Source organism: Paenibacillus sp. CAA11 (genome assembly GCF_003060825.1).
Taxonomy (GTDB): domain Bacteria; phylum Bacillota; class Bacilli; order Paenibacillales; family Paenibacillaceae; genus Fontibacillus.
Window position 1 is genome coordinate 418,212 of sequence record NZ_CP028922.1, and the last position, 57,671, is coordinate 475,882.

Below are 57,671 nucleotides of genomic sequence, written 5' to 3' on the forward strand. Positions count from 1 at the left end.
TCCTATTTTAAAATAATTGAATGAACGTAGTTAAGTAGATATAAAATTGAATGGAAATAAACTGATACTATTGTAATAATATACATATTTAGATTGTGTATATATGATTTTTATTACAATTTACATTTTTAAACTTTTGTATTTACTGCTCAATTTAATGCGAACAATTATTTACGGATGCATGATTCGATGGAATAATCCTTAAAATATAGCGGGTCTCCAATTGGCCAGAAGCTAAGATTCCTACTATGACAGCCATCAAGTGAAACCTATGACTATAATTAGAACAGGTGATCTTTATCGTGATGGAGAGTGGACACATCTTATTTTTGGTTGTTTGCTCTAAGGACAAAATTATAATACTTGTATTAATGCAATGACCAATTCCCTGATGAGTCCCCTGCAAACCTTATGGCAGAAGTATAACCGGCTTTAGCTTGTTTCCTTGCCTTCTAGATCTTGATCTGTGACATTCAGTATGTTTAGCCTGTTTCTCAAAAGCGATAAAGCTTTCGTATAAATACCGAAAAGAAATAAAGGGAGACTTCGGATGCAATACGTCTTTGAGGCCATTTTGGTTATGCAATGGATAAATTTCTATATAGGGCTAGTGGCTGCAAATCCATCCCATAGATGACGATTGCAGAGATAGCACTGTTGATCTCTATTAGGACACCCACATTCAATCGTCTGGTGGAAGAGGCGTACCCTTACAGTCACCATAGATGTAATTATTGTATTGGCTTTGATGAGGATGAAGTATTCTCAAGTAAAGTTCAATCTCTATTACATCTTCACAGAACATCTTGGATTAATGGGCCGATTTTTGATTCTCTCTCTCAATCTTCGGACTTCTCTGGTTGGTAAGCTGACCGTTGGTGAAAACGGCTAGGGATACGTAGCTTTTCAAAAAGGAACTAAGGTAAATCGGGTTATTTCTTCAACCGCTCTGCCTCTGCCTTTAGTACAGCAAGCACGGCGGAATCGTTCGTGAGGTCTTTCTCAGGGGAACCTGTCACGAGAATAGAGGGCGTCACTGTAACTTCATCTTCGATGGCTCCGTCGGCTCTGAGACCAAGAGCTAATGGCAATCGAATCACGATACCACTATTAGGTAAATAGAACATAGCAGGGTCCCAGCCAAGTCCATCCCCGCCCGTACTTTCCCCGACAAGTGTAGCCCATCCTGTCTGTTTAGCAAAATTAGCCCACATATCAGAGGAGGAGTAGACTACTCGATCTACTAATAAATAGATATGACCTGTAAAGTGAACAGACTGCTTCGGCTTAATTTGACGCTCTTCTTTTATATATCGGGTGAAGTCGGTAAGGATCTCAGGCGGTAGATTAGGTAACTTTTCTTGTTGGAGTTGAGAAATTGGATGCATCTGATTGAAGCTCCTTTGGTATTTTGCCTCAATAAAAGGGATAGAGTACTTGCCTCCGCGAAATGCTAAGTACCAGTGATACTTGATCGTGGTGTTTGAGAGCATAGGCACTACGTATTCACTCCAATAGGCACTATCCCCGCCGCTATTACCTCTAATATCGATGATTAGAGTCTGATAGTTACGAACTTTTTCCAAGAAAGGCTGAATGATCTCGATATCGGGTTTGATTTGATTGTGATCCAGCGTAGGTATTCTAATATAGGCGACTTTCCCGTCTTTAATAATTTCTGTTGTTGCCGTAGCTGTATTTATTGAGGGTTCTGAATCCACTGAAGATTTAAGTTCTGAAGTACTTGCATCAGTATATCTGGATAACACTTTTGGCTGTAAAAATACATCAAGCCAAGGCTGAAGGCTCTGACCTTGCTTTGCGGATTCACTGTATATATTTTTATACTTCTGAAAGGCAAGGGTATTCAATGCGCTAGTATGTCCGTTGTTCAATTCCTTCAAAATTTGCTTTATGGTGCGTTGGAAGCCCTGGTCACTTCTTGTCATTTTAATCCTATCCCAATAAACTGATTTGTTAGCTAGCCAATCTACGTTGTTCATTCTTTTATTAACAGCAAGAAACGGATAATTCTCTTCAATAATCTTGTACATGTACTCGAAGTCCTCAAGCTTCTGCTCGGTGGTGAGCTGGCCTTCGGCTTGCTTGGTAGACACTTGGGAAGTAGAATCTTGTTGGACGCCTCCACCCTTGGGGGCGGGAGCAGGTTCAGTGGAGTTGGAGCTGCAGGAGACTGTGGTGAGGAGCAATAGGAGAGAGGCAGCAACTGTTATCGTTCTAATGTTCATGAGCAGGACTCCTTATCATAGAATGATGAGTTGTATATAGATTGAACTAAAGTTTTGCGTTGAACTTCCTGTTATAACGGCGGAATAAGGCTTATGACATTCATTCCTTTAATTCATTCTGTGTAGAAGGTTATTTTACAGTAATTAATAAGATAATTGAATAATATTAGTCATATTTTAGAAAAAATAGGAAGTGAATACTGGATGCCACTATTAGAAATAACAGAACCGCAGCTGCTTCAAATTTTGGATGAAACTTCAGTTGATAATCGCCAGGCTGTGCTCTTCTATACCGCTTTCTGTGGAACGTGCAAGCTGGGAGAGCGTATGCTGGAAATCGTTGAAGCCACAGGCAAATCCATGCCGATCAGCAAGATTAACATCAACTACGCTCCGCAGCTTCGAGAGAAATGGAAGATTGCAAGCGTGCCTTGTCTTGTGGTCCTTGAAGGGGAGGAGCCCGCCATGCAGGAGTATGCGATGCGGTCTGTAGATCATTTATACGCTCTTCTCCAAGCGTAAACAGGAGTAAGGGCTGCTGAATAAGTTGTTAATCTTATCCCCATATTAAGGAAAGGGGGGTGGGCATGTGATTTATGTATTTGAAGCTATATTGATTTACGCCTTGGGAACCTTGATGCTTCGGATCAGCGGACGCAGGCGCATATCCCAGATGACGATTCCGGAGACGGTTCTTATGATCTCAATTGGGACGATCCTGATCCAACAGGTGAAGGGGCATGATTTGGGCGTGACGCTGGCAGTGGCAGCCATATTGGTGCTGATTCTTATGGGGATGGAGTATTTGCAGATCAGATTGAAGCTGATGGAGAAGGAAGACAGTCGGAATGATAGGTCCGAGATCATCAGAGAACAACAAGCCAAACGGCAAACCGAACAACAAACTGAACAACAAACCGAACAACGGACTGAACAGCAAACCGGACAAGAACCTGTAATTCCACAGCCCTCGCCGCAATTGGAGCTGCTTGCAGAGGCGGCGTCGGGTGAGGCTTCCTGCCCCACCCCTGACCGCATGAATTAATTCATAATTATTCGTACTATAGACGCCTTGGAGGCGGGGCCTGCCTGCTTGCTTTAAGCCATACCCCTGCCGCGCGAGGCGATGTACAGCTTGACCCATTCGAGGCGGGATAGCTGAATCTTAGCGGCCTCACCGCAAGCGCGGATCCGGTCCGGGTTCACGGTGCCGATCACCGGCTGGATATGGGCCGGATGCTTCATCAGCCAGGCGAGGACTATCGCTTCTCGAGTCGTCCCCTTCTCCTCGGCGAGTTCGGCAACCAGGCGGGCTGTCTGCTGAACGTTCTCGCTCTGGTCCTGACCGGGCTTGCCGGAGAACAGACCCTGAGCCAGTGGCCCCCAAGCTTGCAGCTGAATGTTCTCCAGGCGGCAGTGCTCCAGCGTGCCTTCCGGGAAAATATTGTGCGCGGCGATTCCCTGATTCACCGTGACCCCGGTATCAATAAAGCCTGTCTTCAGCAGGCTCATCTCAAGCTGATTCACGATAAAGGGCTCATCGCAGGCTGCCTGAAGCAGCCGGATTTGTCCTGCACTCATGTTGGATACGCCGAAATGGCGGACCTTTCCCGAAGACTTCAGCTGCCGCAGCGCTTCGGCTACCTCTTCAGGCTCTACCAAAGGGTCAGGGCGATGCAGCAGCAGAATATCCAGATACTCGGCCCCCAGCCGCTTCAGAGAACCATCGACACTGTGCAGGATATGCTCCTTGGAGAAATCATAGTAGCCCGGCTCTTCCTCGCTTTCGGTCAGGCGAATGCCGCATTTGGATTGAAGGATGATCTTCTCCCGCAGCTCTGGACGCTCTTTCAGCACCTGACCGAAGACCGTCTCGGCTTTGCCTCTCGTATAAATATCCGCATGATCAAACATATGGATCCCTACGGACAAAGCGGCTTCAACAGCTTCGTGAGCCTGCTTGATATGCTCTTGTGTAATAGGGTGACTCTTGTCCCAATCCCCGCCCAGACCCATGCATCCCAGTACGAGCTGGCTTGCAGGAATTCCTCTTGTCTGCAAAGGCAATGTCATCTTTGATCCTCTCCCTATCCCAGTAAAGTAAACGTTCATATTCGTATTATAGTCTACGTGAGTCCAATTCCCAAAGATCAGGCCTTCTTCCGCCCGTATTTCGTACAAAAGCTCTGCAATCTATTGTGAATATAGTAATATATTGAAGAGAGGTCTTTCATTTAAGGGGAGGAGAATCTCATGAGGAAAAGCTTCATATCATTAGCTTGCATGACCATGTTGCTAGCGAATATCGGCTGTTCTAATTCCAAGGAGTTAGTCACGGTAAAACAGAATGAAGCTGATCCCGCTGCCGTGGTGGCAGAGCAGGGGGACAAGCGGCCTCAGAAGGAGATGCAAATTCAGGAGCAGGCGCAAATCCCGTTCCAGCGGGTCATTTACACCAAGATCGCCCAAGATGATTCATCCTGGGAGTTCAGTGTGGCTGATGATCTGCCGCAAGCGTTGAAGGAAGCTTATAGAGAGTTTAGGACAAGTGTGCCTGGAGCCTTTCTGGCCGGGGAGACGGAGGCCAATTACTATGTCGCTGTGTGTACAGGACAGAAGCCTTCTTCTGATCAGGGAACTGAGGTTCAGGCTGTCACGTTAAGCTCGTCCGATGCCCAGAAAGGGATGGTATCCTTGCATATTGAAGTGAAGTCTCTAAAGCATGAAGAAATAGGAACTGAGCTGCCCGGCGAGGTGAACGTAACCCAGCTGCTGAAGGTGGAGAAGGCGCATCTTCCTTCCGGGGCGAAGCCGGATGAATTGATTTTGACTGGAATCTAGTACTCTGCAGGCTATTTGCTGAATTTATGATTGTAAACGCTAACTTTACCTATTTGGACAAGACAGATGCTACATAGATTGAACTAAAGTTTTGCCTTGATCTTTCTATATTTAACGGCCTAATACGGCCCTATAACACTCATTTCTTTAGTTCATTCTATATACATAGACAAGAATTGAAGAACTGACCAATCTAACAAGGCGGTGCACTTATGGATACTCAAAATATGAATGAACTTATCAACTCGGTACGGCAGCGGATTGCCCAGGTCGTTGTAGGACGCGAGGAAGCGGTTGAACTGCTGCTGACCACTTTGCTGGCGGGAGGCCATGCTTTGTTGGAGGATGTACCGGGAACAGGGAAGACGCTGCTGGCCAAGTCCTTGGCCGCAAGCCTCTCCGGAGCCTTCCGGCGGATTCAGTTCACCCCGGATCTGCTGCCCTCTGATTTGAGCGGCATTCATTATTTCAACCCGAAGACAAGCGAGTTCGAGTTCCGGCCCGGCCCGGTGTTCACACATATTCTGCTCGCGGACGAGATTAATCGGGCCACGCCGCGTACACAGTCCAGTCTGCTGGAATGTATGGAGGAGCGCCAGGTGACTATTGACGGAGAGACACATCTGCTTGAGGCGCCGTTCATGGTCATTGCCACACAGAACCCGGTGGACAATCAGGGAACCTTCCCGCTGCCTGAAGCGCAGCTTGACCGCTTCTTGATGCGGATTCGCATGGGATACCCTGAATTTGAAGAGGGGATGCGCATCCTGCGTCGCTTCCAGTCGGGCAACCCGCTTGCCCGGTTGGAGCCGGCCGCAGAGGTGGCCCAGATCGTACAGGCCCAGCAGGTCTGCGCCCAGCTTCCGGTGGAGGACGATCTGATCGCTTACATCCTGCGCATCACAGAAGCTACGCGGACTCACCCGGAGGTGCGGCTCGGGGCCAGCCCGCGTGCCAGTCAGGCGCTGCTGCGGGCTTCCCAGGCGCTCGCCCTGGTCCGCGGCAGAAGCTTCGTCTCGCCGGATGAGATCAAGGCGGTGGCCGTACCAGTGCTTGCACACCGCCTGCAGCTAAACCGGTCAGTGCTGGACGGAGCGGAGAAGGCGGAGGAGCTGGTCTCCTCCGTCCTGAAGCAGGTCACGGTGCCTACCGAGCCTGTTGAGACAGCCGGGACAGCCGGTTAGGAGGCGGAGCAATGCTGCTTGTATGGCTGATGGTGAGCATGGCCGCCGTGCTTGCGGTCGTGGGTTATATTTACGGCAAATACGCGCTTCGGAAAGTCAGCTATGAACGCTGGTTCTCCAAGACAGCTGTATTTGTAGGGGAAGAGGTGGAGATGGTCGAGCGGATTACGAACCGCAAGCTCCTGCCGCTGCCCTGGATCCGGCTGGAATCCATGATCGGGCAGGGACTGGTGTTCGGGAGCCAGACCAATCTGGAGATCAGCCGGGGCGAGCTGTTCCAGAACCATATCAGCATCTTCCTGCTGCGCCCGTACCGGCGTATTGTCCGCCGACATCAGGTGACCTGCAGCCGGCGCGGCTGGTACCGGCTGGAATCGGTGACGATGACCGCAGGAGATCCCCTGGGGCTGTCAGAGGACAGCCGGCGCCTGCCTCAGGCGGCTGAGCTGGTGGTCTATCCGCGCGCAGCCCCGCTTCAGGAGCTGCCGCTGCCCAGCCATAGCTGGCTGGGGGAGATTGCTGTGCGGCGCTGGATCGGGGAGGACCCCTTTCTAAACGTGGGGGTCCGCGAATACCGTCCGGGCGATAGCTTGAATGCGGTTCATTGGAAGGCTACCGCCCGGACTGGAACGATGCAGGTGCATAAGAAGGACTACACGGCAGACCCGAGGCTTGTCATCTGCCTAAATATGGAAGTGGATGAGAACATGTGGCGGAATATTACGGATCGTGAGCGGATTGAGCGAGGCATCACTTATGCGGCAGCGGTTGCCGAGCATGCGGCTGCTAGCGGCCTGGTCGTCCGACTGATCTGCAATGGCCGTCTGGCCTTTGGAGAGAAGCAGCCGATCCGGATGGTACAGCCTGCTGCTCTGCGAGAGGTGCTGGAGACCTTGGCCAAGCTTGAATTGGACATGGTGACCTCTATGCCAGCCATGCTGGAGGGGGAAGCTGATGAGGGTAGGAAGGACGGCGACTATCTGCTGATTACTTGCCACCACGGCAGCAGGCTAACCGAGGCAGCACAGCGGTTGGAACGCCTTGGCAATAAGGTCGAGTGGATGCTCATACCCGAAGAAGGGGGGAGAAGCCGATGAAGCTGCAGAAGGCTCAGAAGGCTCAGAACGAATGGGGCATCGGGGTGCTGCGGCGGGCGGGCTATGGCTTGATAAGCCTGCTGATGCTGCTGCCTGTCTGGCTGTGGATCGATGAATATACGGCCCAGCCGCCGCTTCAAAGGTATTGGCTGCTCGGGCTGGTTCCCCTGCTGCTGGCTGCGGCCTGGCTGCAGCCTCTGGTTAGGCCGCTATGGACACGGCTCACTGTCTCGCTGCTTGCCGGAATTCTCTTCCTGCTGCCGGGCATATTGGATCTATCACATTCCATCTTTGTGGCAGCAGCAGGCTTTGCAGCGGCGCTGTTTCTGCTCAGCGTCAGCGATTATCACAGTCGAATCCGCCTGTACGGCATAGGGATGGCGAGTTATTTCGTAGGCGGCATCTATTTCAGCCGCACGCCTGCGCTCACTCCTTGGGTGCCGCTCCTTGTCGGATGCGGAGCCGTCTGCCTGGCCTTCACGCTGCTGTATATGAATGAAGGCCGCCTGCGGAAGGCGTCCTTCTCCGGCAGCGGGCCAAGCAAGGCGGCGCCGGAGCTGATTCGGCGCAACCGCGTATATGTGGCCGTGCTCTTCTTAGCCGCACTGCTGCTGGCTGCCGGCCTGGGCAGTCTGCTCGGCAGAACCGTGCTCGGCGCGATCCGCTGGCTGCTGGCGAAGATCTTCACGGGTTCCTCCTCGGAGCCCGTGCCTCAGCCGCCTGCGGAACCGGTCCCGCCGCAGGGGATGCCGGAGGTGGCAGAACATGGTCCGGACCGGATTACGGAGATTCTGAACACCTTATTTTATATTTTTGGCTACACGGCCTTGGCTATCGTAGCCGGCGGACTGTTATACGCAGCTTACCGCTATGGCGGCGAGAACTTCCGTCGCGGCTGGGCTTCTCTCTTAAGCGGGCTGCGCCGCAGAAGCGCTGAGTCTGAGAAGGCGGGCTACACGGATGAGGAGAGCCGAGTATCCCGCAAGGAGGAGCCCGGCCCCGCGCCGCTGCGCGGCTGGCGGAGATTCTTCACACGCGGGGGAACAGCCGTCCGCTGGGAAGAGCTTGCGCCCCGGGAGCGGGTCCGTTATTTGTATCGCAGGTGGCTGGATCGCCAGCGGCAGGAAGGCTACCAGCCCTCTCCGGCATCCACACCGCTGGAGATCGTGCAGGATGAGCAGCGCGAAGCGGGCAAGGCAGCAGCTGCCGCCGACCCCCAGGCAGAGCGGAAGCTGGTGGATGCCTATTACCGGGCCCGATACGGGGCGGAGCAGCCTGCAGCTGAAGAGGTAGAGTCTCTTCGCAACCGTCTGAAGCGAAAATAGGACATAAAGTAGGTCCGGTTGCAAATATTTTAATTTTATATAGATTGAATTAAAGTTATACATTGATCTTTCTATATTTAACGGCCTAATACAGCCCTATAACATTTATTTTCTTTAGTTCGTTCTATATAGGTAATAAAGTAAAAGTGGAGGAGAGATACTAATGGATGTGACTCAAGCGATAAGAACCCGCCGAAGCATCGGCAAGGTCAAGATGGATGATATTCCTAAGGAGACGATTGAACGGATCTTGGAGGCTGGCACCTGGGCGCCGAACCATAGGCATACCGAGCCTTGGAAGTTCTTCGTATTAAGAGGTGAAGGACGCGGCAAGCTTGGCAGCGCCCTCGCAGATATTGCGAGAGAAGCGGCAGCTAAGGCAGCGGCCGGAGCCGAGGAAGCGGAGATGAAAGCCGAGAAAGCCCGTTCCAAGGCATTTCGCGCTCCGGTCATTATTGCTGTAGCAGTTACCCCCAGTGCCAAAGAAGGCGTGCTGGAGATTGAAGAATATGGGGCGGTATCTGCTGCCATTCAAAATATGCTGCTGGAGATTCATGCTCTTGGCTTAGGGGCCGTTTGGAGAACGGGAGACCCAGCCTATCACCCGCTTATGAATGAGCATTTTGGCCTCGGCCAGAGGGATAAAATGCTGGGATTCATCTATCTGGGTGTCCCGGAAGCACCTGCTTTAGAGGGGAGAAGACAGCATTACTCCGTGAAGACGGAATGGATCGATCAAGCATAAGCAGCAGCCGCAAGCAGCAGATGGAAGAAAAAGGTCAAATCAAAGCCTTCTAAATTGTTTAATAGCTATGTGTACATCATAGAAGAAGGGTGATATATTGGCCGCACTGCGTAAATCCAAAATTCGAACACTGGACATCTACAGAGCAATTTGCATCCTCGCCGTTGTTCTCATTCATGTGACTTCTCTGCCAGCAGTGCGGGCACAGCGATATCCTGACAGCCCGATCGCGATATTTTATTTGGTCCTCAACCAATTTAGCCAGTTTGCGGTTCCGTCGTTTCTGTTTCTCAGCGGCCTGGTCTTGTTCTATAACTACTGGAGCCGTTCGCAGGATAGTGAACGGTGGATCGGAACGTTCTATAAGAAGCGCTTGATGTATGTTGTTATCCCTTACCTGTTATGGTCGGGAATTTATTTTGTCTTCAAGCATGCTGTAAAGGGCAATTTGCATAAACTGCGGGAGGATACAGGGAAGCTGCTCGCAGGTATTCTGTACGGAGATAATTTTGAGCATTTGTACTACTTCGTCATTCTGATACAGTTCTATCTCATATTTCCGTTGCTAGTAAGAGCAGTGCGTTCCTCCTTGGGAGTTAAGATGTTGGTGCCTGCAGCAGTTCTGGTGCAAATCCTCTTTTACTTCTTTATGAAGGAAGTGCTTAACTGGGATAAAGCGGGAGACCTCTTCATTACGTATTTCCTGCAATTCTCAATCGGAGCCTATGTTGGAATTAGCTATGAAGCGGCCATGGGTTTCTTGCGGCGCTGGAGATGGCTGTGCTATGCGACTTTTGTTCTGTTCGGGTTCGTTTTTGTATTTGCGGGGCGCCTTTATTACCAATGGTTGCCGGAGCTCCTTCCGTACAAGGAGTATTTAAATTTTGTCATTTACTACGTCTTCACTTCGGCAGCGGCTCTGTCCCTGCTGCTCATTTCAGAGGCACTATACCAAGTCCTCCAAGGAAGATGGCTTGCTAGACTGCTGACGGGCATAGGGATAGCCTCGTTCGCGATTTTTCTGGTCCATCCGCTCCTGCTGAGTTTATGGAGACAAGTATCGGAGGATGTGACGGGTGGCCCTCTATATCACCTGATGATATGGGCAGGCGGGGCGGTCGTTCTGATGCTATCCTGGGGATTCTATATATTGATGTGCAGGCTGAAATGGAGCCGGATTTTAATTGGAAAATAACAATGTTCGTGTTTTTGGGGATTGTGAAGAGTGATTAGTTAGTACAATTTAGGATATGCGTGTAAAATACGAATATTATAGGTTAATGACCTTGACACATTCGTTTATAGCGGGTATGATTCTTGGTGTTGCTTATTATATATCGTGAAATCAATTCGTATATCCTCAAAGATATGGTTTGAGGGTTTCTACAAGGAGCCACAAATTCCTGACTACGAATAGGGTGCCGAAGCATACCTATTTGGGGTCAGGTTTTTTTGTGCCTTGGGCATCCAGTCATACTTGAAATCTAGGAGGAACTCTTCCATGAGTAAATATGATGTGATTATTGTTGGTGCCGGCCCGGCCGGGATCTTTGCCAGTTATGAATTAAGCCTGAAAGCTTCGCATTGGAAAATACTCTTGGTCGATAAAGGCCATGATATCTATCGTCGCCGCTGTCCGATTCTCGAAGATAAAATCCAGCTGTGTCCACCTCCGGCTGGCCGCAAGGAATTTGCGGGCTGTCTGCCGGCCTGCTCGATTACGGCAGGCTTCGGGGGAGCTGGCGCCTACAGTGACGGCAAGTTCAACGTGACCACCGAGTTTGGCGGCTGGCTGACAGACTATTTGGCGCCTTCTAAGGTGCTGGAGTTGATTCGCTATGTGGATGCGCTCAATCTGGAGCATGGTGCAACGACGAATATTACCGACCCGATGACCGATGCCATCCGGGACATTGAGCAGCGTGGTTATGCTGCAGGGCTCAAGCTCCTGCGCGCCGAGGTGCGGCATCTGGGTACCGAGCAGAACCTTGAAATTTTGAAGTCCATTTATGAGCATCTGAAGCCTCGTATAGATATGGTGTTCAAAGCAGAGGTGGAGGATATTGTTACCGTTAAGGAGAATGATCGCCATACAGTGAAGGGAATTACGCTGAAGAATGGCGATACGTATGAGGCAGACCTGGTGATGATTGCGCCAGGGCGGGACGGATCGGCTTGGCTCACTGATATTCTGAAGAAGCGCCGCCTGAAAATGTACAACAACCAGGTGGATGTGGGGGTCCGTGTAGAGACCAGCGATGTGGTCATGCGTGAGATCAATGAGCATCTGTATGAAGGGAAGTTCATCTTCAACACTTCGGTGGGTACACGGGTCCGCACATTCTGCAGCAATCCTTCCGGCCATGTCGTGGTGGAGAATCACAGCGGGGTCATGGCTGCCAACGGCCACTCTTACAAGGACCCGGCACTCGGTTCAAGCAATACGAACTTTGCGCTGCTTGTCTCCCACACCTTTACGGAGCCGTTTGACAAGCCGAACGAGTATGCCCGGGAAATCTGCCGACGGGCCAACGACCTGTCGAATGGGGGCGTGATTGTCCAGAAGTATGGGGATATCATACGCGGCCGCCGCTCTACCGCAGGACGGATTGCCGAAGGCTTCCTGGAGCCAACCTTGAAGGAGGCGGTGCCGGGCGATCTGGGCCTCGTGCTTCCATATAATACGATGAAGAGCCTCATTGAAATGGTGGAGGCGCTGGATAAAGTGACTCCGGGGATTGCTTCCGAGCATACGCTGTTCTACGGCGTGGAGGCCAAGTTCTATTCGGCCCGGCCGAAGCTGACAGAAGCGCTTGAGACGGAGATTGACGGCTTGTTCTGCGGCGGAGACGGCGCAGGGATCACGCGCGGCCTGGCACAGGCCGGAGCGGCAGGCGTCTGGATTGCCCGCAGTATGATGGATAAGGCGGGGGCCAGCAACGTATAGGAGATATATGAAGAGACAAAGCGCTCGGAGCTTAAGCCAGTTGGCTGCTCCGGGCGCTTTTTTTGGTTTTTTGCCGTTTTACCAAAGTAGCCTTAAACAATCGTGTTGCCGATATTGGTGTCCGTTTTATGGAGCTTCATTTGGCCTTTAATCAGCAAGTTGTTTAGAACCTTGGTTCCTTTCGCCGTATCAGTTATGATCGCGTTGGAAACAGATTTACCGGTATTGGAATAAATCGTATTTTGAGCTATGATCGCATCCTCGGCGTCATCAGTTAATGAAATACCGTATCCGACGTCATCGGCTCTTTTGAAAGTGATGCGGTTGCCGATAATCTCGGCGCGTTGCCCCCCCTTGATTTGAATCGCCGAAGTGCTCGCGGTGTCCGAAATTTCGTTATCGTTGATTTTAACGGTTTTTCCGGCGCTGCTCTCTCCGTAAATGGCGACTGTTCGGCAGCCAAGGATATAATTCCCTTTGAGCGTAACATTGCTGTTTTTGTCGAAGCTGATCGCATAATTGGCTTGTTTTCCTGTGTAGCTGGAGCAGTCGATATAGTTGCCTTCTACGAAAACCGATGTCGCTTCTGCACCCAAGTTTTTGATGGATATGCCGCCTTTGCACTGGCCAAACGAATTGCCCCGCAGCATGACATTGGTGGACTTGTCCAGTTCGAGGCCGAAGAGTTCCGAGTGAAGTGCCTTGTTGTTCAAAAATTGCACGTCATTGCTCTCGCTCACTTTGTAAGGCAGGCCCGCACCGCGATGCACAATATTGTCCGCGATCAGTACATTTTCCCCTCTGTATACGCCGATGCCCGTTCCTTCGCCAAGATGGGAGACCGCATTTCCCGTCACGACCACGTCTTTACCGCGGGCGTCGATGCCGCTGCTAAAGCCTTTGATGGTGTTCCCAGTAATTGTCACGTTGTTACCGTCAAATCCGTTCGATACCTTCTCACCCGCGATAGCTACTTTGGTTTTGTCTGTTCGTACGAACACGTTGTTGGAAATGATTGTATCCGTACCATTGCTGTAAGAAATCATATTATCCGAATGATTCCCGTCGATCACGACTTCGTAGCCGCTGAAATTGAGCACAGACGCTACCAGATTTCCGCGGAACACATTGCCTCGAATGACGATTTTTCGCGGCTGCTCGTAGTCGATATCGTCTTCGCCGTATCCTTCGATGTCGATTCCGACGCTCGGACCGGTACCCTTCTCAGTGCCTGCATTTGTGATTTCATTGTTTTCTACGAAGATGCCTTCGCCAGCGGTAATCGAAATGTTGTTCCGGCGCGATCCGTCCAGCGAGCAATTGCGGATGGTTACTAAATCCGGTTCGTCATAGTCGGGATCTACGCCCATGAGGCCCACCGCGCCAAGGAAGACGCAGTCGCCTGTACATTTACGGATCTTCATGTTTTCGATTGTGACTTTTTTGCCTCCATGAACGTAAATGCCGAAGCCCCATTCATGTTTCGGAACTTTGCTGTAATCATGCTGGTCCAGATCCCCGGTAATGATGCCGCCCGAAATCGTGACATTTTCCACTTTGCGCAGATAAATACAGGAGTAACCTCTCTCAGAGTTAGGCTGCACTTTCAGCTCCGCCTGGTGATCCAGAGTAAGCTTCATGTGGGATGGCACCTGGATGCCCGCCCCTTTCTCCGGATTGTTTGGATAGGTGGTTCCAACGCCTTGAATCAAATACGTCCCTTTCGGAATAAACGCTTCGTTGTACCCAGCGCTTTTCGCATGGGCGATCGCCTTGTTCAATCCATCCGTCGTTTTTACCGCATCGGTGCCGTTGGTATTGATCCCCCATTGCGCTGGATCGATGATATAGCATGTGGTTGTTAATGCCGTAGCCTGTGCGGTTTTGTTTTCGAATTTGTTGTTCATCAGTGTTCCTCCCTGTTCTTTGCCTTTTGATTTTTAACCTGTTTGCCTTATGGCTGTTTAAATAGTCCGGCAAGTTTCATCGCTTTAAGTAAAATCTTTTATCACCCGGGTGTGTTTCAATTGGGATCATCTACAGGAGCCGGTTTCCAGTAGTTCCCATGCGTTTAATATAGCAGAACCCGAGTGCAGCGAAAGGCCAAGAAGAGGCCAAAAAGCGGCCAAAAAGCGGACAAGGAGAAAACAAAGAGAGTCATTCTATAATAATGGTTCAAGCTTTGAACGTAAAAAGCGCCACTTGTATACTAGGAAACGTTCCGGCGAGAACAAAACCGACAAAGGTCAACAGTGTTTGAATTCATGCTACCATGCCCCTTTTTTACTGATTACCATAAGGGAGACTGATTCACAATGTATCACTTTGATGAGGTAGATATTCCTCGCGAATTACTTTTACACATATATAGATTGAACTAAAGTTTCACATTGAACTTTCTATATATAACGGCCTAATACGGCCCTAAAACTTTCATTTCTTTAGTCATTCTATAAGTCCATTTCCACCCTCATGAGCACAGTCTAGGACCTGTAAATTCCCAGACTGTGCTTTGGGTTTGTTGATCAGAGTTATCCTCTGTCACCGTAACCAGGCAATTCTACAAATTCACTTACATCATCAGCAGCATGCCAATAGAGCCCACCCATGTTCGAAATATTTGAGTAATCCTAGTTCCGCTGTTCGTCTTCACTTTGTAACTTTTTTATTCTTCAAAGGAAAGGTTCATCGGCTCGTCTGCCAGCTCGTAACCAATTTCAACATTAGTCGTAGGCACACTCTTATCCACCTCTTCGAACTTGAAGCCGTCCACCCATACCTGCCCCTTGCCCATGAGCAGGACACCGATGGAGATGGAGGCGCTGTTGTCCGGAATATCGAGCACGATGGAATAATGATTCCATGAGGTATCTCCCGTAATTCGCCGATTGTTCATATTATCGAATTGCAGGACATCCTCGGCATTATTGTCCACCCGCATCCACAGACCGCTGAATTCCTCAACCCCGCTTGTTTTGACAAAGCCCGAGAATTTCATCCGCTTTCCGAGGTAGCGGCCCGCTTTGAAGGACTGCATAAGGGTGGCGAATTCCTCATTACCCATCACTGTTGTCGATTTAAGATACGCTGATGCTTTACCCTGGTGAACGGTGATCTGATCCAGTCCCATTTCATAGTTGTGCGGATGGGTCCCGCTCAGAATCCAGCCTTTAATGTGAGAAGTTTCAATCATAGTACGTTCTCCTCCTTGAAATAAGTTCGAATCGAATATTTTCCGGTATCGCCCTGGGGGCATACCGAACATCCTTTTGAAGGCCCGGGTGAACGCCTCTTGGCTTTCAAAGCCGCAATCCATGGAAATCTCCAAGATCGGATGATCCGAGTGGCGAAGGGCCCCTGCGGCATAGCTTAGACGCCTTGTGCGGATATAATCGGTCACGGTCATTCCAACTTCCCTGCGGAATACCCGGTGAAAATGGTAAGGGGACAGTCCTGCATGTGAGGCTACCTCGGCAAGTCCAATTTCCTCATCGAGATGTGTCTCCATATAGTGAATGCTTTTCTGTACGAGCATGCTGTAGCTTAACACCGGCTGGCCTCCTTCCTTGTTAAACACTATAGCAGATGAAAAAGCGCTCATTTTGATCGTTTTTGCTACTTGTAAAAATATGCTGTGAATGATGAAAACCAAGAAGACTGCTTAAGCAGGCAGCCTTCTTAAACATTATATATATCGCTGGAATACTCCATAAATCAATCCCGGAGGCGTGTACTGACCCACACTCTTAAAAGCAATGACTGCGCTAATGAGCGCAACCACGGCTGCCAGCAGAAGAGGAAGCGCGGCAAGCGCGATCGGAACGAACAGGCTGGTCTCTCCGGCAGTGGCAATTTTCTCCTCCCGCATTTCGAAATCACGGGGGAATCTGTAGTACATAGAGGCGATTTTTCGCTTGACATGGCTTAGATAGAGCTGATTCCCGATGATGCCCATTATGATTTTCAACAGGAGATAGAAGCAAAGGATGGTAATAAGATTATCCCCTGTCAGAAGACGCTCTAAAATGATGGTCTTGAAGAAAAGAGCACCCAGCACGTTGACCACTACGGAGGCAAAGAGTACATACAGCAGGAAGTACAAGTACATTCCGCGGTAGAGCAGCCAGTAGCCATCGAAGCAGAAGGCGGCCCAGTTCCAGTGGCTGTCGCTTCTCCATTTCGCAAGATAGAGGTCTGCCTGGCTGCCGATGAATAAACGCGGGATCCGCATCAGGGCCGTCCGACAGCGGAGGAGCAGCCGGGGCTGATGGAGGCGTATAACCATGGGAAGGCTCCAAGAGCTCTGGCGGTTTGGGTGGTTCAGGCCGCGCTCTTACAGGGGAGCCACAAGAAGGGCAGTATTGATCGTTTTCAAGCAGTGTGGTGTTTAATATTCAGGCTCGTCCAACTAAAGGATGGGAATGAAGATCGGCGGATAGGCTGTTAGATTTAGATAAGAAAGAGAAGGCATAGGGGAGAAGATGGATTTAATGTAAATTTTACATAATAAGTATAAATAGGAAGCAAATTCACTATATGATAGAAGAGATTTGAAGTGAAAATCATAGGGAGGGATAATTTAAGGATGAAGGTGAAGTGGAGCAAAAAGGCATTTGGATGGCTGCTGGGCAGTGTGCTGGCAGTCACCGGAGCTGTCGGGCCAATCCCGCAGCAGGCGCATGCGGCCGAAGACAGCATCTCCGAGGCGGCCGTGTATCAGCTGCTGCAGACTGCAACGGCAGACCGGCAGACACTGACGGTTGAACAGGCGATTGCTGCCGGGAACAATGGAAGCAGTGTCCAAGTAGAAGGCTATGTGGTCGGCCATGCAACAGGCTCGAAGACGGCGAATTTCAAGGCCCCCTTCGCTAATGATTACAATCTCCTGCTTGCAGATCAGGCGGAAGAGACGGATGCTTCTAAACTAATCAACATCCAAATTCCCGCGGCGCTGCGGAATCAGTTCGGTCTGGCCAGCCACCCCGAGCTGGTGGGACAGAAGATCACTGCAGACGGTGCACGCCTCGTATATAACAATTTTGCCGGGTTGAAGAATGTAACCTCGATCTCCTTATCTGATCCTGGGGAGGAGCCGGGTCCCGGCACGGGAAATCCGAACCCAGGAACAGGCAACCCAGATCCGGGAACAGGCAACCCGGACCCGGGTACAGGAAATCCGGACCCAGGAACAGGTAATCCAGATCCAGGTACGGGCAATCCGGACCCCGGCACGGGAAATCCGGATCCGGGAACAGGCAACCCAGAACCGGGAACGGGCAATCCAGCCCCAGGGACGAGCCCGGATCTGCCGGACGGCAGCGGTAAGAAGGTGCTGTTCGATAACACCCATGCCCAGACGGCCGGTGCTGCAGACTGGGTTATTGACGGAGCGTTCTCAGATTTTGCAGACGGCCTTAGAGCGGATGGCTTTACCGTCGAGCCCCTCGACCGCCAGATTCCCTATACCTTTGGAGAGCAGGCGATCACCTACGAGAAGCTGAAGGATTATGATGTGTTCGTCATCGCTGAGGCAAATGTGCCGCTGAAGCAGTCCGAGCAGGACGCCCTGCTCCAGTATGTGGACCAGGGGGGCGGGGTCTTCTTCATCTCCGACCACTACAATGCGGACCGCAACAAGAACCGCTGGGATGCTTCCGAGGTGTTCAACGGCTACCGCCGGGGCGCCTTTGACAACCCGGCCAAGGGCATGAGCGCCGAGGAGGCCGCTTCGCCGGCCATGCAGGGCCTCTCCAGCGGAGACTGGCTTGCAGACAACTTCGGCGTGCGCTTCCGCTACAATGCCATCGGCGATATCGATGCCAATAGCGTAGTTGCGCCGAGCCAGGCATTCGGCATCACGGAAGGCGTGCAGTCTGTTGCCGTTCACGCCGGCTCCACGCTGGCCGTCCTGGACCCAGCCAAGGCCAAGGGCATTGTCTATGTGCCAGAGAATCCTCCGGCCTGGGGCAATGCGGTAGACAGCGGCGTGTACAACGGCGGCGGCCGGGCAGAGGGGCCGTTCGCGGCGGTGGCCAAGCGCGGGCTTGGCAAGGCGGCGTTCATCGGCGATTCCTCGCCGGTGGAGGATGCCTCGCCCAATTATTTGCGCGAGGAGAACGGCCAGACGAAGAAGACTTATGACGGCTTCAAGGAGGCCGATGACGCCAAATTCCTCGTTCAGACTGTGGAGTGGTTGGCTCATCGGGAGGACTACACCTCCCTTGCAGACGTGCCGGGGCTGAGTCTGGATACGCCTACTGCCTTGCTGTCAAGCGAGGAACCGGCGGCGTCCACCGAGCCGCAGAAAGAGCCGTGGGCCCAACCGGCGCCAGGCTATAAATGGTATGATCCTTCCACCTTCAAGCCGGGTTCTTATGGGTCCGGCAAGAAGCCGGACGTGCAAGCAACCTATGGCTTTGTGCATCAGGCCCAGCTGCCGTCAGCCGAGGAGTTCAGCATTAGGCTGACGGCGGATGGCATGCAGCCAGGCCAGACGGTTCAGGATCTTAAGGTTGGCATATATGTCACCGGGGGCGATCAAATTGCTCGCTTTAAGCAGGAGGATGGCAGCTGGTCCCCCTACGGCTACAGTCCAGCCTTCAGCTTGACGGCGAATACAGCCGGTCATGCAGCGAAGGAGCTGACCGTACAGCTGAAGCCGGGGACAACAGGGGATGCTACCCTGCGTCTGAAGCAGGGCAGCGCGAACCTGATCACAAAGAGCGTCACAGTAGCCAACGTTCCGGTCGAGCCGCTGCCAGACGACCGTCCGCAGGTTCCCGCTGCCGTTCCCGTTGCTGAAGCGCGCGGAGCAGCTGACGGCACTGTGGTTACGGTAGAAGGCGTGGTTACCTCCGAGCCGGGGCTATTCGGCGGACAGGGCTTCTACCTGCAGGATGATACGGCAGGCATCTATGTGTATCCGCAGGCAGCGGATTTTCATGCGGGCGACCGGGTAACAGTAAGCGCCTCGAAGACCGTCTATAACGGAGAAGTAGAGCTGGAGAACCCCGTATGGATCGAGAAGAAGGGCATCGCCACAGTTCCGGAGCCTAAAGTGCAGACAGAGCTGAACGAAACCAATCAGGGACAGCTCGTGCAGCTCCAAAATGTAACCATTCGCAGCTACAAGACCGCGAGCCCAGCCGGATCGTTCGAATTTGATGTGGTGTCCCAGGACGGCTCATCCGTACATGTTCGGATTGACGGACGGACCGGGATCAGTTATGACGCCTTTCGCTCTGATTTTCCGGAAGGCACCGCGGTTAATATCGCAGGCATTTCGTCCATTTTCAAAGGAATCTATCAGTTGAAGCCCCTAACCCTTGCGCATGTTGCTATGAGCACGAATGATGCCGTGGCCCCGGTAACGACAATTACGGTAAAGGGGAAGACGGGTTCCGAAGTCTTTAATACCGGGAATGTGGGGATTGCCTTCTGGGCAGATGACGAGGGCAGCGGGGTCGAAAGGACCGAGTACCGCCTGAATGAGGGGCCTTGGCAGCCTGCGGAGCAAGGCTTCACGCTCTCTCAGGACGGGAGATTTACGCTGGACTACCGCTCGGTAGACCAGGCCGGGAACGTAGAGGAATTCAAGCGGGTGCAGATCAACATTGATAAGCTGCCGCCAGTGATTCAGCTGACAGGATCGGTGAGGGTTAGTCAAATCGACAGTACACTTCCCTTGAAGGTCGAGGCATCGGACAGTGTGAGCGGGATTCAGAAGGTGACCTATCTGCTGGATGGGCTGCCAGTGGCTGGCTTGGAGCGTGTTGAGCCGATCCAATTACCTGCTGGGAAGCACATCCTGACCGTATGGGCAAGGGATGGTGCCGGCCGTGCCGCTAAGGCATCTTATGTGCTTGAATCCGTCATCGAGGTGGATCAGCTGGACGAATTGGTGGATCTCGCGAAGAGCAAGAAATGGATTAGCAAGCAGGGTACACTGAACAATCTTCAGGCGAAGATCGCCCAGCTTCAGAAGGCAGAGGGTTCCAAGCTGTTTAACCTTCGTCTCAAAGCGCTGCGTGCGGAAGTGCTGCTTCACACAGGAAGCTCTATATCTCCGGGCTTCTCGGCGTTAATGCTGGGGGATCTTTATCATATTGAGAAGGTGGCATAGGGGGAATCTTCCCTTTAATGGGTAACACCTATGCTATAATACAATTATTGGATTAGTGCAAGGGTTCGGGAGACAAGGTGGTGAATAGGCAGTGCTGAGAAGGATACTGGGGACCTTGATCATGGGCGGACAATTTCTATTGATCGGGATGCATCTGCTGATCGGGGGGGATATACCGGTTTATGTAAGCGAAGAAGAGATGCGGGTTTTTCTCATCGCAATAGGTGTGCTTTGCGCTCTCTTAGCACTGTACATCCGCAGTGTGAATCGCACGGAAGCACCCCACTTTTTATTACCTGCCTTGCTGCTGGCCAGTTCACTGCTTGCTCTGTTCTACTTTGGCATCTCCATGTATCAGGATATGATTTATCCGCGCCAGGTGAGGCTGACGCTAGCTTCTTTAAGCGGGTTGCTACTGGCCTGCGGCACACTGTTATTAACAGTCGTGAAGCTGGTCCGCACGATCCAATCCTGCAATTCATAACTACTCATTCAACGCTCAAAACCACCGGCATCGATATGAAGTGCCCCTTGGAATAGACATTGGAAACCCCTAGGGTTTAACGGGACTGACCCTCGTTTGCGAGACAGGGATCAAAACACCTTTCAAGTTCTAAGCAACCAGTTGTCGGTAATGAACCGGCGACTGGTTATTTAGTTTTGTTTGAATGCGAATTGAGTTATAGTAAAAGATGTACTCTCGAATGGTCTGCTCGACGATGGCTGTCGTCGTACAGGTTAAACCTTCGAGGTAGAACGTTTCAGACTTTAGTGTGGAATGAAACGATTCGATGGGGGCATTATCAGCGGGCGTACCCTTGCGGGACATGCTCATGGTAATGCCTTTTCCCTTTACAGCTTCTTGATAGGCCTGTGAGGTGTAGACGCTGCCCTGATCGCTATGGAGTATCGTGCCTGGAAGATCGGGTAACTGGCCCAGTGTGTCCAGCACGAACGCCGTGTCTTGCTTGTCAGCTATACTGTAGGCCACAATCTCTCCGTTATACAAGTCCAAAATACTCGACAGGTATAACGTCTTCCCACCAAACGGCAAATACGTAATGTCGGTAACAAGTTTTTGCAGAGGAGCATCGGCCTCAAATTGGCGCTTTAACAAATGTTCTGCAATATAGGCTGGCTGCCCTGTAGGTTTGCGTTTCTTCAATCTGACACGGCATTGCAGCCCCTCACGCTGCATAATCCGCTGCACGCGTTTATGGTTAATCTTGTACTCTCTCCGAAGAAGCGCCGTGATCTTCCGGTATCCATAACGAAACTTATGCTGTCTGCAAAGTTCATGAATTTTCTCTACGGTATGATCCTTGGTTTTAATCCCATAGGCGGCTTTCCAGCGATAGTAGGTGGCACGAGGAACCCCGATCCATGCACATGCTTGACTTACACTGACTTCCCCACGAATGGATTCCATCCATTCGACGATGACCCTGGGAGACACCTCCTTTCCAACTCATTGTACTTTTTTAAAACGTCGATTTGTTGCTTTAAAAAGCGATTCTCCGCCTTTATTTTCTCTAGTTCTGAAGCATATTCAGGCCCCTTGCCGTAGCTGTATTGTTTACCCACTGGTTGCTCCAGCCGATGCACGTCACCTTCTCGGTACCACTTCATCCACACCTTCAGCTGTGTCTTATTCCGTATCCCGAGTTGCTCCATGACCTCACGAACCGGAACTCCTTCTAATCTCATTTCAATGGCTTTCATTTTCACTTCTACGGGGTAGCTGATTCTTGTTGCCAACGCAAAAACACCTCCAAGGTTGTCTCCATATCTTACGACATGGCTGCATTCTCTTGAAGGTGTTTTAATTTGTCTCACGCTATGGGGTCAGTCCCAACCAATGAAATTTTTCGGGGGGCTTTTTTATGGCTTAAAAGTGAAAAGCTCAGGATGTATCTAGATTGCATCCAAAACAGAGACGATTCATTTTCACGTTGAAGAAAAGTTGACGTAACCTTAAGTCAATAAGATCGTCGCCAAAAATATGTAAGCAAGGACATTCTAGAAGAATTTCTTTAGTTCTGATAGACTACAGTATATCCAAAATTTAGGGGGGAGAAGGTTGAACATAAAATTTTACAACAAGGTTTGGTTATGGGTAGTAATTGTTTTGGGAGTAGTTATTGGATTAATTTCAAAGGAAAGGCCAACTGAGAAAATGACGATATCCCAGGAACAGGCAGTACAAAATGAGTCTGTAAAAAAGAAAGAAGTAGTAGAACCAGTGAAAGAAGAATCGCAGAAGATTTATAAAGAAGTTGCATTGGGAGAAGCTAAGACTTACATACAGTTAACAGTTAGAGGAACCATAATCCCTGAATACATACAACCCAGGTTTAATGCTCTTTCAAAACATGTTGATAAAATTACTGATGAAGAGAGAGGACTCTTCTCACAACTGGCCGAGGCTGTAAAATCAGATAATTTAGGTGAAGCAAAACGATTATATATTACGCTTGGAGGAGAAGATTTTGAGGAATTAAATAAGGAACCAGAACCTAAAAAAAACCCTTCTAAAAAGGCAACTAAACAGCAATTGAATCCTGGAAGTATAGGCATGGACGTTGAAGAGTTCCGTAAAGCATTTAATTCAGCAGCCAAAAAGATGAATATTGATATGAAACTTGAAGAGATAAAGGTTGAAAAAGGGAGTGGGCAGGATATTTTTACTTACCAATTAAGAGACTCCGTTTTCCTTCAAGGTGTTATTAATAAAACTGATGGAAGTATAAGGACAGTGTACATGGCTGGCGCTGGTAATGGAAGATTACAGGCGGGACAAGATTTATTATCCACGATGAAGCTGCTGATACTCCTTAACAACCCAGACTTTACAGACATGGATATCGAGATTGTATTGCAGGATGTAGGACTTAAATATGATGATGTAGACATCAACAAAATTAACCAATCAACTGAAAGAAGTGGGAGAAAATACACTTTAGTGAATACGAAATTAGTAGGCATTTGCTTCATTGTTTCAGATTCAAAAGATCAAATACTGTGGAGCATCCTTAATGAGGTGATGGGTATCGAGAATGGAAAATAAGGCAATCTTGTTGTCCGTGACGGCAAGAATTAGCCTTTCATACATACGCTGAAAAGCGAGAATAGACGAGTTCTGAAACCCTGACCATACACAACGGTCAGGGATTTCGGAATTCGTCACCAGAAAGTCTCCCAAAGAAAATGATTCATAATGCCTCGATGGAGAGTTCCTTCCTATATTTCAAAATAAAAGGCCCTACAACCTCATTGTTACCGGATTCGGTGGTTACCTATCGATCTTTGTCTAGGTAACCATGATGTGTCGAAGACTGTGGCTAATCTTTCTGTGCCCGATAACTGTACTAGACCACTGTGTTCTGTAATTATGCGGCCTAATGCATCCCTAATGCATCCGGTAGACCCTGGCTTCATAAGGGCGAAGCAAACCGGCTTCAAGCCCCTCCTCCGGATAGTTGCCGATGATAACCGGCTTGCCTTCCACCTGCAGCTGCTCCGGCAGCTCCAGGCGGACCTCCTTGCCGAAGAAGTTCAGCACGGTCAGCCACTGAACTTCGCCCAGCGTGCGGGTAAAGGCATAGATGCTGTCATGACCCTCCAGCAGCAGCTCGTAATCCCCGTAGACCATAACGGGGTTCTCTTTGCGCAGGGCAATCAGCTTCTTATAGTAATGAAAGATAGAGTTCGGATCTTTCAGCGCCTGCTCTACATTGATCTCACGGTAATTCGGGTTGACGCCGATCCAAGGGGTTCCTTCCGTGAACCCTGCATTCTCCGCTGCATTCCACTGCATCGGGGTTCGGGCATTGTCCCGTCCCTTGGCGTATATGCCTTCGATGATATCTTCATGCTTGGCGCCGCCCTCGGTAACCTTCTCCCGGTACATGTTCAGAATTTCGATGTCCCGGTAATCATCAAGCTTCTCAAAGCGCACATTGGTCATTCCGATTTCTTCGCCTTGATAAATATATGGCGTGCCCTTCAGCGTGTGAAGCAGGGTCGCCAGCATTTTGGCTGATTGGACCCGGTACTCTCCATCATTGCCAAAGCGTGACACCATACGGGGCTGATCATGATTGTTCAGGTACAGGCTGTTCCAGCCTTCCTGAGCTAGTCCAACTTGCCACTTGTGGAGAATGTCGCGAAGTCTTGGCAGGGTCCATGGAGTAACCTCCCATTTGCCGGACGGACCGGAGTCAATATCCACATGCTCGAACTGGAAGACCATCTGCAGCTCTTCCCGGGCTTCACTCGTATAGAGCTTGGCATCCTCGACCGTTGCCCCTGGCATTTCGCCTACGGTCATCACATCATATTGGGACAGAACCTCTTGGTTCATCTCGTGGAGGAACTCGTGCACACGCGGGCCATTCATGAAGTATGGGCTGCCGTCTCCCAGCGGCTCACTGCCATGAGAAGGAAGGCCTTCAGCCTTGGAGATCAGGTTGATCACGTCCATGCGGAAGCCGTCGACACCTTTGTCCAGCCAGAAACGCATCATGTCATAGATGGAGCGGCGGAGCTTCGGATTCTCCCAGTTCAAGTCAGGCTGCTTCTTCGAGAACAGGTGAAGATAGTATTCGCCGGTCACCTCATCATACTGCCAGGCGGAGCCGCTAAAGAAGGAACTCCAGTTGTTGGGCGGCGTGCCGTCTTCGTGACCGGGGCGCCATATATAGTAGTCCCGGTAAGGGTTGTCCTTCGACTTGCGGGATTCCACGAACCACGCATGCTCGTCAGAGGAGTGATTGACGACGAGGTCCATCATCAGCTTCATTCCGCGCTGGTGCATGCCCTCCAGCAGCTGCTCCCAATCATCCATCGTTCCGAACTCGTCCATAATGTCATAATAGTCGCTGATATCATATCCGTTATCATCGTTCGGAGATTTATAGATCGGCGAGAGCCAGACGACATCCACGCCGAGCTCCTTCAGATAATCAAGCTTTGAGATGATACCTTGCAAATCGCCAATGCCGTCATGGTTGCTATCCTTAAAGCTGCGGGGATAAATCTGGTACACTACGGCTTCCTTCCAAAATGCGCGTGTCATAAGATGCTCCTTTCCAGTTCAACTTAATCGTTTAAGTCAAGGTTAAAACTTCGGTGAAGTTCTGTCAATGAGATCTTAGAAAACGCTTTTTTACCTACGTGCATCCCTACCTTATAACAGGGCGCTCATACCAAAAAGCCTGTCACTTAACGACAGGCTGCTATCTGCATAATATGAGGATGATGAATGAGCTATAATTTGATAGGTGCAGTATTCTTGACTTGCAGCTCGTCTAACATGGTTAGCAGCTTCTTATAGCGGGACAAGGTTTCCGCATCCTCAACTTTGCTCCCCGATTTGTAAAATATAATATCCCCCGTGCCCTCATTGATCTTGCCCTTAGCTTCTAAAATCCGTCGCAAATTTTTAGCGGTGCCTGTACTGCCTGAAATAATGTCCACTTCCTGGGGAAATAGAACTCTCAGGCTTTTTTCAAAATAAGGGAAATGCGTGCATCCCAGCACCACCGTGCCATACTGGCTCAGGTTCAGCGAAGATAGTGCCTCTCTCAAGTAGGGAACGACCTTCTCCTCGTTAAATTCAAACTGCTCAGCAAATTGGACAAGTCCCGGAAGAGGCAGACTATCCACAATGTCCTGATGGTCTATACGCTTGACCAGGTTATGAAATTTCTCTTCCCTGAGGGTTAAGTTGGTCGCGAGAACCAGAACCTTCTTGCGCTTGCCTTCCCACTTCTGAACGGCGGGTTTGACGGCAGGCTCTATTCCTAAAATAGGAAAATCATATTTTCGGCGAAGGTCCTCTACAGCAATGCTCGTTGCCGTATTACAGGCAATGACCAGGGCCTTAACCCCTTGCTTCGCAATAAAGTCAACCGCTTCAAAAATATATTGCCTTACTTCTTCCTTCGGTTTATCGCCATAGGGTACATGTAAGGTGTCCGCATAAAAGATGTAATCATCCTCTGGCAAGATTCGTAAGGCTTGGTGCAGTACAGTAAGTCCTCCTATACCGGAATCAAAAAATCCTATTCTCATGAATGTCCACTCATTCCGTAAATTATTTACAAAGTTCATTGTATCATTCAGGTTCTACAGCCGTCAGGGTCCGGATCAGACGTGCCCAGCAGGCCAGGGCAAAGATCAAGTGAATGGCCCCCTACATTATATTACCGATCATGCTTGAAAGCACAACCTACAGAGGACCATTTTTTTGATTTATCTCTGCTTAGAACCGGCTTGCTGCGGAATTTGGGACACAACAGGATTCAGGGTTCATTTTACTTGGGCTAATCTCTTATATTCATTTGGGGTCACTCCTACCACGCGCTTGCAGCAGCTGGTTCGCCTTCTTGATGCGCACCTCAATAATATAATCGGTGAGGGTGCAGCTATTTAGCTTCTCACAGGCTGTGAGGAATTTCCCCCAGGTTTTGGGCAAGCAGTGGGCCTGAGGAATCTTCAGCTATATAGGAGAGCTTGTTCTAAAATATGGTATGCTAAAAAGGTGAGAGAGAACGGATGAATGATTCTAAATGGGAGCTGAGCTAAGGAATTTTATGAGAAAAGTGACGCTTAAAGATATAGCCAGGGAGGCCGGAGTGTCGCCCGCAACCGTCTCCTATGTGCTGAACAAGGATGAGCGGCAGAAGATCAGCAAGGAGACCCGGCAGCGTATTCTGGACATTGCAAGGCGCCTGCAATATGTACCGAACCTGACCGCGAGAAGTCTTGCCCAGAGCCGTTCCAAGCTTACCGGCATCGTGATCGTGCAAGAAGATAATGAACCGCCCTGGAAGGCCCAGATGCATTATGATCTTGTCTTCGAGCTTCAGAAGCTGTTGAACGAGCGGGGCTATGACGTCATTGTGACCCGGACGGGGACTTCCGAGGTGCAGCTCGATATCATCGTTAAGCGGAACCTGGATGCGCTGTTCATCCTGGATGTGGAGGAGGAAGGATTCTTCAATATTTCCCGCAAGTTTACTGCGCCCATCGTGATTATCGACAGCTATATTGACGATACGATGTTCCACAAGACCGCGGTCGACTATGCCGGAGCGGTACGGCAGGCGCAGGAGCTGCTCGGAGAGAAGGACAGCTTCCTCGTCACCCTGCCGATGAACAACCGCGAGATGATGCGGCGTATGACCGCCTCGTTCAGTGCGGAGCGGGTGCATGTGCTGCGCGACCAGGAGCAGCTTGCAGCATTTTTGAAGCAGCATCAGGGAACGCCCGGCGTCTTCCTAAATGAATGGGCAGCCTGCATGGCCGCGCCGTACATGAAGGTAGAGCAGATGGCGGCCGTGGTCACCTCCGGTGCAGCGGCACTCCTGCCGCCGGGCGTCAGGCAGGTCGCCTTCGACAACCGGAAGCGGGCTGCGGCTGCGGCGGCTGTGATGGAGCAGCTGCTTAGACAGGTTTACGAGGAGATGGAGGATTATATCATCGTGTCTCCGGAAGGACAGGCTCAGGGATAACCAGGGCTTGTCCTTTTTTGGCTATGAAATTGACAGCGTTTTCCGGGCGGTGCTATAATCGGTCAGAAGTTAACTTAAGCGTTTAAGCTAATTAACAGAAGTATAAAGTAGATGAGACAGTTTTTTTGTACATAACGTTGATTCCATGGGGAATCACCTGTCCATGGGAAAGGAGCTAGAATCTTAGATGAGTGAGTCCTATCATTTTGGAAAAAGTGCTTGGCGTACGCTGGAGGAGGGCAATGAGCGAGAGTGGCTGCTCGGCAATGGCATCGGCGGCTATGCCAACCACTCCGTACCGGGAGGCGGGTTCCGCATGTCTCACGGTTATCTGATCGCCTCGACGAAGCCTCCGGTCAACCGGGTATTAGTGTGGACCCGGACGCAGGAGCAGGTAGTGCTGGGAGAGCGGGAGTATGACCTGACCTCTCAGCAGTATGTAAACTGGGCTAAGAACGGGCAGCGGTATTTGCAGCGGTTCAGCTTGGATGGCGTGCCGGAGTACACGTATCAGGTAGAGGATGTGTGCATCCGCAAGACGGTATCGGTCGAATATGGGCGCAACACTGCTGTGGTCTGTTATGAGGTAGACGGAGGCAGTCAACCTGCGCGGCTGCGGATCGTTCCGCTGTTCAATCACCGCTCTCCGGGTGCAGTCTCCGAGAAGAGCGCTTTGGTATTTGAGGCAGAGCAGCAAGGCCGGGAATTGACCCTGACCCCGCAGGGCGGGGAAGGACTTCGCATTCACTTCATGACCTCTGAAGGGGAGTATGTGGATCGGGCAGGGCTGCCTACATCCATGGCCGTGCCTTCTCATTTGTATGAAGAGAACCATTACTATGCGTTCGAGAATCGCAATGGCTTCACCGGGCTGGATAATCACTATACCCCCTATGAGATTCAGGTGGAGCTGGCTCCATTCGAGCGGAAACGCTTCTATATGAAATGCTCAATCCAGCCGCTGGACGACCGGGACGGCTTCACTATCGCCTCTGAATACAAGCAGCGGATGGTGGGGCTGGCGGCATTGGCCGGCTATGGTGATTCGTTGGCGGATCGCCTGGTGCAGGCCGCCGATCACTTCATCGTTCACCGGGAATCGACAGGACTGAAGACCGTCCTGGCCGGGTATCCGTGGTTCACGGACTGGGGCCGGGATACGATGATCGCCTTCCCGGGTGTGGCCTTGGCGACGAGACGCTTCGGCGAGGCGAGGGAGATTCTGGAGTCGTTCGCCCATTATGTGCGGCGGGGACTTATTCCGAATATGTTCCCGGATGACGGGCAGGAGCCGTATTACAATACGGTAGATGCTTCGCTGTGGTATTTTCACGCGATATACGAGTATTTGCGCTACACCGGAGAGCCTTCGGATTATGAATTTGTCCGCACCAAGCTGTACCCGGCGCTAAAGGAGATTGAGGCAGCCTACCGGACAGGCACTGATTTCTCCATTCAGATGGATGAGGATGGGCTGATCCGTGCGGGCAGCGGCCTGGATCAGGTGACTTGGATGGATGTACGGGTCGGTGACTGGGTCGTCACTCCGCGGCATGGCAAGCCGGTGGAGATTAACGCGCTCTGGTACAACGCCCTGTGCGTAATGAAGCAGCTTGCGGATCGCTTCGGAGATGACTCTGCTCCATATCGAGAGCTGGCACAGCGTGTGAAGCAGTCTTTCCAAGAGCGGTTCTGGAACGAGGAGACCCAGTGCCTCTATGATGTGGTTGACGAGGATGATCCGAGGATTCGGCCGAACCAAATCTGGGCCGTCTCGCTTCCCTTTACGATGCTTCCGCCAGACCGGGAGCGGCGGGTTGTCGAGACCGTCTACCGGCATCTCTATGCGACTTACGGGCTGCGGTCACTTACCTTCGAAGACCCGGAATACAAGCCAGCCTATATTGGCAAGCTGATTGACCGGGACGGGGCTTACCATATGGGAACAGTATGGACCTTTCCGCTCGGAGCCTTCATTACTGCCTATTGCAAAGTGCATGGCTATTCCGAAGCAGCGGTGGCTGAGGCTGCGCGCATGTGCGCAGTGTTCGAGGATCATCTGCAGGACGGTTGTATCAATGGGATTGCTGAAATCTTCGATGGGGAGTTCTCCTGTGTGAGCCGAGGCTGCTTCACCCAGGCCTGGAGCGTTGGCGAGATCTTACGAGCCTATACGGAAGACGTGCTGCCTCATTTGCCGTCTCGCGCATAAAAAAATAGCAGCCCTGGACTTAACCTAAAGTCCAGGGCTGTTTGTTATGAGGAAGGCGGCTAAGGTGGCTATCCAACCATCAGCTCAGATATCGCGTACAGCACTGCGCTTCCGCTGATCTTCACCCGGTCTCCCTCCAGGCGGCAGTGCAGGGTACCACCCCGGCTGGAGAGCTGTCTTGCCAGCAATTCCTGTTTGCCGAGGCGGTCCGCCCAGTAAGGAATGAAGTTGCAGTGGGCTGAACCGCAGACAGGGTCTTCATTAACATTTAGCTTCGGGAAGAAGCTCCGGGACACAAAATCAAAATCGAATGCAGACCCTCTCGCGGTCACCGAGGCTCCGATGCCATCGGGCAGATTCTTTAGTTTGGCGAAATCCGGTTTCAAATTCCGCACCTGTTCCTCCGATTCCAGCACAAACATCAGATCCCTGCTGAGATAGGTCTCAAGCGGAGTTACTCCAAGCGCTTCGACCATTTCCGGCGTTAGTGAGAAGGGTTCAGGCATCCGGCTTGGAAAATCCATCTCATAGAGATCTCCCTTCCTCAGCACAACCAGCTCCCCGCTCAGCGTCTGGAACTTGAGCCTGTCCACTTGCTCATAGTGATTGGAGATGACATAAGCTGTAGCGAGTGTAGCATGACCGCACAGCTCGATCTCCCCGCCCGGTGTGAACCATCTCAGCCGGTAGCCCTCCCCTTCCTTTACGGCAAATGCAGTCTCCGAAAGGTTGTTCTCCATAGCAATTTTTTGCATGATTTCATCCGAAATCCAGTCCTCCATCACACAGACCCCGGCGGGGTTTCCTTCGAATAGTTGCTCAGCGAATGCATCAACGACATAATACTTCATGGGAATCATCCTTTCTGGAAGCTGGTTATTTATTCAAGCTCTCTTTAATTAGCTATTCTGACACGCTCTATCCTCAGCGGCAAGAGTCTCGGGTGCTTCATGAAGCTAACGGGCAGGGTAGTTTAATAATACCTCTTATGATTAATCTACTTTGTCTCCAAACTTCTTTCCGAATTCCTCCATTAGATCAATAATTGGGATTCATTCCTTCCCTTTTGATGTTAATGAATATTCTACACGCGGAGGGACCTCTGGGTAGATTTTACGATTAATTAAGCCATCTGATTCTAATTCTCGAAGTTGCTTTGTTAGAGACCCTTGTGATATTCCCCATAAAAGAGTCTTGATTTCATTGTATCGATGTGGTTTGAACTTTAGAAACTAAAGAATCAGATACTTCCAACACGAGCAATGTATAAATATTAGTGCAGTATTACAAATTACTCAAATCAGGGAAATATCTCATTAAGAGGTGTCACAAACGATCTAGGCTTTGACGCAGTAGATAGTGGTTTTTTAAGCGAATCGTGGAGACAACAGCCGGGGACCCCTGCGTACTGCACAGAACTTACAAAAGAGGAACTGATTATAGCTTTAAATAAAGCAAATAAAGAAAAAGCTCCATTCTTGCGTGATACGGTGATGAAAAAGCTGTCAGCTTCCCCAGGTAAATATTCAATTAAAGAAATTGTTAATTTAAATAGAGAAATATACAATTCTTAAGTTAGAACTTATTGCGGCAAGTTCAACTAACGGGAAACGTTAGCTTAATTTCGAAATCCCTCGGGCTGACCGAGGGGCGATAGCCTCAATTTTTGAATAGGGTGTTATCTGATGGATACGCCATCTAGGAAACACTAACATTTCTTTTACTTAATTTCTTAAAAACTGAGTATTCCTTATTGGACTTAATAAAACTTAATATCTTTTTGGCACATTCTATTGGATTCATCTCTTCAGTATTTACTTCGAGGTCGTATTCATTAAAGCAATATATTTTGCTAAACTGTGAAGCTGCTAGTCCAATCTGTCTATCTCCTCTTGTTTGCTCTCTTCTTATGAGTTCTTCTTCCGAGCATATTACACCTATAAATAACGTAGGCTGATCGATAAATTGATCAAGAAACTCATTAAACCTCTTGTCATTGTCGATTACGGTATCTGCTATTACATTAAAACCCAATTCTAATAACAATTTAATTGTCGAATGGTACACTGAGAATATGGAATCATCAAGTATTTGTGAGACAACTTGATGATCTATTTCTTTTGGAGGATCATCTGGAAATTTATTATTAATAAAATCATAGTAATTATTAAAAAAATCCTCAATTGATAAATGATAAAAATGGATCTCTTTCTGATTTATGAGTTCAGTCGATATGGATGTCTTTCCAGAACTTGAAGTTCCATTTAGAAAAGCTAATATCCCTTGCTTCAATTTCATCATCCCTTCAAAAAATACTCCTTCGCTTGGGCTATGTCCTCCTCATTATATTTCATTTCCAATCACCTATTAAAGAACGTACACGGGTAGCGTGTAGTGCTTAAAGAGGGGACTGATCTTAACCTAAGCACTAGGAAAATACTTTAATTTACTCCTGACAATACAATGTCAGGAGTGTTCTGGTATCATCTGATATTATTAGAGTAGGACACAAGATATTTGTAGGGGGCATCAGCCATTTGAATAAGACAGAACGCCTATTAACTATCGTATTGGAACTTCAGCGCAGCAAGCTGCTGAAGGCTGAAGAACTGGCAGAGCGCCTGGAGACCAGCGTAAGAACCATTTACCGGGATGTTCAGGCCTTAAGCGAGGCTGGGGTGCCGATTGTGGGATTGCCTGGGCTGGGCTATTCCTTGATGGAGGGGTATTTCCTGCCCCCGATCAGCTTTACTATGGAGGAGGCTGTGGCCCTTCTGATGGGGTCTGACTTTATTAAGCAGCATTTCGATCCCCAAATCAGCAGCAGCGCTCTGTCTTCCCGAAGAAAGATTGAAGCGATCTTGCCGCAAAGAATCCGAACCGAGACAGATCGAATGTACAGCAATATCCGTCTGCTATCTCCGGGGGAGGAACCGAAGCGGAGTGTTCAAGAGAAAACATACATACAAACTATTCGTGCTGCCATGCATGAGGGGAAGAAGATTAGATTTAGATACCGGAAGAGTCATCTTGGCGCAGATGGCAGCCGTGAAACGGTCCGGACTGTCGCGCCGTTTGGGCTGGTGTTTGTACAGGGGGCATGGGCGCTGCTGGCCAGGTGCGATTTGCGGGAGGATATTCGGCATTTCAGAGTATCCCGAATGAGCGATCTTACTGTGACAGAGGAGCCGTTCGAACTGCCGGACGACTTCGATCTGCATAAATATCGTCAGACCGATGATCGCCGGCTGCACATCCGTGTCTGCTTCAGATCTGAAGTCGCGGATAAGGTGCAGGAGGCGAACCACTTTTTTATGGAGGATGCCGAATTGCTGCCTGACGGGTATTATGTGAATTTTCGCGTCCGCCGTCCGGAAGAGCTGCTCCATTGGATTCTTGGCTGGGGAGCGGATGCCGTCGTGATCGAGCCAGATTCCTTAAGGAATCTGGTGCGAGAGGAGATCGATAAGATGAGGGAGCGCTACTGACCCTTTAGACCGGGAGCAGCAGCGCTTTTTTATATCGGAGCAGAAGGCAAGTAATAATCGAATAATCGCGGGCCACCTTAACGGAGGCTCTTCCTCATCCTGAAGTTTTGGAGCTCAACGCCCCGCCGCTGCACGGTCTGTGACTGGACGACCCGGTATCCTTTATGTTCAAAAAAAGGCTTTGCCGTCATGCTGGCATCGGTGTCGATCTCGGTCATATTTAACTTCCTCGCTTCAGACTCAAGCACGTCTACCAAAGCGGACGCAATGCCTTGACCCTGGTAGTCTTTATGGACAAACAGCCGATCCAGGTAGCCCTGTCTGTTGATATCTGCAAAGCCGACAATCTGGCGATCCTCTTGTGCCACATAGGAGATGTTGGTGCTTAAGGATTGCAGCCAATTCTCGTGCCGTTGCTGTTCCTCCGATCTGGAGGCCCATGCCTCCAACTGTTCCGGGGAGTAGTCCTGTCTATTTACCGTGTGCACCGTCTCGTAGAATAAAGTGATGATCTGGTCGATGTCCGTCCCTTGAAATTTTCGAATCTGCATGGTGCATTCCTTCTTGAGTTTTGTCTACTTCATAGGCCTTCTCTCTGCCAAATTTATATATTTCTATTTCAATAGTGTGAGAATCATATCCTGCTGGTAGATGGGGGCTATCTCTTTCTTTGATAAGTTTCTGTTCGCCCCGAGGTTAGAAACAGCCTGGTTCTGTTTAATATTCCCTGTGTAAACAAGCTTCTGCAAGTATTCTGAAAAAAGAGCTTGCTTCCGAAAAATAATTCCTATATATTTAGTATGCTTTGTGATATACTTTCCTGAGCATGTCACCTTTTGGTGAGTTACTATTATTTTTAGGAGGAGTTATAAGCCATGAATACCTTATGGGTGATTATTAACGTGGTCGTGATGCTTGCACTTCTGGGTCTCTTGTTCTGGATGCAGAAGAAGCATATTTCTTTCACGAAGCGTGTATTTACCGGACTTGGGCTGGGACTCGTCTTTGGTGTTATTTTACAGCTGATCTTCAAAGCGGATTCAGATGTTTTGCATGATACGTCAGACTGGTTCAGCCTGGTTGGTAACGGATATGTGGGCCTGCTGCAGATGATTGTCATTCCTCTGATCATGGTCTCGATCATTTCGGCGATCATGAATCTGAAGGGAAGACAGAACCTTGGCAAGATGAGCCTTGCGATCATTGCCACGCTACTTATTACTACCGCTATTGCGGCTTCGGTTAGTATTGTGACCAGCCTCAGCTTTGATCTCAAGGCGATTGAGATTCAGAAAGGGGACCGGGAGACACAGCAGGGAGCGAAGCTGGAGGAGAAGCTTGGTGATGTTCAAGACAAGAGCATTCCTCAGCAAATTCTTGAGTTTGTGCCAAGCAATCCGTTCCTGGATATGACAGGAGCTCGCCGCTCTTCCACACTCGCTGTCGTCATCTTCTCCGCATTTATCGGAGTAGCGGTGCTGGGACTTGATAAGAAGAAGCCGGCGCAAGCGGAAACCTTCCGCAATATGGTGAATGCGGTCTACGCTGTTGTCATGCGGATCGTGACCTTGGTGCTGCGCCTGACGCCATACGGTATTTTGGCGTTGATCACGAAGGTGGTCGCAACGACGAGTGCGGACGAGATTCTGAAGCTGATCAAGTTCGTGGGCGCATCTTATGTCGCCTTGATCGTGATGTTTATCATCCATCTGATCCTGCTTGCCCTGTTCGGCTTCAACCCTGCCGTTTATGTGCGCAAGGTGCTGCCTACCTTGGTCTTCGCCTTCACCTCCCGTTCAAGTGCGGCTACGATCCCGCTGAACGTGGAGACACAGACGAAGAAGCTTGGCGTATCTGAAGGGATTGCCAACCTGTCGGCGACCTTTGGCGCCACGATTGGCCAGAACGGCTGTGCCGGGATCTATCCGGCCATGCTGGCCGTGATGATTGCTCCTACGGTGGGCATCGATCCAATGAGCTGGGATTTCATCCTTAAGCTGATCCTTGTTGTGACCATTAGCTCGTTCGGTGTAGCCGGCGTCGGCGGCGGAGCTACCTTCGCTTCCCTGATCGTGCTGTCTACGATGAACCTGCCGGTTGCTCTGGCCGGTCTCCTGATCTCCGTAGAGCCGCTGATTGATATGGGTCGGACGGCGCTGAATGTGAACGACTCCATTACGGCTGGACTCATCTCCAGCAAAGTGCTTAAGGAGAATGATAAGGATAAGTTTAACAACCGCGGCGTGGAGCTGGACACAGCGAATGCTTAATGCCGGGTAATTGAATAGGGATTATTATGAGAAAAGCCTTACTCTTCGCCCAAACTAGGGGCTCAGGAGTAAGGCTTCTTTATTTAAGTGCTTTTTTAGAAAATAGCGTGCGGCGCAGTTCCCACTCTCCAGTAGTCGCCCACCTGCTCGAATTTGATGGTGATCTTCTCACGTCCCTGCTTCGCATCCTCATAAGGGACATAGAGCGTGTAGACGCGCATAGTAGCGGTCATGTTCGTCATCTTCGCCGTAGCCTTGCTGAAATTCAGGGCGTTTCCACCGTCGGCATTCAGCTGGGCCATCCGGCCGTCATGCTCAATAAAATGTTTGCCGATAAAATACTCGGCTGCCTGCTTCGTGTAAATTTGGGTCAAGTAATTGAGAAGCTTCGCCCGGGTTCCGATATCGCTAGAGAGGTAGCGGTATTCCTTGCCGCTCTGCTGGAACGTCTCAAGCTCCCCTGATCCTCCACTCATGGCATACAAATAACGCTTCTCTGCTTCCACGACCAGCGGCGGAACACTTGTATGGTTCAGCTTGCTGATCTTGGTAGGATCGGTAACCTTCACGGTCTCTACCTTGCTGTCTGCCGCATCCGCTGATTTGCTGACTGCGGGCTTGGTTGTCTTAGCCGCGGCAGCGCCTGCTTGGCTCAAGCCGATCTGGCTTATGCCCATCATGGCTGCAAATACGGCAGCTGCGATGGTTACTTTGGTCTTCATCTTGATCGCCTCCATTCATGATAACGTTCCGAGCATGGTAAAAGTTTCATAAATTTATGGTGGTTTCGTGAATCTATTTCATGAAGTTAATGATCAATGGGATGAATGATTCATGTCCTGAACAGAGCGCCTAATGCTTTGGCTGCATGCGGGATTGTTTCTATTGGCATAACAAGTATAAATAGAGGAAAAAGGATATAATTGACATTTGTTGACTACTGGAGTAGTATTGGGTTGACTATAACAATAGTCAGTTAGGGGAGGCAGGTGAATAGATACTAAATGGAATGAATCCGAGTTGACAGTTATGTGAAGTTCGTGATCCTGTTCTATCTCAAGCTGGGCGAATCGACCCAGGAAAGGAGCGTGTCTATTATGAAACTGAAAGAAGGGACGGTCGTGGCCGCCTCCATTTCGCTCATTTTGATTTTGGGCGCAGTGTCTGCATTTGCAGAACAATCAAACGGCGAAGTCAGCCATATTGGCCATATTTCCACAGAAGCCTCGGCTGAAATGGAGGCTGTGGAAAGCGGCGATGATACGGGACTTCACGCTGCGGCTTCCTCATCCTCTTTCGAAGAAGGTGAAGCAGCGGCCAACTATAATGGTGATGCGTTAAAGGAATACACCGCCTATGGCCTAACGTACGATAAAGCCAAGGACAGATACCTGTACCAAGGCAAGCATGTTCGGCTGTTCATGGACCAGGACCCTGAGGAACCAGGACAATTCACCAAATTTTATTATGACGGGGACGGAACCGTCGACTTTCAAGTCGTCAGGGATGAGTCCAAGAAAGTCAGCAAGATTGCTGAAGTGAGTGATCGGGAGCTGCAGGTTTTGGGCAAGACATATGGATTTGAGCTTAAGAATGGCGGCCTGCAATTTAAAAACGTAAATTAAGACAGTTGTTTAGCTTGGCCGTATAGATCTGCCAGATAACCGGAGGACGGTGATGGACACCGCTCCGGTTCTTTGATCCTTCCGGGCTCTCGATTTGAATAAAAGCGAGGGGTAGTTAAAGTGTGCTTCTATGATTTCATAGAGTAATCTATTGGGAAGATGGAAATATAACTAGGGAGAGAAGAGATAACTCTATAAAAATATAATTGACCCACTGTTAATATTCCTATACAATATAGTAAAAATTTGGAATATAAGGGAGAGGTCTCTATGCAAGATGAACTTGATCAATTATTGCTTGATCCTGTCCACATAGACACATTAGTAAACATGCTGAAAATGGCCTATTCGTTTGAGAATTGGGACCAGGTCATCTCTTTATCTGATAGTCTTATTGAGACAGCCAGCCGTATAAATCATGATTATACCAGCCGGCCTGTCGGGATATACTCAGGCAGCGAACCAATGAATAGATCTATTGTATATTATTTCGGCTATAGTTATTTGATGAAGGGATTGGCCTATCAGAAACTGAAAAGGTATGACAAAGCTAAGGAGTGCGTGGTCTATTATGCGGATCTTAGCTGGGTAGATGATTCGAACCCATTAAATGAACAAATTATCTCCGATTTTAAATTTTTCGCTAAAGCTAATAGGCACGCTCTTGAAATCCTATCAGGAAATTTAGAATATCTCCCAGATTATGTTGAATTCCTTCTAAGTCACCCCCAAGAAGTTCTCCCCGGATTGATAAGTATCCTTGAAGCAGCCCTGACATTTAATGTGACCATAGACCATGAATTAGATAAGCTGATACAACTTGTGCATGAATTCGACACCTATGAGGATCGCGTAGACGATGCGTATTATCTCTCTTTCTATTATTTACTTACTTTATATAGTTATAAAAATAAAAAATACCATAATGCGATAAATTTTACTTTACATATTTTGACATTGTCTGATAAAATAAATGATGATAAATGTTTTAAAAAAGCTACAGCTCTTTTTGAGACATTTAGAAATCATGCATCGCCAACTCAACTAGAAGCCTACCTAAAGATTCAAAAATCTATTTTAAAGGGAGCGATTGAGAATGAAGAAGGCATTGATTTCAGCAGTATTTGTGATTGGGATTTTAAGTAGTTGGCATCTTGCACCTTCCACAGCCGGCGACACCGTTATTACACCGCTTAATCACGGAGCTAACTATTAATACTTGATGACTTATGTAGTTTGATAGCGAATTACGGAGAAGCCGTAGTTCGCTATTTTTTTATGTGCTTCTCCCGATTGCTGCAAAAAACTCCCGTCCCCATATGAACAAATGTAGGGACAGGAGCTCATAACATTCACTAGTTGCTAGACACATAGCGTGTTACTTCAAAAATAATTTCACCATCTGAATCAGTTTCTCTTTGCTAACATCATTACCGGTTGAAATGGAATAAGTGATAGTAAAGTTACTGTTCGGGACATTGTGCACCCATGTAATCGTTCGGCCGACTTCAACTTCCGTATACATCATATCCACGCCGTCTATGACCAGTTTTTCTCGTTTGGAGATCTGCTCTTCATGGGTATACAATGTTGTTTTATCATCTGATTTCATCATGTTGAGAAAGAACTGGCTCTTTCCCTTCTTATAGGTGCTCACCATATTCCAATGATCCTTGGAGATCTCAATAGGCATCATGGCATAATCCTTGTGGGACTGCTCCGCCTGTTTACGCAGCTGTTCTGCGATGGCGTGCTCTTTCTCGGCTGTTAACGGATGAACCCAGATGATAGGTTTATAGTGGAGGGTAGCACTCTCAAATTTATAGTCTAAGACTTGATCGAAGATTTTGGCAGACTGTCCCTTCAGCTCATTTTGCAGGGCGGCTGCTTCGTGAATGCCTAGGGACTTGTACCCTGTCTCCAGCTCATGATTCGGATTATTGGACACGATATAGAAAAGTCCGGCGGTCCCTTCCTTAAGGCTCTCCTCCGAGTACTGGTGGCTCTTAAGGCTGCGCCGCTGATCGTCCTTGGTATTATTCTTGTTCAGGGAATCGTCCCACTGCTTCTCCTCATACACGACTTCCCCCTTGCTGTTATGCAGGGCCTGGTAGTTCATGGCTGCAAACCCTGTAGATGCGGTGAGCAGCATGCCTGCAATCACCATTAGGCTGATCTTGTACTTCACGACAAATCTCTCCTTTTTTCGCTGTTCAGCGTGCAATTGATTCATAACCTTAGAGGTCATGTTTACTTCGGGAATAGGCGCATTATGAAAAAGTCCTCTCAACTCCTGATCCTGATCGGGTCCCATAAGCTGCTTCTCCTTTCACTTTGGCATATGCCTTGCGGAATTTGGCGGCCGCCCGCTCGTACCTTTTGCGGAGTGTAGGACTGCTTCTGTTCAGAATCAGTCCGATCTCCTGATAGCTCTTGTCTTCGACACAGCGTAGAATCAGCAGGTTCCTCTCTTCCATAGACAGCACGGACAGAGCCCGGTGAACCGTCTCATCGAAATAGTGGGCCTCAATCTCCAGATCGACTGAGGTATTCTGCTTATCGTCCTGGTAGAAGAAAGGAAGATACCTCGCCAGCTTCCGCCTGCGGATGACATCAATACACTGATGATAGGCAATCTTATACAACCAGGCCACGAAGGGCAGGTTGGGATCATACTTTTTCAGATAGCGAAAAGCCTTCAAGAAGACCTCTTGGCCGCAGTCCTCCGCTTCCGAGTGATTTCCCAGCATATGATAGCAATAGACAAAAATCGACCTTTGATAGGCCTGCATAATCCGCTCGAATTGGCCGATGTCCCCTTCAAGCACATCCTTTATAGCCTGATGCAGTTCAGCTTCATCCAATCGTTTCACCCCTCTCATCTTGTACTACGAGTGACGGCTAAGGAGATGTGACATTCCGTAAAAAATGATAAGGAATACTCATTGACGTCTATAAACATGCAGTGGTTAAATTTGGGTGTTGCTATCGCTTTATTATATCTGACAGCACCGAACATTTTCTTGACCAAAGGAGTGTATATCTGTTGAAACACAAACACAATCTTGTGATGCTCATGATCAGCATCCTGCTGCTGGCGGCACCGCTGCAGGCACTGGCAAGCGACCTTCCCTTGAACACGGAGGTGAACGATGAGAAGGAGAAAGAGCCGGAACGGATGATCGTCACCGAGGATGCCTATGGCTTCAAGATTTCTTACGATAAGAATAGTATGTACGGAACCACGGACGCCAAGATGCGGCCTTCAAGGGGGCCTTATGATGAACTCGGCAATGAATATGCCTTGCTGACGTTAAGCATTAGTTATCAACTCATAGGGGCAGACGTTCCAACCCAATTCAAAGAGGTTGAATCGATACTGCGGCAACGGATCAAGCCTAAAGTTGTAGACGCAATGATGAAATATGCCAAAGCCAAAACCACAAGAGAACAGGAGCTTAAAGATAAGACCTTCGATGATGGAGTTTATCAAATCTTTGTCGGTTCCCAGCCTTATGGTGATTTAAGTTTTATGATTTGTAAGAAGACCGTTCCGACCAAAATCACCAAGGAAGACGTGTATGGCTTCAAGATTTCTTATGATAAGAGCAGCCGGTACAGCAAGAACCATTTGACGATTATGAAAGGGCCTTTTGGAGAGAACTCTACGACGAACCTAAACAACAGACTCTTCATTATTGGAATTGCTTATGAGCACTATGACAAGAATATCTCTGCCCAATATGCCGAAACGGCTGCAATCCTGAAGCAGCGAATGGACGCAAATACCGTTAACGCCATCATTAAACAGGCTAAAGTGGTGACGAAGAACTCCGAGGAGGGTGGAGCGACAGCCCCAAAGTTGTTCAAGACGAAGTATTATCAAATCCAGGTGGCGAATGGACCGGCCGGCGGTGTGGAAGTGACGGTATGTAAGAATAGTTAATTTGAACTGAATCCATGAATTCTCTCTTCATCTTCAAGGTCTTTCAGACCTGTTTCGAAGCTGGGGAGAACGTGCTTTTTGTCATAGGACCTGTTTTTACCCTGTTTGGGTAAAGCAGGTCTTATTGCATATTTGGGAAAAATATCCTTTAGGCGTTTCGGAATACGTAGGTCTTGTTTAATAGTTATATAGTTCTAAATTACCTAATAAATGCCTATCAAGGTATTGTAAACCATGAAGTTGGTTGATAGAATACCCAGTGAAAACCAAGTCAATTTATGGAAGATGGTTCTACATAACGCTATAGCAGGTGAACTAATGAGTATTTTGTTGATAGCCGGTGAAGCACACCCGATCGTTACACAATATGTTACAAAAGCCGCGGATATCATCAACAGAGCTTCACTAGATTTGTCATCGGTCCAGAATATGTTAAATGAGGAAAGTCCTAGTCCGAAGGGGGTGCTGATTACCGATGACGCTCTATCCGGACATGAAGCGCAGGATGAGCGTGCTTTAAGTGAGCTGCTCGCTTGGATGCGGCAGAACTGCCTGACCATGCCCAAGGTGATTCTAATCACCCGTAATCCTCTGCTGGAGGACAAGCTTCGGCGCCTCAGCTTGGAGAATGCCGATTTCAAGATCGTACATTCGGGCTGGGTGCGTGTTCCCGCAGCTGCATACAGGTCGGCATTACAAGAGCTGCTTAGCAAGAGTCCTCCCGTCCGCAAGAGTTCTCCTATCGCGGAGGCACCTGCTGCACAGCGGGAAGTCCCGACTCCGGCCAAAGAGCCGGAGAAGAAGAAATCCTTCTTCGACCGCTTTAAGTCCAAGCCTCAGCAAGAGCCGGTCATCCAGGCGACCGACCCGTTAACTCGGGAAATCGCGAACATCAGCCGGGGGATCAGCCGGATCGTTGCTGTAACCGGACACCGCGGCAGCGGGGTGACCAGTACGGTAGTCAACTTGGCCAGTGAAGCGAGTCGGCGGGGCCTGAGTTCGATCATCATTGATATGGATGTGGACTATCGAAGCATGAATATGTACTTCAGCAGCTTCCATGAGCGGACGAAGCGCAGTGAGGAGATTAACGCTTCCCTGATCCGCACCTTAGCTAGGCCGCAGGATTATATGACAACGGCCTTCAACGTGAAGGAGAATATGTGGCTGACCGGGCTCGGTTACGATTTCCATGACGGTAAGCTGATGAGTCAATTTTATAACACCGCCAAGCTGGTCGGCATGCTCTCGCTGCTGCGGACCAAGTTCAACCTCGTGCTTCTGGATCTGCCGCTGGACCTGTTCAGAATGTTCTCAGACGCTCTAATACATATAGATTTATTCGGACTGTGCGTGCCTAACAATTTGCACGCGGTTCTTAGCACGATTCGTAATGTAGAGACCATTTTGGACAAGGAGAACGCCCATTATCTGAATGCCAAGTCAAAAATCATTGTGACGCAGTACAACAGCCTTTCCCGGTTCCAGGGCGATTTGTTCACACCGGATAAGGTTGGAGAAGTCATCACCTCCGGGTTAAGTGAGAAATTTATCTACGAGATGAGTATTGCGGGACAGGTGCCTTACAGCCCTCATTTTGACTCGCAGATTGAGAATGATATTCCGCTGGTACATTCGGGTTCGGAATACGAGAAGGCCTTTGGCCAGCTGCTTCTAAGAATAATGGAGGGTGCATGACAAGATGGATTTAAGCAGTGTAAAAAGCGTTTCCCCCAACCGGAAGTTCATGAAGAAGGCGATCGCGCTGCTGTTCAGTATTCTGGTCATCGTGATCTCCTTCATCATTCTGAACAATTCCAACAAGGCCGCGAAGAACACCGTAAAGGTGCTGAGGGTTAACCAGTCGGGCGGTCTGCCGGCATATGGGGTTATTACCGAGAAGCAAATTGAGAAGTACGACCTGATCAAGAAGGAGTACACCGATGACATGATTCTGGCTAAGGATTTGCCAGAGGTCATTGAGAAATATACCAAGTATTATATTCGGGACAAGAGCATCCTTTACAAGGATCAAATCAGCACGGAAAAGCCGCAGAGGAACGATTGGCTCTATAAGGTAGAGGATGACCGTGAGGTGCTGACCCTGCCGTACAACTTCCTGGAAGCGGGCGGGGATATCCTGATGCCAGGTGACCGCGTCAGAATTCGCGTCTCCTATGAAGCTGAAGGTGGTGGAGATCCTTACGCCAATCCGAATGCAGCCGCCTCATCGAGTGGAAAGATGAAGACGGAGATCCTGTTCGACAGCATTGTGGTCAAGGATATGCTGAACGCGAACAGCCACTCGATCTACGAGGTATATCAAGAAGTTCTGAAGCTCGGTGAAGATGAGCGGGACAAGGTGATGAAGAGCACAGAGTTCCTGAAGAACATCCAGCCTAGAGCCTTGATGCTCGAAGGAAGCAAGGAAGAGATTACAAAGTTCGCCAGCTATAACAATAAGGAAGGCAAGAAGTTCCTCATTACGATCCTGAGCAGAAATGAGAGCAATCCGGTGGTAGACCAGCTGCCGACACTGCAAAGGGAGGTGGAATCATGGGCGGAAAAGGACAGCTCCAAATAGAGAGCAAGCTCAGCTCCGTGCTGGACAAGATTTCATCGAAGGACCTGGTCGGTGCCGAGCTTCAGGAGAGCAAGCTGATTTATAACGTGGTGGGCTTCCTCCCTGCTAGTGATTATGTGGATCATCCGCTGCTGCTCAGTAGTCTGGGTTATCTGCTGGGTCAAAAGGGGCTTAACACCTGTGTGGTTGACCTGAAGGTGTTCGCCCCGAACCTGTACCATGCGCTCGATGCCAAGCCGTGCAAGCGGGGGGACGGCCTGATCAAAGTGCTCAAGAGCGACAAGGTGGACTTCCGGGAAGAGATTCAATCGACCAAGTATGACCGGCTGTATCTTTTGTCCCCGAGTCCGCATGATCTGCTCGAAGAATACTTCGACTTTGAGTTTGAGCATCTGGAGCGTGTCATTGAGACGCTGAAGAGCATGTTCGACATCGTGCTGCTGGATATCCCCAACATTCCGGCGCTGGAGTTCTGCCTGGGGGCGATGAAGTACTGCCATGTCGGCTTCTTCACCGTAGCAGAGCGTATTGAGGCTTCTAGCAATATCGTGCGCATGCTTGATTTTGCAGCTTCTGTGGGCATCAGCACGGCAAAGTTTACAAGCATTATTGCGATGAACACGATGGATATCAAATTCGATTACAAGATATATAAGGAATTCGGGCTGAACCTCGTAGCTGCGCTGCCTTTTGTGAAGGCCGCCTGCGCCGATGTGCTCGAAGGAAGGATGTATATCCGCGACAACCCGCTGGTGAATCGATACTTCAATAAGGAGATCCGCAGGCTGGCGGACCTTCTGGCGAGTCAGTAGAAGGAGGGAGAACTTATGCTTACTAGAGCCAAGATCAGCGATATGCAGCAGAAGGTTTCCCATCAGGTGACACCAGGCAGCTCCGAACAGGATATGGAGGAGCTGAAGAATAAGTACACGACGATCAGCTTTGAAGAGGCTCTGGAATTATGTCAGAAATATATTTCCAAGATTGCGACCCATGCGTTCCGGCGGGAGAATGACCCGGCGCGTAAGCGCGAGCTGACGAAATCTTATATCTTCGAATTCGTAGATTCCCAGCGTCCGACGGTAGAGGGCTATTATGATCTGCAATCGCTCAAGAGTGCACTGATTGATGAGATCACCCACTATGGCCCGATTACCCGGGCGATGGAGGACCCGAGCATTGACGAAATCCGGATTAACGGACCGGAGCAGATCTTCGTGGAGACGGGCGGGAGATCGCTGCCCTGGGATCATCACTTCAGTGACCGGGAGCATCTGGAGCGGATTATTTCCAAGCTCGTCGGGGTATCGAAGGTCCGGCTGACGCCGAAGATTCCGATGGTCAATGCCCGCACGATTGAAGGCTACCGGGTCAACGCGACCCATGCGGACATTTCGCCTTATGATATGCCGGCTGTAGTGATCCGGAAGTTCAGCAAGAAGAGCATTACACCGGAGATGATGATTCGCAATGAATCCTTCTCGGTGAACATGTTCCGGCTGCTCTCCCTCATCCCGAAGTCGGACCTGTCCTGGATTACAGTAGGACCGACGGGGAGCGGCAAAACGACGCTGAACGAGGTGCTGGTCAAGGAGATTAATCCGCTGTCCCGGATTATAACGATCGAGAACCCGTCCGAGATGAGGCTGCTGCGCCGGGAAGGCAACGAAGTCCACGGCCGAGTGATTAACGACGTGCTCCAGTACGAGTCCGTGCCGGACGATGATGACTCCAGCCCGGCTACGATGGAGAATCTGCTGATCAATGCGATGCGGCAGTCGCCGCACTGGATCGGTCCGGGCGAGCTGCGAACACCGGGCGAATTCGCCACCGCTCTCCGCGCCGCACAGACGGGACACTACTTCTTCACCACACTGCATGCCGAGGGCGATAAGGAAGCCATTTACCGCTTCCTGACCGCTTACCTCATGGCTTCCAACGAGCCGGCAGAGCTTGCGCTGCGCAACATTTGCAGTGCGGTCAAGTTCGTCATCTTCCAGGAGAAGCTGGCGGATGGCACCCGGAAAGTCACCTCCATCTCGGAGGTCATCGGCTCTAATGGGCTCGAGCCGATTGTGAACCCGATTTACAAATTCATTTCGGAGGATGTGCTGGAGGAAGAAGGAACCCACAAGGTGCTGAAGATCGTCGGCCGCCACAAGCGGGTCGGAATGCTCTCCGAGAAGGTGCAGCAGACGATGCTGAAGGCCGGGATCAAGCGCAGCCGGTTCGACTTCCTGACCGTACCTCCGAGCGATGATGAAGTGGAAGGATATGCGCTCCATGAGTACAACTTTAGCCATTAGTCTGGCGCTCGGAATAGCCGCCTTTGTCGTTGTGAATGCCATGTTCGAGGTTAGGTTCTTTCAAGGAACAGGACGCTTCTTCCTGAACCTGCTGGACACGCTGGCCGAGCACCTGGGCAAATACAATACAAAGCGGTATGTCGAGCGCATTAAGCGGGAGCGGATTGTGAAGCGCAAGGAGAACATCTATGCCAAGTACAACCGGATGGTGGAAGAGCTGATTATCGACTTCAACCTGCCGTTCACCTTGGAGAGCTTCACCTCCCTGCTGTGTGTAGTTTTTGCCATTACAGTCTTAGTGGTTGTTACCTTTATGCATAATGTTCCTCTGTCCCTGATCGTGGCAGTCTCGATCTTCGTCGGTCTTCTCACCTACTTCGTCATGCAGTCCAAGGCGATCAAGGCTGAGCGGATGGAGAACATCATGGACGCCGAGGACATCATTTGCCCGCTGGCGCGGGAAGGCGTGCTGGTGGCGATCAAGAAGGTGATGGAGAGTGAGGAATACATCCGTCCGGGCATCCGTCCCTACTTCCAGCAGTTTATCGATAACTGTGAGAACAACGGCTATTCCTTCAAGCAGGCAATTACCCTGCTGAACCGGCAGCTTGGTCCTAAGTTCGACAACTTTACCAAGAAGGCGATTGTGTTCGAATACAACGAGCGCAAAGGGATGGCGGATATTTTCCTGGATATTGTGGAGGAGAATGCAGTGCTTCGGGAGATTAATGCCAAGAAGGATCGCATTTTCCGCAAAATGAACCGGGATTTCCTGATCAAGACCGCGATCATCGTATTGTTCTTCATCTACGCACTGTCAATCGAGCAGTTCCGGGTGTTCATGCTCGCGAATGACTGGGGGAAGCTGATTAACACCTTGATGATCAGTGTGATCTGCATCAGCTTTGCAAGGTGCCAGGCGCTGCAAGCCAATTTGGGTGTGGGAAGTGATCAGTCGAAATGACATTTCTCGCCAAGCTAAGCGCCATGGTCGCGATTATCTATCTCATTAAGGTATTTATTTATCCCATTTACAAGCCTGTCATGGGCAAGCAGAAGAAGCGCAATCGCAGATACTTGCAAGAGCGCAAGCGATCCCAGTTCAAAGAGAAGGTGACCCGTTGGAAGAAGGACCTGGCGGTTCAATTCGGCGGGAGGCTGCTTGGGAATGTTCAGCGGATGCGGCTGCAGAAGATTATCAACCGGCTGGATCTGACCATTCAGCCCGAGGAAATTCGGATTAACCAGGTGCTTTATATGCTGGCCGCCCTGCTGGTTACGATGGTCCTAATGAGTGCGAACCGGCTCCTGGGATGCGTTGCTGGAATTTTTATCATTATCGCTTGGATATATCCGGTTAAGGAACTGGAAGAGAAGATTGAGAAGAAGAACAAGAACATTGCACTCGGCTTTCCGGGATTCTACAGCATGGTCTATTACCAGTACAGCAAGTCGGTCAATATCTACCTGTCGGATGTCATCAAGGATTATATTCCGAATGCCAATCCCGATCTTGCCGAGGAGCTCGGCGTCATGCTGGACAATATCGAGTATGGCGAGGATTATGCTTTGAAGCAGCTTAAGAAGCGGGTTCCCGTGCACTACATTATTAAATTCTGCGACTTGATGGAGACCCGGCTGAAGGGCTATGACAACATTTCGCAGATGGTATATCTGAAGAATGAAGTGGATTCCTTCCGGCTGCGTGCCCTGGAGGATGAGCTGGCGAAGAGAGAACGCAGCAATTCAAAGCTCCAGCTCGTGCTAATTTTCGTACTTGGCGTATATATTGTCATATATTATTTGTTCACCATGCTGGATGCCATGGAGATGTTCCAATAAAGAAGGAGGAGTAAGAAGATGCTGAAGCGACTGAAGATTAAATTAACCAGCCGTGAGTTCTGGAAGGATGAGCGGGGAGAGATGGGGATCAGAGGAATCGCCATAACTGTAGGCGTGATTGTTTTCATTGGTATTGTACTTGCGTTCTTAAGAACGAATGCAGGTAACTTTATTCAAGATGCATGGGATATGATGCTGGAGAAAATCAACAGTATTACAGGATAAACAACAGGCGGTGATCTCATCATGAGAGGGTTCGCCAAATCAGTTCTGATCTCGATTATTGCGACGATCTGCATTCTGTTATTTACGAACTTTATCTTCTTTTTTCCCTGGTACACAACGCTTATCGTTCAGACGTTCAATCTGTCGCAAATCGTGGCGAGTGACAACTATTTGAAGGAAAGCAATTATGAGGATGCGCTGGAGGATCTCCGGAATCGACCGATCTACCGGGATAATGCGAACAAGATCAAGATCGAAGTGAAGAACGAGGACGACACGGATGCCATTGGCTTTGACGACCCAGGTAAATACTTGGACGGCGGCTATACGGATAGGGATAAGCCTTATAGGCAGCGAGGCAACAAGGTGACGGTCACCGTCTCGGCTTCTTATCCGCTCAAGATCAAGCTGTGGGGACAGGAATACCAGAAGGATATCGATGTCTCGTTCAAGCTGGATACCACCGGTCTGAAGCATTATAAAGATCTCGATTACTATGCGGATTTGCCGGATGAGGATGGGGAGTCGCTGCCATGAGGAATATTGCCATCGGATTGTTAATCGTTGTCTTTGCCTCGTTACTGATCGAACCGCTGGTAGAAGTAATCAATGCCATGCGCGAGAGGATCGTATTGAACACGTCCGTGAACAATGCCTTCCGTTCAGCCCGGGATCGAAGCCTGGAATACTCGCTCATGCGAAACTTAGATGCCAGTGTAGACCGGGAGAAATTCGTAGACTACTTCTCCGATGCGTTCGAATCAGCGATGGATCTGACGAGAACAGGCGGAGATGATCACCAGCTGACATTTACGCCGAACAATCCGGATAAATATAACGAATTCGTGGTGACGCTCACCTTCGAGGTGACAGAGGGAAGTGTGACAGACCCAGAGATCCGGCAGAAGGAAGAGGTCACGGTCGATGTGGAGTCTGCCTATAAGTTCAAGACCAAGTATCTGAAGCTGGCGGAAGCGGCCGGGAAGGACGTCAACTACAAGCTGGTGGCCCATAAGAAATATGAACTGTCGGTTAAGAACTAAGGAAGGATGCTTAGCAGTATGGATTACGTCATGGTGACTTTCACAGCCGGACAAGCTCCCGGCAAAGACTTGAAGGTTCCGGCATTCGTCCCCATCGGGGAACTGATCGAGATGCTGGCGGAGGCCCTTCACCTTGCAGTCGAACCTGAGAATCGGATTCAGGCAGAGCCGGTGGGGCGCATCCTGGATAATCGGCTGACCCTGGAGCAGGAAGGCGTAGCCGACGGGGCCCTGCTGACCTTGATATAGAGGAGGACGCTAGAGATGGCAGATGAGATCAATTTGGCCAGTGGCGGCATGGTGCTCAGAACCGAGGACCAGCTCATATGCTCGGATCTGGCCAGCTATGCCGGCTCCTGGCTGCTGGACCCGCTGAGTCCGGAGCCGCCTCGCAGACTGGAAGGCCTGCTATGGTTCATGAACCGGGACGGGCAGACGGTCTACTGCAGCGACCAGCTCCAGGGGCACAGGCTGTGCAAGCTGGATCTGGGCTCGGGCCGCCTTGAGCTGCTGCTGGATCGTCCGGTCTATGGATTGATCCGTCAGGATGAATGGCTCTACTACATTCACGAAGAGGACCGCCGGCTGTACCGCTGTCAGGTGAACGGCCGCGGCGAGATGCGGCTGACAGATGAGGCGGTGGAGTCTTTTGTCATCCGGGAGGAAGAGATTTACTACGCGGCGGATCACATGCTCCGCACCTGCAGCCTGACCGGGAAGCAGAATGAACGCTACCTGGACTTGGCGGCGGCGGGTCTTGTGCTGAGCGGACAGCAGTTGCTCTTCTCAGACCGCCAGAAGCAGTATGCGCTTAGCATTGTGGATTTGGCGACTGGCGAAGTTACCGTCCATGAGGATGTGATTCCGGCCAGTATGAATGTCCGGGGAAGATATCTGTACTGCGCGAACCGCAGTAATGGCAATTCCATTTACCGCATAGATCTGGAACAGGGCAGCAAAATCCGGATTTACGGAGAGCCTGCGGATTATCTTCACCTGATCGGTGAGGAGCTTTATTTCATCAACAACAAGGAATGGTACCGGATGTCACTGCTTGGAGGCCAAGCGGTGAAAGCAATTCCGTCACCTGTGAGGTACATATGATCCAGAACAATCGTGAATTCAGCCGGCAGCCGCGGTTCCTTCCGGAGATGCCCGGCGGTGAAGTGGAGGTTCCGAACCCGCCTCATTCGTATGAGAAGCCGGAAATCTCCTGGTTCGCCCTGCTGGCGCCGCCCGTCGTCATGATGATGGTGTCGCTGCTGCTGGCGCTGACATCGCAGTCCCTGTTCATGGCGATCTCGATTGCCACCACCGTGGTGACCTTGATCGTCTCGCTGACAGGAGCTGCGGCGCAGATTAAGAAATACAAGCGCAAGAAGAAGGAACGGGAAACCAAATATCTGCAGTTCATTGCCGATACGCGCAGTGAGCTGACCTTGGCCAAAGCGCAGCAGGTGCAGGCGATGAATGAGTTGAACCCTGAGCCGGCCCTATGTCTGAGCCGGATCGAGCAGCTGGACAACAAGCTGTGGGAGCGGACCCCGTCCTACCCCGACTTTCTGTCCCTGCGGCTCGGTGTGGGCAGTGTTCCATCTGCAGTAAGGATCAAATATCAGAGACAGGCTGTCGTGCTGGAGAGTGACCCTCTGATGATGGAACCGCAGCGCCTGGCCCTGGAATTCGAACGGGTGCAGGACGTGCCGGTCACGCTGAACCTGCGTACCTCTGAAATCTGCGGAATTGCAGGCGAGGAGGATAAGACTTCTCAGCTGACCCACCAGCTGCTGCTGCAGCTCGTGACCCATCACGGCTATGATGATGTCCGGGTCGTGGTGCTGGCAGCAGAGGAGCGGGTCCAGCAGTGGGATTGGCTGAAATACGTGCCCCACGTCTGGAGCGATGCGTTCGACTCCCGCTATATCCTCTGCGGACGGGCGATGGCCCACGCCGTGCTCGGCGAGCTGAATGCAATCATCAAGGAGCGTGAGCTGAAGGCCGCAGGCGGAACTCCGCTTCCGCATTATGTGTTCATCATTGAGGACGCCTCGCTGCTGGAGGATGAGCCGATTAACAAGTATCTGTATAACAAATCCGCCGCGCTCGGCGTGTCCTCGGTCTTCCTGGCGAAGCACCAGGCCTATCTGCCGATGAACTGCCGGCAGGTGATCGTCCTTGCGAACAAGACCGGGGAGCTGGCAGATCGGGAGACCGGGGAGAAGAACGCCTTCGTGCCCGATAAGCTGGCCCTGTCCAGCCTGGAACAGGCGTCTCGCAAGCTGGCGCCGCTGCGGATCAAGAACTCCGCCGCGAGCTTCGCCCTGCCGGACTCCATCTCCCTCCTGGAGATGTTCGGCATGAAGCGGGCGGAGGACAGCGGCCTTCTGACGCGCTGGGCGCAGAGCAAGCCCTACCAGGGCATGAGCGTGCCCATCGGCGTGAAGGCGGGCGGCAGCCTGTTCAGCCTGGATATGCATGAGACCGGGCACGGACCGCACGGACTGGTAGCCGGGACGACCGGCTCCGGGAAGAGTGAGCTGCTGCAGACGATCATCGTCTCGCTGGCGATGAATTATCATCCGCATGATGTTGTCTTCGTGCTGATCGACTACAAGGGCGGCGGCATGGCGGATGTGTTCCAGGGCATGCCCCACCTGGTCGGGACCATTACCAACCTGGGCGGCAACCAGACAACGCGGGCCCTGCTCTCGATCAAGAGCGAGCTGATGCGCCGGCAGCGGATTTTCTCCAAGTACGGTGTGAATAACATCGACCGTTATCAGAAGCTGTATTACAACCGGGAGGATGCCGGCGAGATGCCGCCGATCCCGCATCTGATTATGATCGCGGATGAGTTCGCCGAGCTGAAGCAGGATCAGCCAGACTTCATGAAAGAGCTCGTGAGTACGGCCCGGGTCGGCCGAAGCCTCGGTGTGCATTTGATTCTGGCTACCCAGAAGCCTGCGGGCGTGGTCGATGATCAGATTTGGAGTAACTCCAAATTCAAATTATGTCTCAAAGTGCAGGATGAGGCGGACAGTAAGGATGTCATCAAAAGGCCGGATGCGGCGATGATCAAAGAGCCGGGCCGCGCCTATATCCAAGTGGGCAACGATGAAATCTTCGAGTTGTTCCAATCCGCTTACTCTGGTGCGGACTATGATCCCGCGGGCGAGATGCGCAAGAGCGAGAACCGTCCGAAGCGGATTTACGAGCTGTCGCTGCATGGCAAGAGCGAGCAGATTTATCCGCTTCAGGAAGATAAGATCGCCAAGACGGAGCTGCCATCCCAGCTGAAGGCGATGGTCGATCACATCATCGCCGTCTCGGCGGAACACGGCATCCAGCCGCTGGAAGGGCCTTGGCTGCCGCCGCTGCCGGAGACCGTCTACCTGGATGATCTGTATCCGCAGGGGGCTCCGTTTGACAGCGGTCTGGCAGAATGGCGGCGGCATGAGGGCGGCTTCAAGGTGCCGATCGGCCTGCTGGACGACCCGCGGAACCAGCGGCAGGAGCCGCTGGTGGTGGATTTTGCTCAGGAAGGGAATCTATTCGTCTATGGAGCGCCGGGCACCGGAAAGACCGTGCTGCTCAAAACGCTGTGCATGTCGGTGGCCGAGAGCTATTCTCCGTCGGAAGCGTATCTGTATATTCTTGATTTCGGAGGCAGCTCCTACAAGGCGCTGGAACGGCTGCCGCACTGCGGCGGCGTCATGACCCTGGAGCAGGAGAGCCGAATCAACCAGTTCGTGCTGTATCTGTTCCGGGTGATGGAAGAGCGGAAGGGGCTGTTCGAGGAGAGCGGGGCCGACGGCTTCCTTCATTACCGAAGCCGTGGCGGGAACATTCCGGCGATTGTGGTGGTGATTGATAACTATTTTGCCCTGTCCGAGACCTATGAGCAGATTGATGACAAGATGATTGTGCTGGCCCGTGAAGGCTCCAAGTTCGGGATCTACATGGTGGTTTCGGCCACGAATGCCTCGCTCGTCCGGTACAAGCTGGCGGTCAACTTCAAGCTGGCAGTCTCGCTGCAGCTTACGGATAAGAGCGAATATGCCGGCATCGTTGGCAGAACCGATGGGCTGGAGCCGGCGAATGTGCCTGGACGCGCCCTGGTGCGGGGCCAGCCGCCGCTGGAATTCCAGACGTCTCTGCCGGAGACCAGTCTGAGAAGCACAGAAGAGATCATCCAGTATTATGAATCTCTTCGTCTGCAAGGGCGGATTGAGCAAGCGGCTCCGGTTCCGGTCATGCCGTCTTCGATTGATATGTCCGAGATCAACCGTCACGCAGAGGGCCTTGCTATCGGACTTGGCGATTATGACCTGCTGCCAGTGCAGATTGATCTGGCCGTGACGCCTATTCTGATGGTTGCCGGCGATCCGATGTCAGGCAAGAGCACGGTGCTGATGTCATGGGTTCGTGCCCTTCACGAGAAGCTCGGTGCGGAAGGCCTGCAGGTCTATGCGCTGGATTCAGGCGCTATGGGCATCTACGGTATCATGGGACTGCCTTCGGTAACGGACCTGTCCCAGGTCGAGGATATGTTCACCCTGGTCGATGAGATCAAGGAGGAGCTGGACCGGCGCAGATCCGAGTTCAACGAGGTTAGACGCAGTAACGGTGATGTCGAAGGTCTGATCCGATCGTGGAAGCAGCTCGTGTTCGTCATCGATAAGCTGCAGGAGCTGACCGACGGCGATCAGTATGTCTTCAAAGAACTGCTGGAACGCATCGTGAAGCAGGAACGGGGCATGAAGGTAGCGGTGATCGCCGCCGACATGACCTCCGAACTGGCCAGCAACTGGGATGGACTGGCGAAGTCCATTCGGGAAGAGCAGACCGGGATTCTGCTCGGCAGCCTGAAGGATCAGAACCTGTACAATGCCCGCTTCCCTTACGGCACACAGGAGAAGGACTTCGAGATTGGGGATGGCTACTTCATTGTGAAGAACCGCTATGTGGGACTGCGGACGGCCGTGCATTCGGGCAAAGTCCTGGAACCTAGTCTAATGAGTTGAAGGAGAGATGAACATGCCTAGCCCGTCAGAGATTAGACGCAAGGCCGACGGCGTCATGAGCGTAGCGAATGACATGGATCGGGAGGCAGGCAAATACCGGAGTACGGTGAATGGCATCGGCTCCTGGTGGCAAGGGGAAGGCGCTAAGGCTTTTAAGGATGGCTATGCCGAGATTGATTCCGAGATCAGGCGTCTGCTCACCAAGATGCGGAGTCTGCGGGACCGGGTGAACAACCTGGCCAGCGCTGTGCAGCGCGCGGAGCAGGAAGATGAGAAACGCCGCCTGGCAGAGGCAGCCTCAAAGAGCTCGTCGGGTAGTCGAAGATGGTGATTAATTGCGTGAATGCACTGAAAGGAGGTGAAATGAATGGGAAACCAATCCTTTAGTCCTGAACAGGCACGTTCCGTGTCCAAATCCATTTCCAGCAAAGGTAAAAACGTGGAAACACTGATCAACCAATTGGACAATGAGATTAAAGCGGTCAGCGGATGGTGGCAAGGGGAATCTTCCGTAGCATTTGTTGAAGAATTCCATCAGCTGAAAGAGAACTATCTGAAGAAGATGGTTGAATGTGTTGAAGGTATCAGTAAACAGCTTAACAGCGTTGCCGACGTAAAAGAGCAAAGCGAACGCGATATCGCAGCTCAATTGCGCAGATAATTCATGGGGCGTGGTGGATGGATGCTCAGTTCATCCGCCCACGCCTTTTCCTAACTTTCATTTCATACATACTCCATTCCATGATTAGAATACGAGACTTATCTTTTTTTGATAATGAATACAATTTCGTTCCTGCCGGAGCGAGTGAATAGATCAGCAGCGAACCGTTCCCGGGTAACTAGACAATCGCGGGATATTCTATTTTCTTATCCATAAGGAGGAATATTTATGCTTGTGAAAAAAATGAGTGCCGCCGCCCTTGCGGGCGCGCTGCTCACCGCTTCCCTGTCTGCTATGAGTATGGCGGCGGAGAAGCCGATGCAGGTGGAGGTGAACGGCAAGAGCACCTCCCTTACAGATGCGCAGCCGTTCATGGACAAGAACCAGCGTATGCAGGTGCCGATCCGGTTCATCAGCGAGGCGCTGGGGGCCAAGGTAGGCTATGACGCCGGGAAGAAATTAATCACCCTCACTCAGGGCTCGAAGGTGATTACCCTGACGACAGGAAGCAAGAGCTTCACCGTCAATGGACAGACCCAGCAGATGGATACCTCAGCCGTAGAGAGAAGCTCCAGAATCTATGTGCCTCTACGGTTTGTAAGCCAGGCGCTAGATGCGCAGCTTTCCTGGGATCCTGAAACGAATTCAGTGAAGGTTACTTCGCCGGATGGCGTGGAGTTGAAGCTGAAGGCGGAGGAGCCGAAGGAGGAGAGTACGGGGACGGTAAAGGACTGGTATGGGTTTAAGGTGATTACGGATTCGGATTCGAAGTTACTTGTGGATAAAGGTTCTTATGAAAAATACAAAACATCTTACTTATTTTCGTTTTTAATTACATTTGGGTATGTTGGCGAAAATCACCAAAAACAGCTTAAAGAGGTTGAGAGCATACTACGTCAAAAGGTTGAAAGCAATACAGTAGATAAAGTTATGAAGTATGTTAAATCTAAAACCAAGCGGGATGATGAGCTCCCTATGAAATCATACAAAGATTCAAAGTACGAAATCGTTGTAATATCAGATTATAACGGCGACGTAAATGTTAAGGTCTATTACAAATGACAGCATATTAATTACTTGCTTACGTGTAATCATATGGGCTTGTTTTCTACCAAAATAAGAAGGGATGAATGTAATGAAAAAATCAGGAATTATCGTACTGGTATTTATCATGTTCGCTGCCATGCTGCCAGGTGCAGCTACGGCGGCTTCTCTACCGCTTCGGGTAGAAGTGGATGGAGAGAAGATATGGTTCCCCGATGAGGAACCTTTTGTAGATAAGAATATGCGGGTGCAGGTACCGATTCGTTTTATAAGTGAAGCGCTGGGTGCAAAGGTCGACTGGAGTGCCAAACAAAAGAAGGTCACCATTTCCCAGTCTCCTAAAGTGGTTACGCTGACGATCGGGAACAAGGTGTTCTACATCAACGGTACAAGCTCCAAAATGGATACTTCCGCCATGGCGAAAGGGTCAAGAACGTTCGTACCTCTGCGCTTTGTGAGCCAGGCATTGGGTGCTCAGGTGAACTGGAATAAGAAGATTAATACCGTAGAGATTACTACGGCTAACGGGGCAAGTAAGCCCAAGACGGAGGAGCCGAAGAAAGAGACTACGGGGACGGTAAAGGACTGGTATGGGTTTAAGGTGGTTACGAATTCGGATTCGAAGTTGGATGTAAGTGAAGGGTATTATGAAGAAGATAAGGAATCATATTTATTTTCGTTTGTGCTAACATTTGGAAAGAGGGGGGAGGATCACGCTAAACAGCTTCAGGAGGTAGAAGATGTCCTTCGACAAAAGGTCAACTCTAAAACAGTAGACTCTATTATGAAGTATATTAGCTCCAAAACGAAGAGGGAGCAAGAATTGCCCAATAAATTCTTTGAGGATTCAAAATATAAAATTGGAGTTGGTTCGCAACCCTATGGAGGAGTAGGTGTGAGGATATGGTACAAGTAGGTAAAAAAATATGAAGAAGTTAATAAGATATCTACTTATATTAACTATACTTGGAGCTACATTTCCTTTGTACACAGACTCTCAAGCTGAGGAAGATGGCCTAGTTAATTACTTAAAGAGTCTCACTCCCGAAAAGGTAATACAAAGAACTAATGAAGACATGGACAAACTTTATGGGTTTCAAGGTTACTTCACTAACAAAACCAGTAAGGGTAAATTAAATGAAGAACTCATAATACAAAGGATTAATGAGGGAGTTAAGGAGCCCGAAAAGTTTACTGGGTTTGAAATTGTTTATGGTACCAGCCATGATGACGTGATCATTCATAAAGGCAAAAAAATGCACAGATATTCAGGATACTCCCAAACTGGTGATCATGTATCTACAAAAGATTTTCCTTGGGATGCAGGGTGGAGTGGTAAAGAAATTCAAAATTTTGATATGATCAAGCACCCTT

Annotated in this window: 49 protein-coding genes, 2 pseudogenes and 1 riboswitch; of the genes and pseudogenes, 36 read left to right on the plus strand and 15 right to left on the minus strand. The window is 50.2% G+C overall.

The annotated features are described in order from the left end of the window. Window positions 1–932 precede the first annotated feature (932 nt). On the minus strand, window positions 933–2,117 hold the full coding sequence (locus tag DCC85_RS01865; RefSeq protein ID WP_234414297.1) for a S41 family peptidase: 1,185 nt from the start codon (window positions 2,115–2,117) through the stop codon (window positions 933–935). Between the two features lie 336 nt (window positions 2,118–2,453). On the opposite strand from DCC85_RS01865, the gene DCC85_RS01870 reads away from it, so the two are divergent. Both DCC85_RS01870 and DCC85_RS01875 read left to right on the plus strand, forming a co-directional pair. After that, window positions 2,454–2,771 (plus strand): thioredoxin family protein, encoded by a 318-nt coding sequence (locus DCC85_RS01870; RefSeq protein ID WP_108464048.1) that lies wholly within the window; start codon window positions 2,454–2,456, stop codon window positions 2,769–2,771. A 67-nt stretch (window positions 2,772–2,838) separates the two neighbouring features. Beyond that, on the plus strand, window positions 2,839–3,294 hold the full coding sequence (locus DCC85_RS01875) for a DUF421 domain-containing protein (RefSeq protein ID WP_108464049.1): 456 nt from the start codon (window positions 2,839–2,841) through the stop codon (window positions 3,292–3,294). A 53-nt stretch (window positions 3,295–3,347) separates the two neighbouring features. Here the strand turns inward: DCC85_RS01875 and DCC85_RS01880 are convergent, their stop codons facing one another. Then, window positions 3,348–4,322, minus strand: coding sequence for an aldo/keto reductase (locus DCC85_RS01880; RefSeq protein ID WP_108464050.1), 975 nt, complete (start codon window positions 4,320–4,322; stop codon window positions 3,348–3,350). 180 nt (window positions 4,323–4,502) lie between these two features. Here DCC85_RS01880 and DCC85_RS01885 point away from each other — a divergent pair, with 180 nt between their 5' ends. The 7 genes from DCC85_RS01885 (at window position 4,503) to DCC85_RS01915 (ending at window position 12,388) form a co-directional block, all read left to right on the plus strand. Next, the gene (locus DCC85_RS01885; protein ID WP_108464051.1) at window positions 4,503–5,090 is read left to right on the plus strand and encodes a hypothetical protein; all 588 of its coding nucleotides are present in this window, start codon (window positions 4,503–4,505) and stop codon (window positions 5,088–5,090) included. Window positions 5,091–5,302: 212 nt separating this feature from the next. Further along, the gene (locus DCC85_RS01890) at window positions 5,303–6,274 is read left to right on the plus strand and encodes an AAA family ATPase (RefSeq protein ID WP_108464052.1); all 972 of its coding nucleotides are present in this window, start codon (window positions 5,303–5,305) and stop codon (window positions 6,272–6,274) included. 11 nt (window positions 6,275–6,285) lie between these two features. Continuing rightward, window positions 6,286–7,371: a DUF58 domain-containing protein gene (locus DCC85_RS01895; RefSeq protein ID WP_108464053.1), complete on the plus strand. Its 1,086-nt coding sequence runs from the start codon at window positions 6,286–6,288 to the stop codon at window positions 7,369–7,371. Beyond that, window positions 7,368–8,696: a DUF4129 domain-containing protein gene (locus DCC85_RS01900; protein ID WP_108464054.1), complete on the plus strand. Its 1,329-nt coding sequence runs from the start codon at window positions 7,368–7,370 to the stop codon at window positions 8,694–8,696. Before DCC85_RS01895 ends, DCC85_RS01900 begins: the two co-directional genes overlap by 4 nt. A gap of 163 nt (window positions 8,697–8,859) precedes the next feature. Further along, the gene (locus DCC85_RS01905) at window positions 8,860–9,441 is read left to right on the plus strand and encodes a nitroreductase family protein (RefSeq protein WP_108464055.1); all 582 of its coding nucleotides are present in this window, start codon (window positions 8,860–8,862) and stop codon (window positions 9,439–9,441) included. 97 nt (window positions 9,442–9,538) lie between these two features. Further along, entirely contained in the window at window positions 9,539–10,636 is a 1,098-nt protein-coding gene (locus DCC85_RS01910) for an acyltransferase (protein WP_159081744.1), read from the plus strand. 135 nt (window positions 10,637–10,771) lie between these two features. After that, window positions 10,772–10,871, plus strand: a riboswitch (purine riboswitch). Window positions 10,872–10,942: 71 nt separating this feature from the next. Beyond that, window positions 10,943–12,388, plus strand: coding sequence for an NAD(P)/FAD-dependent oxidoreductase (locus tag DCC85_RS01915; RefSeq protein ID WP_108464057.1), 1,446 nt, complete (start codon window positions 10,943–10,945; stop codon window positions 12,386–12,388). Window positions 12,389–12,480: 92 nt separating this feature from the next. On the opposite strand, the gene DCC85_RS01920 is transcribed toward DCC85_RS01915, so the two are convergent. From DCC85_RS01920 to DCC85_RS01930, 3 genes are all read right to left on the minus strand, one after another. Further along, the gene (locus DCC85_RS01920; RefSeq protein ID WP_108464058.1) at window positions 12,481–14,295 is read right to left on the minus strand and encodes a right-handed parallel beta-helix repeat-containing protein; all 1,815 of its coding nucleotides are present in this window, start codon (window positions 14,293–14,295) and stop codon (window positions 12,481–12,483) included. A gap of 758 nt (window positions 14,296–15,053) precedes the next feature. Next, entirely contained in the window at window positions 15,054–15,923 is an 870-nt protein-coding gene (locus DCC85_RS01925) for a helix-turn-helix domain-containing protein (RefSeq protein WP_234414440.1), read from the minus strand. A 150-nt stretch (window positions 15,924–16,073) separates the two neighbouring features. Further along, window positions 16,074–16,619, minus strand: coding sequence for a DUF2628 domain-containing protein (locus DCC85_RS01930; protein WP_234414298.1), 546 nt, complete (start codon window positions 16,617–16,619; stop codon window positions 16,074–16,076). Between the two features lie 354 nt (window positions 16,620–16,973). Here DCC85_RS01930 and DCC85_RS23235 point away from each other — a divergent pair, with 354 nt between their 5' ends. Together DCC85_RS23235 and DCC85_RS01945 are read left to right on the plus strand one after the other, a co-directional pair. Next, window positions 16,974–20,510 carry a DUF6359 domain-containing protein gene (locus DCC85_RS23235; protein ID WP_234414299.1) on the plus strand — a complete coding sequence of 1,179 codons (3,537 nt, stop codon included), beginning with the start codon at window positions 16,974–16,976 and terminating at the stop codon, window positions 20,508–20,510. A 91-nt stretch (window positions 20,511–20,601) separates the two neighbouring features. Next, window positions 20,602–20,994 carry a hypothetical protein gene (locus DCC85_RS01945; RefSeq protein ID WP_159081745.1) on the plus strand — a complete coding sequence of 131 codons (393 nt, stop codon included), beginning with the start codon at window positions 20,602–20,604 and terminating at the stop codon, window positions 20,992–20,994. Window positions 20,995–21,123: 129 nt separating this feature from the next. On the opposite strand, the gene DCC85_RS01950 is transcribed toward DCC85_RS01945, so the two are convergent. Further along, a protein-coding gene (locus DCC85_RS01950; protein WP_442789511.1) for an IS3 family transposase occupies window positions 21,124–22,268 on the minus strand; the annotation gives its coding sequence in 2 pieces (ribosomal slippage) (window positions 21,124–21,980 and window positions 21,980–22,268; 1,146 coding nt in all). 322 nt (window positions 22,269–22,590) lie between these two features. On the opposite strand from DCC85_RS01950, the gene DCC85_RS01955 reads away from it, so the two are divergent. After that, the gene (locus tag DCC85_RS01955) at window positions 22,591–23,577 is read left to right on the plus strand and encodes a hypothetical protein (RefSeq protein WP_108464062.1); all 987 of its coding nucleotides are present in this window, start codon (window positions 22,591–22,593) and stop codon (window positions 23,575–23,577) included. Window positions 23,578–23,919: 342 nt separating this feature from the next. Here the strand turns inward: DCC85_RS01955 and DCC85_RS01960 are convergent, their stop codons facing one another. Continuing rightward, complete coding sequence (locus DCC85_RS01960; protein WP_108464063.1) at window positions 23,920–25,587, minus strand: glycoside hydrolase family 13 protein; 1,668 nt, start codon at window positions 25,585–25,587, stop codon at window positions 23,920–23,922. 191 nt (window positions 25,588–25,778) lie between these two features. Continuing rightward, a complete protein-coding gene (gene murI / locus DCC85_RS01965; protein WP_108464064.1) occupies window positions 25,779–26,585 on the minus strand; it encodes a glutamate racemase in 807 nt (268 codons plus the stop codon). A gap of 521 nt (window positions 26,586–27,106) precedes the next feature. On the opposite strand from murI, the gene DCC85_RS23545 reads away from it, so the two are divergent. Then, complete coding sequence (locus tag DCC85_RS23545) at window positions 27,107–28,027, plus strand: LacI family DNA-binding transcriptional regulator (RefSeq protein ID WP_199909964.1); 921 nt, start codon at window positions 27,107–27,109, stop codon at window positions 28,025–28,027. A 187-nt stretch (window positions 28,028–28,214) separates the two neighbouring features. Next, the gene (locus DCC85_RS01975; RefSeq protein WP_108464066.1) at window positions 28,215–30,239 is read left to right on the plus strand and encodes an amylo-alpha-1,6-glucosidase; all 2,025 of its coding nucleotides are present in this window, start codon (window positions 28,215–28,217) and stop codon (window positions 30,237–30,239) included. 68 nt (window positions 30,240–30,307) lie between these two features. Here the strand turns inward: DCC85_RS01975 and DCC85_RS01980 are convergent, their stop codons facing one another. Beyond that, entirely contained in the window at window positions 30,308–31,090 is a 783-nt protein-coding gene (locus tag DCC85_RS01980) for a PhzF family phenazine biosynthesis protein (protein WP_108464067.1), read from the minus strand. A 201-nt stretch (window positions 31,091–31,291) separates the two neighbouring features. Then, window positions 31,292–31,492: pseudogene (locus DCC85_RS01985) on the minus strand (winged helix-turn-helix transcriptional regulator); the annotation flags it as partial. A 69-nt stretch (window positions 31,493–31,561) separates the two neighbouring features. On the opposite strand from DCC85_RS01985, the pseudogene DCC85_RS23245 reads away from it, so the two are divergent. Then, window positions 31,562–31,813, plus strand: a pseudogene (locus DCC85_RS23245) (3-hydroxyisobutyrate dehydrogenase); the annotation flags it as partial. Between the two features lie 124 nt (window positions 31,814–31,937). Here the strand turns inward: DCC85_RS23245 and DCC85_RS01995 are convergent. Continuing rightward, the gene (locus DCC85_RS01995; protein WP_108467665.1) at window positions 31,938–32,531 is read right to left on the minus strand and encodes a chloramphenicol phosphotransferase CPT family protein; all 594 of its coding nucleotides are present in this window, start codon (window positions 32,529–32,531) and stop codon (window positions 31,938–31,940) included. 245 nt (window positions 32,532–32,776) lie between these two features. Between DCC85_RS01995 and DCC85_RS02000 the strand changes: the two genes are divergently transcribed. Beyond that, window positions 32,777–33,727: a helix-turn-helix transcriptional regulator gene (locus tag DCC85_RS02000; protein WP_108464068.1), complete on the plus strand. Its 951-nt coding sequence runs from the start codon at window positions 32,777–32,779 to the stop codon at window positions 33,725–33,727. Between the two features lie 77 nt (window positions 33,728–33,804). On the opposite strand, the gene DCC85_RS02005 is transcribed toward DCC85_RS02000, so the two are convergent. Next, window positions 33,805–34,278, minus strand: a complete 474-nt coding sequence (locus tag DCC85_RS02005; RefSeq protein ID WP_108464069.1) for a GNAT family N-acetyltransferase — start codon at window positions 34,276–34,278, stop codon at window positions 33,805–33,807. Window positions 34,279–34,602: 324 nt separating this feature from the next. Here DCC85_RS02005 and DCC85_RS02010 point away from each other — a divergent pair, with 324 nt between their 5' ends. Further along, window positions 34,603–35,997 (plus strand): L-cystine transporter, encoded by a 1,395-nt coding sequence (locus DCC85_RS02010; RefSeq protein ID WP_108464070.1) that lies wholly within the window; start codon window positions 34,603–34,605, stop codon window positions 35,995–35,997. A 95-nt stretch (window positions 35,998–36,092) separates the two neighbouring features. Here the strand turns inward: DCC85_RS02010 and DCC85_RS02015 are convergent, their stop codons facing one another. Next, the gene (locus DCC85_RS02015; protein WP_234414300.1) at window positions 36,093–36,719 is read right to left on the minus strand and encodes an IseA DL-endopeptidase inhibitor family protein; all 627 of its coding nucleotides are present in this window, start codon (window positions 36,717–36,719) and stop codon (window positions 36,093–36,095) included. Window positions 36,720–37,094: 375 nt separating this feature from the next. Between DCC85_RS02015 and DCC85_RS02020 the strand changes: the two genes are divergently transcribed. Together DCC85_RS02020 and DCC85_RS02025 are read left to right on the plus strand one after the other, a co-directional pair. Then, a complete protein-coding gene (locus tag DCC85_RS02020; RefSeq protein WP_108464072.1) occupies window positions 37,095–37,622 on the plus strand; it encodes a hypothetical protein in 528 nt (175 codons plus the stop codon). 270 nt (window positions 37,623–37,892) lie between these two features. After that, entirely contained in the window at window positions 37,893–38,768 is an 876-nt protein-coding gene (locus DCC85_RS02025) for a hypothetical protein (RefSeq protein ID WP_108464073.1), read from the plus strand. A 232-nt stretch (window positions 38,769–39,000) separates the two neighbouring features. Here the strand turns inward: DCC85_RS02025 and DCC85_RS02030 are convergent, their stop codons facing one another. Next, window positions 39,001–39,936, minus strand: a complete 936-nt coding sequence (locus DCC85_RS02030) for a hypothetical protein (RefSeq protein WP_108464074.1) — start codon at window positions 39,934–39,936, stop codon at window positions 39,001–39,003. Then, window positions 39,893–40,495, minus strand: coding sequence for an RNA polymerase sigma factor (locus DCC85_RS02035; RefSeq protein WP_325048415.1), 603 nt, complete (start codon window positions 40,493–40,495; stop codon window positions 39,893–39,895). The genes DCC85_RS02030 and DCC85_RS02035 overlap by 44 nt, the downstream gene beginning before the upstream one ends. Window positions 40,496–40,668: 173 nt before the next feature. On the opposite strand from DCC85_RS02035, the gene DCC85_RS02040 reads away from it, so the two are divergent. The 17 genes from DCC85_RS02040 (at window position 40,669) to DCC85_RS02120 (ending at window position 57,213) form a co-directional block, all read left to right on the plus strand. Next, a complete protein-coding gene (locus DCC85_RS02040) occupies window positions 40,669–41,568 on the plus strand; it encodes a hypothetical protein (protein ID WP_108464076.1) in 900 nt (299 codons plus the stop codon). A gap of 318 nt (window positions 41,569–41,886) precedes the next feature. After that, on the plus strand, window positions 41,887–43,266 hold the full coding sequence (locus tag DCC85_RS02045; protein ID WP_159081747.1) for a CpaE/TadZ family protein: 1,380 nt from the start codon (window positions 41,887–41,889) through the stop codon (window positions 43,264–43,266). A gap of 4 nt (window positions 43,267–43,270) precedes the next feature. Next, window positions 43,271–44,152: a CpaB family protein gene (locus DCC85_RS02050; RefSeq protein WP_108464078.1), complete on the plus strand. Its 882-nt coding sequence runs from the start codon at window positions 43,271–43,273 to the stop codon at window positions 44,150–44,152. Continuing rightward, entirely contained in the window at window positions 44,125–44,964 is an 840-nt protein-coding gene (locus tag DCC85_RS02055; protein ID WP_108464079.1) for a CpaE/TadZ family protein, read from the plus strand. Before DCC85_RS02050 ends, DCC85_RS02055 begins: the two co-directional genes overlap by 28 nt. 15 nt (window positions 44,965–44,979) lie before the next feature. Next, entirely contained in the window at window positions 44,980–46,458 is a 1,479-nt protein-coding gene (locus DCC85_RS02060) for a TadA family conjugal transfer-associated ATPase (RefSeq protein WP_108464080.1), read from the plus strand. After that, window positions 46,409–47,422 carry a hypothetical protein gene (locus DCC85_RS02065; protein WP_234414301.1) on the plus strand — a complete coding sequence of 338 codons (1,014 nt, stop codon included), beginning with the start codon at window positions 46,409–46,411 and terminating at the stop codon, window positions 47,420–47,422. Before DCC85_RS02060 ends, DCC85_RS02065 begins: the two co-directional genes overlap by 50 nt. Further along, window positions 47,419–48,300: a hypothetical protein gene (locus DCC85_RS02070; protein WP_108464082.1), complete on the plus strand. Its 882-nt coding sequence runs from the start codon at window positions 47,419–47,421 to the stop codon at window positions 48,298–48,300. The genes DCC85_RS02065 and DCC85_RS02070 overlap by 4 nt, the downstream gene beginning before the upstream one ends. Before the next feature lie 18 nt (window positions 48,301–48,318). Continuing rightward, complete coding sequence (locus tag DCC85_RS02075) at window positions 48,319–48,525, plus strand: hypothetical protein (protein ID WP_108464083.1); 207 nt, start codon at window positions 48,319–48,321, stop codon at window positions 48,523–48,525. A 21-nt stretch (window positions 48,526–48,546) separates the two neighbouring features. Next, window positions 48,547–49,062 carry a hypothetical protein gene (locus DCC85_RS02080; protein ID WP_108464084.1) on the plus strand — a complete coding sequence of 172 codons (516 nt, stop codon included), beginning with the start codon at window positions 48,547–48,549 and terminating at the stop codon, window positions 49,060–49,062. Continuing rightward, complete coding sequence (locus DCC85_RS02085; protein WP_108464085.1) at window positions 49,059–49,568, plus strand: hypothetical protein; 510 nt, start codon at window positions 49,059–49,061, stop codon at window positions 49,566–49,568. The genes DCC85_RS02080 and DCC85_RS02085 overlap by 4 nt, the downstream gene beginning before the upstream one ends. 18 nt (window positions 49,569–49,586) lie before the next feature. Beyond that, complete coding sequence (locus tag DCC85_RS02090) at window positions 49,587–49,817, plus strand: EsaB/YukD family protein (protein WP_159081748.1); 231 nt, start codon at window positions 49,587–49,589, stop codon at window positions 49,815–49,817. Window positions 49,818–49,832: 15 nt separating this feature from the next. Then, complete coding sequence (locus DCC85_RS02095) at window positions 49,833–50,672, plus strand: DUF5050 domain-containing protein (RefSeq protein ID WP_108464087.1); 840 nt, start codon at window positions 49,833–49,835, stop codon at window positions 50,670–50,672. Further along, window positions 50,669–54,592: a type VII secretion protein EssC gene (essC, locus tag DCC85_RS02100; RefSeq protein ID WP_159081749.1), complete on the plus strand. Its 3,924-nt coding sequence runs from the start codon at window positions 50,669–50,671 to the stop codon at window positions 54,590–54,592. Before DCC85_RS02095 ends, essC begins: the two co-directional genes overlap by 4 nt. A 13-nt stretch (window positions 54,593–54,605) precedes the next feature. Then, window positions 54,606–54,923 (plus strand): WXG100 family type VII secretion target, encoded by a 318-nt coding sequence (locus DCC85_RS02105; RefSeq protein WP_159081750.1) that lies wholly within the window; start codon window positions 54,606–54,608, stop codon window positions 54,921–54,923. Window positions 54,924–54,959: 36 nt separating this feature from the next. After that, window positions 54,960–55,253: a WXG100 family type VII secretion target gene (locus DCC85_RS02110; protein ID WP_108464090.1), complete on the plus strand. Its 294-nt coding sequence runs from the start codon at window positions 54,960–54,962 to the stop codon at window positions 55,251–55,253. A 228-nt stretch (window positions 55,254–55,481) separates the two neighbouring features. After that, window positions 55,482–56,315 (plus strand): copper amine oxidase N-terminal domain-containing protein, encoded by an 834-nt coding sequence (locus tag DCC85_RS02115; protein ID WP_108464091.1) that lies wholly within the window; start codon window positions 55,482–55,484, stop codon window positions 56,313–56,315. A 73-nt stretch (window positions 56,316–56,388) separates the two neighbouring features. Continuing rightward, window positions 56,389–57,213 carry a copper amine oxidase N-terminal domain-containing protein gene (locus tag DCC85_RS02120; protein WP_159081751.1) on the plus strand — a complete coding sequence of 275 codons (825 nt, stop codon included), beginning with the start codon at window positions 56,389–56,391 and terminating at the stop codon, window positions 57,211–57,213. Window positions 57,214–57,671 lie beyond the last annotated feature (458 nt).

What these genes read in the sequence shown, in the direction of transcription:
- DCC85_RS01870 (WP_108464048.1), top strand. Translation starts at nt 2,454, where the DNA reads ATGCCACTATTAGAAATAACAGAACCGCAGCTGCTTCAAATTTTGGAT.
- DCC85_RS01880 (WP_108464050.1), bottom strand. Translation starts at nt 4,322, where the DNA reads ATGACATTGCCTTTGCAGACAAGAGGAATTCCTGCAAGCCAGCTCGTA.
- DCC85_RS01885 (WP_108464051.1), top strand. Translation starts at nt 4,503, where the DNA reads ATGAGGAAAAGCTTCATATCATTAGCTTGCATGACCATGTTGCTAGCG.
- DCC85_RS01890 (WP_108464052.1), top strand. Translation starts at nt 5,303, where the DNA reads ATGGATACTCAAAATATGAATGAACTTATCAACTCGGTACGGCAGCGG.
- DCC85_RS01895 (WP_108464053.1), top strand. Translation starts at nt 6,286, where the DNA reads ATGCTGCTTGTATGGCTGATGGTGAGCATGGCCGCCGTGCTTGCGGTC.
- DCC85_RS01900 (WP_108464054.1), top strand. Translation starts at nt 7,368, where the DNA reads ATGAAGCTGCAGAAGGCTCAGAAGGCTCAGAACGAATGGGGCATCGGG.
- DCC85_RS01905 (WP_108464055.1), top strand. Translation starts at nt 8,860, where the DNA reads ATGGATGTGACTCAAGCGATAAGAACCCGCCGAAGCATCGGCAAGGTC.
- DCC85_RS01915 (WP_108464057.1), top strand. Translation starts at nt 10,943, where the DNA reads ATGAGTAAATATGATGTGATTATTGTTGGTGCCGGCCCGGCCGGGATC.
- DCC85_RS01920 (WP_108464058.1), bottom strand. Translation starts at nt 14,295, where the DNA reads ATGAACAACAAATTCGAAAACAAAACCGCACAGGCTACGGCATTAACA.
- DCC85_RS01925 (WP_234414440.1), bottom strand. Translation starts at nt 15,923, where the DNA reads ATGCTCGTACAGAAAAGCATTCACTATATGGAGACACATCTCGATGAG.
- DCC85_RS01930 (WP_234414298.1), bottom strand. Translation starts at nt 16,619, where the DNA reads ATGCGGATCCCGCGTTTATTCATCGGCAGCCAGGCAGACCTCTATCTT.
- DCC85_RS23235 (WP_234414299.1), top strand. Translation starts at nt 16,974, where the DNA reads ATGAAGGTGAAGTGGAGCAAAAAGGCATTTGGATGGCTGCTGGGCAGT.
- DCC85_RS01960 (WP_108464063.1), bottom strand. Translation starts at nt 25,587, where the DNA reads ATGACACGCGCATTTTGGAAGGAAGCCGTAGTGTACCAGATTTATCCC.
- murI (WP_108464064.1), bottom strand. Translation starts at nt 26,585, where the DNA reads ATGAGAATAGGATTTTTTGATTCCGGTATAGGAGGACTTACTGTACTG.
- DCC85_RS23545 (WP_199909964.1), top strand. Translation starts at nt 27,107, where the DNA reads ATGAGAAAAGTGACGCTTAAAGATATAGCCAGGGAGGCCGGAGTGTCG.
- DCC85_RS01975 (WP_108464066.1), top strand. Translation starts at nt 28,215, where the DNA reads ATGAGTGAGTCCTATCATTTTGGAAAAAGTGCTTGGCGTACGCTGGAG.
- DCC85_RS01980 (WP_108464067.1), bottom strand. Translation starts at nt 31,090, where the DNA reads ATGAAGTATTATGTCGTTGATGCATTCGCTGAGCAACTATTCGAAGGA.
- DCC85_RS02005 (WP_108464069.1), bottom strand. Translation starts at nt 34,278, where the DNA reads ATGCAGATTCGAAAATTTCAAGGGACGGACATCGACCAGATCATCACT.
- DCC85_RS02010 (WP_108464070.1), top strand. Translation starts at nt 34,603, where the DNA reads ATGAATACCTTATGGGTGATTATTAACGTGGTCGTGATGCTTGCACTT.
- DCC85_RS02015 (WP_234414300.1), bottom strand. Translation starts at nt 36,719, where the DNA reads ATGAAGACCAAAGTAACCATCGCAGCTGCCGTATTTGCAGCCATGATG.
- DCC85_RS02020 (WP_108464072.1), top strand. Translation starts at nt 37,095, where the DNA reads ATGAAACTGAAAGAAGGGACGGTCGTGGCCGCCTCCATTTCGCTCATT.
- DCC85_RS02025 (WP_108464073.1), top strand. Translation starts at nt 37,893, where the DNA reads ATGCAAGATGAACTTGATCAATTATTGCTTGATCCTGTCCACATAGAC.
- DCC85_RS02030 (WP_108464074.1), bottom strand. Translation starts at nt 39,936, where the DNA reads ATGGGACCCGATCAGGATCAGGAGTTGAGAGGACTTTTTCATAATGCG.
- DCC85_RS02045 (WP_159081747.1), top strand. Translation starts at nt 41,887, where the DNA reads ATGAGTATTTTGTTGATAGCCGGTGAAGCACACCCGATCGTTACACAA.
- DCC85_RS02050 (WP_108464078.1), top strand. Translation starts at nt 43,271, where the DNA reads ATGGATTTAAGCAGTGTAAAAAGCGTTTCCCCCAACCGGAAGTTCATG.
- DCC85_RS02055 (WP_108464079.1), top strand. Translation starts at nt 44,125, where the DNA reads ATGGGCGGAAAAGGACAGCTCCAAATAGAGAGCAAGCTCAGCTCCGTG.
- DCC85_RS02060 (WP_108464080.1), top strand. Translation starts at nt 44,980, where the DNA reads ATGCTTACTAGAGCCAAGATCAGCGATATGCAGCAGAAGGTTTCCCAT.
- DCC85_RS02065 (WP_234414301.1), top strand. Translation starts at nt 46,409, where the DNA reads ATGATGAAGTGGAAGGATATGCGCTCCATGAGTACAACTTTAGCCATT.
- DCC85_RS02070 (WP_108464082.1), top strand. Translation starts at nt 47,419, where the DNA reads ATGACATTTCTCGCCAAGCTAAGCGCCATGGTCGCGATTATCTATCTC.
- DCC85_RS02075 (WP_108464083.1), top strand. Translation starts at nt 48,319, where the DNA reads ATGCTGAAGCGACTGAAGATTAAATTAACCAGCCGTGAGTTCTGGAAG.
- DCC85_RS02080 (WP_108464084.1), top strand. Translation starts at nt 48,547, where the DNA reads ATGAGAGGGTTCGCCAAATCAGTTCTGATCTCGATTATTGCGACGATC.
- DCC85_RS02085 (WP_108464085.1), top strand. Translation starts at nt 49,059, where the DNA reads ATGAGGAATATTGCCATCGGATTGTTAATCGTTGTCTTTGCCTCGTTA.
- DCC85_RS02090 (WP_159081748.1), top strand. Translation starts at nt 49,587, where the DNA reads ATGGATTACGTCATGGTGACTTTCACAGCCGGACAAGCTCCCGGCAAA.
- DCC85_RS02095 (WP_108464087.1), top strand. Translation starts at nt 49,833, where the DNA reads ATGGCAGATGAGATCAATTTGGCCAGTGGCGGCATGGTGCTCAGAACC.
- essC (WP_159081749.1), top strand. Translation starts at nt 50,669, where the DNA reads ATGATCCAGAACAATCGTGAATTCAGCCGGCAGCCGCGGTTCCTTCCG.
- DCC85_RS02105 (WP_159081750.1), top strand. Translation starts at nt 54,606, where the DNA reads ATGCCTAGCCCGTCAGAGATTAGACGCAAGGCCGACGGCGTCATGAGC.
- DCC85_RS02110 (WP_108464090.1), top strand. Translation starts at nt 54,960, where the DNA reads ATGGGAAACCAATCCTTTAGTCCTGAACAGGCACGTTCCGTGTCCAAA.
- DCC85_RS02115 (WP_108464091.1), top strand. Translation starts at nt 55,482, where the DNA reads ATGCTTGTGAAAAAAATGAGTGCCGCCGCCCTTGCGGGCGCGCTGCTC.
- DCC85_RS02120 (WP_159081751.1), top strand. Translation starts at nt 56,389, where the DNA reads ATGAAAAAATCAGGAATTATCGTACTGGTATTTATCATGTTCGCTGCC.